The organism is Pseudomonas sp. BTN1 (genome assembly GCF_001907715.1).
Lineage (GTDB): Bacteria > Pseudomonadota > Gammaproteobacteria > Pseudomonadales > Pseudomonadaceae > Aquipseudomonas > Aquipseudomonas paracarnis.
This window is the reverse complement of record NZ_MPBM01000045.1, coordinates 114771-171662: the sequence shown is the minus strand read 5'-3', so window position 1 is coordinate 171662 and position 56892 is coordinate 114771. Positions and strand designations below refer to the sequence as shown.

The following is a 56892-nucleotide window of genomic DNA, read 5'->3' as shown; positions in this document are numbered from 1 at the left end:
CCTCGACTTCGTGATCTTCCCGCCGCGCTGGATGGTGGCCGAGAACACCTTCCGGCCGCCGTGGTTCCATCGCAACCTGATGAACGAATACATGGGCCTGATCCAGGGCGCCTACGACGCCAAGGCCGAAGGCTTCCTGCCGGGCGGCGCATCGCTGCACAGTTGCATGAGCGCCCACGGCCCGGATGGCGAGACCTGCACCAAGGCCATCAACGCGGACCTTGCGCCGCACAAGATCGATAACACCATGGCGTTCATGTTCGAGACCAGCCAAGTGCTGCGCCCGACCCAGTTCGCCCTGGAGTGCCCACAACTGCAACCTGCGTATGACGCGTGCTGGGCCGCGCTGCCCGCCACCTTCAACCCGAACCGGAGATAACCCATGACTCAACCAACGCAGACCCGCAGCTGGGTATCCTCGGCCAACGGCCACGCCGATTTCCCCCTGCAGAACTTGCCCCTGGGCGTGTTCAGTATCAATGGCTCGGCACCGCGCAGTGGCGTGGCGATTGGCGATGCGATTCTCGACCTGCATGCCGCACTGGACGCGTTTGAGGGCGAAGCCCGACGCGCCGTCGAAGCCACTGCGGGCGGGCAGTTGAACGCGTTTTTCGAACTGGGCCGTGGCCCTCGCGTTGCCCTGCGCGAGCGCCTGCTGGAACTACTGGCCGAAGGCAGCGAGCTGCAAAACCGCGAAGCGCACGTGCTGCACCGTGCCGCCGATTGCCAGATGCACCTGCCGGCCAAGATCAATGACTACACCGACTTCTACGTCGGCATCGAGCACGCGCAAAACGTCGGCAAGTTGTTCCGCCCCGATAACCCGCTGTTGCCGAACTACAAATACGTGCCGATTGGTTACCATGGCCGTGCCTCGACCATTCGTCCCTCGGGTACAGAGGTGCGACGCCCTAAAGGCCAGACCCTGCCGGCCGGCCAGTCCGAACCGACCTTTGGCCCCTGCGCGCGCCTGGACTATGAGTTGGAGCTGGGCATCTGGATCGGCCAGGGCAATGCCATGGGCGATGCGATTGCCATTGGCGATGCCGCCGAGCATATCGCCGGTTTCTGCCTGCTCAACGACTGGTCGGCGCGGGATATCCAGGCCTGGGAGTACCAGCCGCTGGGGCCGTTCTTGTCGAAAAGCTTTATCACCAGCATCTCGCCGTGGGTGGTGACTGCCGAAGCCCTGGAGCCCTTCCGCAAAGCCCAGCCGCCGCGCCCTGAAGGTGATCCGCAACCGCTGCCTTACCTGTTGGATAAGCGTGATCAGAACGCGGGCGCCTTTGATATCGAACTGGAAGTGCTGCTCACCACGGCCTCGATGCGTGAGCAAAACCTGCCCGCCCATCGCCTGACCCTGAGCAACACCGAGCATATGTACTGGACCGTGGCGCAAATGGTGGCGCACCACAGCGTCAATGGCTGCCAGTTGCAGGCCGGCGACCTGTTTGGTTCGGGCACGTTGTCTGGCCCGCAGCCGGGGCAGTTTGGCAGCCTGTTGGAGATTACCGAAGGCGGTAAAAAGCCGATTGAACTGGCTTCCGGCGAGGTGCGCAAATTCCTCGAGGATGGCGACGAAATCATTCTGCGTGCCCGTTGCAGCCGCGAGGGTTTTGCCTCTATCGGCTTCGGCGAATGCCGCGGTACCGTGGTCGCGGCGCGCTGAGAGGGCAGGGCCATGGAACTCTATACTTACTACCGTTCTACCGCGTCGTATCGAGTACGTATTGCCCTGGCCCTCAAAGGCCTGGATTTCACCGCGCTGCCGGTCAACCTGCTGGTGCCGGCAGGCGGCGCCAACCGCCAGCCTGAATACCTGGCGATCAACCCCCAAGGGCGGGTGCCGGCACTGCGTACTGATGAAGGGGCGTTGCTGATCCAGTCACAGGCGATCATTGAGTACCTGGAGGAGCGTTATCCCCAGGTGCCGTTGCTCTCCAAAGACCTGGTAGCGCGCGCTCATGAGCGGGCGGTGGCGTCGATCATCGCCTGTGATATCCACCCGTTGCATAACTCCAGTACCCAGAACTTGCTGCGCAAATGGGAGCACGATGAGGCGCAATTGCTGGAGTGGATCGGGCACTGGATCAGCCAGGGCCTGGGCGCGGTGGAGCAGTTGATTGGCGACACCGGGTTTTGCTTTGGCGAGCAGCCGGGCTTGGCCGATGCGTTTCTAATTCCACAGCTGTACGCGGCCGAGCGTTTCAAGGTGCCCTTGGCGGCGTACCCACGCATTGGGCGGGTGGCGGGGTTGGCGGCCCAACATCCAGCCTTCGTGCAGGCCCACCCCGCCAGTCAGCCTGACACACCCTAGGCCCCCTGTGGGAGGGGGGAAAGCCCCAATGCCGTTCAGTTAAGCGAGCGCAATGCTCACAGCCATGAAGATCAAATGTGGGAGCTGGCTTGCCTGCGAAAGCGTTAGTGCAGTAGCAGATGCGGTGACTGTCACACCGCCTTCGCGGGCAAGCCCGCTCCCACAGGGGATTCGCGCTTAACTGACTGGCATTGGGGTAAACCCCTCCCACATTTGATCGCGCCAACCTAACAAAAAATAAAGGTACCTTGCGATGCACAATCAGATTGCCAGCTTTCGTGCGGCACTCGACGCCCGTCCGGTGTCGCGCTACCAATGGTTGATTCTCCTGCTGCTGGCACTGCTACTGGTCACTGATGGCTACGACGCCCAGGTATTGGGCTATGTAGTGCCGGCGCTGGCTCAGGACTGGGGCCTGGAAAAATCCGCGTTTGGCCCCGTGTTCAGCGCCAACCTGCTGGGCCTCACCCTCGGCTCGCTGTTGGTGACGCCGCTGGCGGATCGGTTTGGCGTGCGACGTATCCTGCTGGCATGCGTGCTGATCTACGCCAGCCTCACGGTATTGATGGTGTTCGCCAATTCCCTGACCACGTTGATGGCGGCGCGTTTTATCTGCGGCATCGGCATGGGCGGTGCGATGCCCAGTGCCATGGCGTTGATGTCAGAGTATTCGCCGCCACGCCTGCGCACCTTGATGGTGACCCTGGCCGCCTGTGGCTTTTCGTTCGGCGGCGCGGCGGGTGGCTTCGTGGCGGCGGGGTTTATCGACAGCTTTGGCTGGCAGGCGGTGTTCCTGGCCGGCGGTGTGACGCCGTTGCTGCTGTTCCCGTTCCTGGTGTGGCTGTTGCCCGAATCCTTGCCGCGCCTGTTGCGCGATGCGCCGCCCTATCTGCGTTTGCGCAGAGTCACGGCGCGGATGCTGCCCGACTGGCAGCCACCGCCCGCGACCGAAGCGGAAAACTTGAAGGAGCAAGGCAGCAAACTGACGGTAGTGGAGCTGTTTCGCAACGGCTACGCGCGCCCGACGCTGCTGATCTGGGCGACTTTTTTCGTCAGCCTGATCCTGCTGTATTTCATGATCAGTTGGTTGCCGTCGCTATTGCTCGAAAGCGGCCTGGCGTTGAACGAAGCCAACCTGGTCACCTCCATGTTCCTGTTCGCCGGCACCTTGGGCGCCATTCTCATGGCCTGGTTTGCCGACCGCCTGAAAAGCAAAGTAAGGTTGCTGTCCGGCGTGCTGGCGGCGGCAGCGTTGTGCACCGTCCTGCTGGGCTTGAACCATGACAACCCACGCTACCTGGTGGCCTGCGTGTTCGCTGCCGGGTTCTGCATCATCGGCGGGCAACTGACCCTCAATGCCTTCGCGAGCAACTTCTACCCGGCGCACGTGCGCGCCACCGGCACAGGCTGGGCGTTGGGTGTGGGGCGATTCGGGTCGATTCTAGGGCCACTGTTTGGCAGCCTGTTGTTGGCGATGCATATACCGGTCGAGCAGATTTTCTTTTTTTGCGCGATTCCGGCGGTGATTGCAGCGTTGCTGATTATTCAAGTGCGGGCTCCTACAGTGGGGTCAGTGCACCACTGAGTTGGGCGGCAGATGCCCCAGCCGCTCGGTCAGGCGCAAGCGCTGGATCGGGTCGTCGCTGAGCAGCAGCGCGTGTTCCAGGTCGAAGCGTTCGGCGCTGGGGCAGTCCAGGCGTTGATACAGGCTGGCCCGCGCCAGGTAGTCGGAGGCGCTGGCGTTGCCCAGTTCCAGTACGCGCTCGGCGTCCACCAGGGCGGCCAGTGGCTCGTCGTTGGCAAGGTAGAGTTGGCGCAGGTTGCGCGACAGCCGTTGCAGGATGGCCCGTGGCTCGGCGGTCAGCAGGTGGTCGGCCTGCAATTTCAGCTTCGACCCATATTGGCGCGCCAGCAACTCCCGGCAGTCGTTGGGGTACAGGCGCCGGCCGCCGCAAGGGTCCAACAGGTGATCGGCTCCCGGTACCCGCAGCAGGAAGTGCCCAGGGAAGTTCACGCCGACCATGGGGATATCCAGGCGCCGTGCCATCTCCAGTGCGATCAGGCCCATGGCCAAGGGTTGCCCGCGTTTGCGTTGCAGCACTTTGTCCAGCAGCGCGGCGGCGGGGCGCAACGGCGTATGGTCATCCTGGGCAAACCCCAGGTCATTCATGCGCCGCAGTAGCGGCTGGCCGAGTTCATCCGCCGGTAGCAAGGGCATGCCCAGGCTCACCTGTTGTTGTAGCGCACCAAGGTCGTGCAGGATCAACGCGGGCTGCACGCTGGCGTCATGCTCGGCAGCAATCCACAACGCGGCTTCAAACAGCGCGGGGGGTGAACGGTCCAGGCAGGCGAAAAAGGCTGTGCGGGGATTCATTGAGTTCTCCGGCGTATGCCCCCGTTTTAGCCTTGCTGCGAATTTTCGTCCAGCATCTTGAGAGATATCCCAAACTCTTATGTCGTAGATCCCACGAAAACGCGCGGCTTATTCCAGCGCAATCCAGCAGTTTTCTGCCGCAAGCCTATACTTGGCCCACTACCAGAAGTGATTCGGGAGCTCATTGATGTTTGCGCTCATGCACAGCACCCGCCTTGAATCGCTGCACCTGAGCGTTGATCCGGTGACCGGCTTGAAGGCGATCATCGCCATCCACAACAGTCGCCTGGGCCCAGCGTTGGGTGGCTGTCGTTACCTGGCTTACCCTAATGATGAAACCGCCGTGGCCGATGCCGCGCGCCTGGCGCAAGGCATGAGCTACAAAGCGGCACTGGCCGGGCTGCCGGTGGGCGGCGGCACGGCGGTGATCATCCGCCCCGTGCACGTGGAAAGCCGTGCGGCGCTGTTCGAGGCGTTTGGCCGTTGTGTGGAAAAACTCGACGGCCGCTTCATCACCTCGATCGACAGCGGTACCTCAGTTGCCGACATGGACTGCATCGCCCAGAACACTCGCTTTGTCACCAGCACCACCGCCGCCGGAGACCCCGCCCCTCATGCTGCCATGGGGGTGTTTGCCGGTATCCGCACTACCGCCATGGCGCGCCTGGGCAGCGACAACCTCGAGGGCCTGCGCGTCGCGGTGCAAGGCCTGGGGAATGTCGGTTATGCCCTGGCCGAACAATTGCACGCCGCCGGTGCCGAACTGCTGGTCAGCGATATCGACCACGGCAAGGTGCAACTGGCCATGGAGCAACTGGGCGCCCACCCGATTGCCAACGACGCCTTGCTCAGCACCCCCTGCGATATCCTTGCACCGTGCGGCGTCGGCGCCGTGTTCAACCGTAACAGCGTCGGCCAGTTGCGTTGCGCCGCCGTGGCGGGTGCCGCCAGCGCACAACTGACCAACCTGGACATCGCCGACCAATTGGAAGGCCGCGGCATCCTCTACGCGCCAGACTACGTGATCAACTCTGGCGGGCTGATCTACGTCGCCCTCAAACACGCCGGCACCGACCTGCCTGGCATCACCGCACACCTGTCGAACATCGGCAGCCGCCTGACCGAAATCTTTGCCCACGCCCAAGCCGAAAAACGCTCCCCCGCGCGGGTGGCCGATGAACTGGCCGAACGCTTGCTGTACAAATAGGCCAGGCATTAAAAAGGCCCTGAATCCATGATTCAGGGCCTGTTCAATTCGGGCTTTACTCTGCTGCCGGGTTCAGCAACTCGGACAGCGCGTCCGGTTGGCTCTTGAACGCCTTGGCAAATACATCACGGTTCTTCGCCATGTAAATCCCGGCTTCCTCCACCTGCTGCTCGCTCAACGACGGCACGGCTTTTTGCAACACCTCTGCCAGCAACTCAGCGAGTTCAAGCATCTTGTCATGACGGTCAGCTTCGGCTTTATCCATGAACAAACGCTCCAGATCTCGGCTGCTGCGGTATACCACTTCGACGGCCATTCACCACCTCACATGCCTTCACGATAGTTGTCTTTTGCGACTACTGTATTTATATACAGCGAAAAGGATAAGCCAAACGCTGGGGTTTGGGTAGTAGGTTTTTAATGTAGTTGGGAAATGGGGGGCTGAACCGGAAATTTCGCACAGCACGCTTAGGTCGATCATTCCCACGCTCTGCGTGGGAATGCATCCCGTGACGCTCCGCGTCACCCACGAGCTGGTCTGCGGGACGCGCACTGTGGCGAGGGCTCGGATTTCTGTGCCTCATGCCACCGAGCCATCATCTCATGGCAGTGCTGGCCTTTTTTCTGCATGCAGAACAACCGTCACGTCCACCCCGCATTATCCGGTCGAGCCGACCTAAGGAAGCATCATCGTGAAAATCAATTGGGCCGAAAGGCTGCGTCAGCAAGTACATGGGCTGGCCGAGTCGCTGGGTAATTTGTTTGTCGAGTCGTTCCATTATCTGGCGCTGTTCGCCATTGGTGCGGTGACCGCCTGGGCAGCGGTGATGGAGTTCTTGGGGATGCTGGAGAATGGGCACATCAAGATCGATGACATCTTGCTGCTGTTCATCTACCTGGAATTGGGTGCCATGGTCGGGATTTACTTCAAGACCAACCACATGCCGGTGCGCTTCCTGATCTACGTGGCGATCACTGCGCTCACGCGTTTGCTGATCTCCAACGTGTCGCACCACAACCCGCCGGACGTGGGCATCATCTACCTGTGCGGCGGCATTTTGCTGTTGGCGTTTGCGATCCTGGTGGTGCGCTATGCGTCGTCGGCCTTCCCTTCGGTGAAGGTCGAAAGCCCGCGTCGCAAGGGCGAAGCGAGCCTTGAGACCGAGAAAGGCGAGCTTTAAAGCCCCACGCTGAAGGGCAGGGTGCGGGCGGGCGGTCGCTGCAGGAGTTTGTGGCTGTCGCCGTCCGTCATCAGCTCCAGGATTTCTACAGCGCTATGGCCTTGTTCGATGGCGATGCCGAACTGGATGCTTTGCACCAGGCGCTTGAGGCGTTGCGGGTCGTTGCGTTGTTCGGCGCTGATCATGCGCTTGGCCACTACGCCAGTCTCGTCAGACAGGGTGAGCATGATGCTGCCGTCCAGCCGTTGAATGCTCAGGTTGACGCGGTATTGGGGGCTGAACGTGTCGGTGATGATCTGAAAAGGATTGTCCATGGTGCGTTACCGCCTGATAAGAACATGCAGTCATTGACGGCCGGTGTCGGGATTAGTTCGCATTGCCTGACCACTGGCCAAATTCCGTTTTCCTCAAAAGCTCTACAGCAAAGGGCGTGCCGTACAGCGATTTACCCGGCACAGAAATCCAAATGTGGGAGCGGGCTTGCCCGCGATTGCGGTGTATCAGCCAATCAATAGTTGGCTGAATGATCGCTATCGCGGGCAAGCCCGCTCCCACATTGGATGTATGTCGTGAGCTAATTCAGGGCATTACGGAAAAAACGATCGCAGACAGCGCAATCAGGCCGATGACCACCACAAATACATTCGATACCTGACCTGAATACTGGCGCAAAGATGGCACGCGGCGAATCGCGTACATCGGCATCAGGAACAGCAGGCACGCGATGATCGGTCCGCCCATGGTTTCGATCATGCCCAGGATGCTTGGGTTGAAGGTGGCCACGGCCCAGCAGGTCAGCACCATGAACAACGCGGTGCAGCGTTCCAGCCATTTCGCCGACATCGAACGGTTGCGCCCGCGCAGGGATTTGACGATTAGCCCCTGGAAGCCTTCGCTGGCACCGATGTAGTGGCCCAGGAAGGATTTGGTGATCGCCACCAGTGCGATCAACGGTGCGGCGTAGGCGATTACCGGCGTCTGGAAGTGGTTGGCCAGGTACGACAGGATCGAAATGTTCTGCGCCTTGGCAGCGGCCAGGTCAGCCGGTGACAGCGCCAGCACGCAGCTGAAGCAGAAGAACATCACGGTCAGCACCATCATGCCGTGGGCGGTGGCCAGGATGCCGCAGCTTTTGCGCTCGGCCTGGGCGCCGTAGACGCGCTTCTGGTCCACGGCAAAGGCGGAGATGATCGGCGAATGGTTGAACGAGAACACCATTACCGGGATCGCCAGCCACAACGTCTTGAAGAACAGCGGCAACGGCATGCCTTCGCTGGCCGAGGCGAAGAACGCGCCGTTCCAGTTGGGAATCAGGCTGAACGCCAGCAGCAGCAAGGCGGCCACGAAGGGGTACACCAGCACGCTCATGGCCTTGACGATCACGCCCTGGCCGCAACGCACGATGGCCATCAGGCCGAGGATCAGCACCAGCGACAGAATCGCCCGGGGCGGGGGCGCCATGTGCAATTGGTGCTCCATGAAACTGCCGAGGGTGTTGGTCAGCGCCACGCTGTACACCAGCAGGATCGGGAAGATCGCAAAGAAATACAGCAGGGTGATCAGCTTGCCGGCGCCGACACCAAAGTGTTCCTCGACCACTTCGGTGATGTCGCCGGATTTGCCTGACAGCACAAAGCGCGTCAGCCCACGGTGGGCGAAGAAGGTCATCGGAAATGCCAGCAATGCCAGCACGATCAGCGGCCAGAAGCCGCCGACGCCGGCATTGATCGGCAGGAACAGGGTGCCCGCGCCGATGGCGGTGCCATAGAGGCCGAGCATCCAGGTGGTGTCGTGTTTGGTCCAGCCGGTGGTTACTGTGCTTTCTCTGACATCGGGATTTTCGGCAGCAGGTGTACGTACATCAGTCATCGGTATTGCCTCGTTATTATTTTTGCGCGGGCTCACGTTGGGGCGGGTAGCAGTGCTCCGATCAGCACTCCACCCAGCTGACCGCCAGGCCGCCCCGTGAAGTTTCTTTGTATTTGTCATGCATATCGGCGCCGGTATCGCGCATGGTGCGGATGACCCGGTCGAGGGAGATGAAGTGTTTGCCGTCGCCGCGCAGGGCCATCTGCGTGGCGTTGATCGCCTTGACCGCCGCAATGGCATTGCGCTCGATGCAGGGCACCTGTACCAGGCCACCGACCGGGTCGCAGGTCAGGCCGAGGTTGTGTTCCAGGCCGATTTCGGCGGCGTTTTCCAGTTGCTCCGGGGTGGCACCGAGGATATCGGCCAGGCCGGCAGCGGCCATGGCGCAGGCCGAGCCCACCTCGCCCTGGCAGCCGACTTCGGCGCCGGAGATGGAGGCGTTTTTCTTGCAGAGGATGCCGACGGCAGCGGCGGCCAGGAAGAAATTGACCACGTCGTCGTCAGACGCGTCGGCGTTGAATTTCATGTAGTAATGCAGCACTGCCGGGATAATTCCGGCCGCGCCGTTGGTCGGGGCGGTGACCATGCGTCCGCCGGCGGCGTTTTCTTCGTTGACGGCGAGGGCAAACAGGTTGACCCATTCCATCGCCGACAAGGTCGAGGTGATCACGTTGGGCTTGCCGATTTCCAACAGGCTGCGGTGCAGCTTCGCGGCGCGACGGGGCACATCCAGGCCACCGGGCAGGATGCCTTCATCGCGCAGGCCCTGTTCCACGCACTCGCGCATCACCGACCAGATATGCAGCAGGCCGCTGCGGATCTCTTCGTCGCTGCGCCACGCCCGTTCGTTGGCCATCATCAGTTCGGATACCCGCAGGCCGTGCTTGTTGCACAAGGCCAGCAGTTCCACCGCGCTGGAAAAATCATAGGGCAATTGCACATCGCTGGTGGGCGCAATGCCTGATGCAGCTTCGGCGGCTTCGATGATGAAACCACCGCCCACCGAGTAATAGGTTTGTTCGCTCAGCAGGCCGCTGTCGCCATAGGCGTGCAAGGACATGGCGTTGGGGTGGTACGGCAGGCTTTCGTCCAGCAGCAGCAAGTCGGTGTGCCAGTTGAAAGCAATTGCCTGAGAGCCCGCCAGCAGCAATTGGCCGGACTCGCGCAGTTGCTGGATACGCGCATTGATCGAGGTGGGGTCGACGCGGTCTGGCCATTCACCCATCAAGCCCATGACACAGGCGCGGTCGGTGGCATGGCCGACGCCGGTGGCGGACAGCGAGCCATACAGGCGCACTTCGACGCGACGGGTTTGGCTGAGCACATGCTGGTCGGTCAGGGCTTGGGCGAACGTCGCGGCAGCGCGCATCGGGCCGACGGTGTGGGAACTGGAAGGGCCGATGCCCACCTTGAATAGATCGAAAACACTGATAGCCATGCTAAAGCCTTACAAGCAATGGAGTAGAAATCGCTGCCATGTTTTGTAGAGCAGGCGGAATTGGCGCGATACTGAGCCTCTGGCTCGGCACTGACCAACGAATTATCCTAAGACACCCTTTAGCAGGACTAAACGCTATGACTCGCCCCCTCCACGGCCAGACCTATGTCTGGTTGCATGTGTTTTCCTGCGCCGCACGGCATCTGTCGTTCACCCGCTGCGCCGAAGAACTGCACATCACGCCCGGAGCGGTGAGCCAGCAAATTCGCCAACTGGAGGAGCGCCTGGGCTTTCGACTGTTTCATCGGCGTGCGCGAGGCGTTGAACTCAGCGCCGAGGGGCAGCGCCTGGCGGCCGTGGTGGGGGAGGCTTATGGCAGCATTGATGCCGAACTGCAGCGCCTGGACGCCGGGATGATCAGCGGCACCTTGCGCCTGCGTTCGATCCCCTCGTTTCTGGGCAAGTGGCTGACCCCGCGTCTGCCACGTTTTCAGCAGCGTTTTCCGGACATTCAACTGCGCATGGTCGCCGAAGACAGCAGCATCGCCCTGCATGAAGGCGACTTCGACCTGGCCATCGACCTGAACGACGGCAGCTACCCTGGGTTGTTATCCACAGCCCTGTTGGATGAACAGATATTCCCGGTGTGCGCCCCCAGCCTGTTGCGTGGCCGGCCGCCCTTGCATGGCCCGGCGGATCTGGCGCATTTCCCGCTGCTGCACGACATCACGGCCTGGCGTGGGAGTTATGAATATGCCGAGTGGGAGTTTTACCTCAATGCCATCGGCTACCACGGTGCCGACGTACGGCGCGGGCACACCTTCAACCGCAACCACTTGACCATCGAAGCCGCCATTGCCGGCATGGGCGTAGCGATTGCGCGGCGCACCTTGCTGAACGATGAGCTGGAGCGCGGCACCCTGATCGTGCCGTTCGGCCTTGCGGTGCCCAACCATAAACGCTATGTACTGCTGTATGCGCCGGGCGCGTTGAACCATCCGGGCGTGCGTGCGGTGCATGATTGGCTGGTGGAGGAAGCGGGGATTTTTCGCAGCTTGCACCCGTTGGGAGAGGAGCAATTGTGAGGAAAACAGGACGTAAGAAGTTGTAACTAACTCCCCACCCTACCAGCGTTTTTGCTCGTCGTCAGGGTTAATTTGTAATGTAGGATTTATCTTTGCAAAGGGGTTGAAATGTTTCAGCAGGTGCTCAATTGTGTAATCAAGAGGTCATGGTTTCACCACCCCGGTGTTGCAGTTTGTGACCTCTGGCGAGCTAGCTGAAATAAGGGAAGAACTATGCAAATCCAAGTCAATAGCGATAACCATATTGAAAGCAGCATCCGACTGGAGGAGTGGGTACGTACTACCATTGAGAGCACGCTCGAACGCTACGAAGAAGACCTGACCCGTGTAGAGGTCTACCTGCGAGACGAGAACGGCGACAAGCCCGGCCCTCACGATTTGAGTTGCCGTCTGGAAGCACGGCCAAAGGGCCATCAACCAGTTTCCGTGTGCCATAAAGCCGATACGCTGGAGCAAGCGATCGATGGCGCCGCAGTCAAGCTCGACCACGCACTGGAACATCTGTTTGGCAAACTGCAAGGCAAGCCGCGCGCTGCCGGTAAAAACCAGCCAATCAACAAAGTGAACGAAGACGCTTTGGAAGAGGAATTCCTGGAAAACGAAAACGCTGCTATTAACGGCTGATTGTTTTTTTATTCCCCCACTGAAAACGGGCCTGCACATGCAGGCCCGTTTTTCGTTCAGCGCTCACGCCGGAAGAAATGCCGGCTCAGCATCGCCAGCCCGCAGGCGCCCAACCCCGCAAACAACATGGCCCAGCCGGCGCCGCTGCGCAGCGCTGTTTGCGCATCCTGAACGGTCAGCCCCGGCGCATCCAGCTTGCCGGCGGCAATATGCTGGCTGAGTCTTGTCCACTCCAGTGTTGTGCTGTCAGGCAGCACGTGGGCCAGGTTGTGGCTGATCCCCAACAACAGCACCAGGCCCATCAGCGCGATATTGAGCGCGAGGGTGATCAGCCGTGCGCTGAAGTCGATGCCCGAGGCCATGCCTGCGCGGTCATTCGAGACGGAGCCGGTGGTGGTGTTGGTGGTCGGCGAATTGGTCAACGCCAGCCCGATACCGGCGATCACGCAACTGAGCAGCACCAGCGCGGTGCTGGGTTGTCCGGCGTAATTAACGGCGGCCATCCCCATGAACCCTGCGCCCATTGTCCCCAGGCCCAGGGGAATGATGCGTTCGGCGCCAAAGCGCAGGGCCAGGCGTTCGGCCAGCGGCGGCACCAGCAAAGTGGGCAAGGTATAGGCGAGCAGGGCGGCGCCGGTGGTCAGCGTGTCGTAACCCAGGCCTGCCTGGAAGTACAACGGCAGGTAAATCATGAACGGCCAGAAGCTGAAGTTCATGCCGATCGAGCCCATCAACGCGCCATTGAAGCGTTGGATGCGGAACACCGAGAAGTCGAACATCGGATGGGCGCTGCGCCGCTCAATCAAGATAAACAGCAGCAGCCCGAAGACCGCCAGGCCGGCCCAGCCGAGCATCGCCGGGGCGCCAAAGCCGATTTCGCTGCCCTGGGTGATGAAATAAACCAGCGCAAACACCGTGAGTGTCATGGTCAGCATGCCGGCGATGTCGAGGCGATGGTTGGCCGGGTCGCGGGATTCCTGCACGCTGATGTGCAACAACGCCAAGGTGAACAGGGTCAGCGGTACATGCACCAGGAACACCCAGCGCCAGTCCGCCACGGCCAGGATCAACGCTCCCACCATCGGTCCGAACCCCAGGCCCACGCCAGCGATCACGCCCCATATCGCAAAGGCCCGCGCACGCGTTGCCGGTTCGCGGAACTGATGGGACAAGATCGCGAACTGGCAAATCATCATGGCCCCGGCCCCAATGCCCTGGACGAACCGCGCCGCGATCAGTGTCGGCGCATCGTTGGCCAAGCCACAGGCCAGTGAGGCCAGGGCGAATACCCACAGACACACCACCAGCACACGCCGACGACCGAAGCGATCCGCCAGGGTCCCCGCCGCCATCAGCACGCTGGTGCAGGCCAGGGTGTAGGCATTCATGATCCATTGGGCGTCTTGAAAGCCCGTGCCCAGTTCCTGTTCCAGCGTCGGCAGGATGACCGGCACGCTGGAGATTTCCAGGCCGAACATCAGGGCCACCAGGCAGACGGCGGTGAGGGCCAGGCCGTTCCTGGCGGTGCGCGGGGGAGTGAGGGCCGAGAGTGCGGCGGCGCGGGACATACGACATTCCTTTCGAAAGCGGGAGGGGCTATTCTCTCGGGAATCAGGTTCTTTATTGGCGATAACTTTTCCGTAGACAAGGGAATACAAGGCGACAATTAAGCATGGCTACCCCACGTTTTGATGGTGTCGAACTCTTTCTGCAGATTGTTGAAAGCGGCAACCTCACCGAAGCCGCCGAGCGCCTGAACCTCACGCGTTCAGCGGTGGGCAAGGGCCTGGCGCGTCTGGAAGCGCGTTTGGGCACTTGCCTGTTACAGCGTTCCACCCGGCGCCAGCGGTTGACTGAGGATGGCCAGGCGTACTACGAGCATTGCTTGCGCGCATTGGCGGAGCTGGAAGCGGCAGAGTCCGTGCTGGAAAGCGGCCGTCAGCAACCCCGCGGGCGTTTGAGAGTGAGCGTGCCCCTGGCGTTTGGGCATCACTATGCCGCGCCAGCGTTGTGGGCCTTGCTGGATCGTTATCCGGAACTGGAAATCGACCTTTGTTTTTCCGACCGCATGATCGACTTGGTGCAGGAGGGCTTCGATATGGCCGTGCGCATCGGCCCGTTGCCCGACACCGACCGCCTGAGTGCACGGCGCCTGGGTCAGCAGGTCATGGGGCTGGCAGCGTCGCCTGCGTATTTGCAGCGCAAGGGTGCTATTGGCAGTATCGAAGACTTGGCCGCTCATCGTGGCATTGCCTACCGCAGCAACACCGCGCAGCGCTCGCGCCTGGCTTCGCCCTTGATCGTGGACGACCTCCAGGCGGTAGCCGATGCCGCTATCGCGGGCGTGGGCCTGGCCTGGTTGCCGAGTTGGTTGATTGCCCACTATGCGCTGCGCGGGCAGTTGCAGGCCGTGCTGCCCAGCTACCGTGAGCAACCTGCGCCGATCCATGTGATCTGGCCGACGGCGGCGCATATGCCGGCCAAGACGCGGTGTGCCATTGACGCTTTGGTGGCAGCCACCCCGAGTTGCCTGGCGGGCAGTTAGATCCTGAACATACTGAAAACCATCTGTAGGAGCGAGCTTGCTCGCGAAAAACGTCAACGATAACGCGTGTTTGCTGAATGAACGCGGCGCCTGTGAGTTTTTCGCGAGCAAGCTCGCTCCTACAAAATACAGTCAGAACGCGATAGAGGTTTGCACATACACCGTGCGCGGCTCACCCACGTACTTGCCCTTGTTGTTGTCGTCGAACGAGCGGGTGTAGTACTGCTTGTTGAAGATGTTCTTCACCCCCACCGCCACATTCAGATCCGACAACTGCGGGCCGAAGTCATAGGCTGCGCGGCTGCTGAACAGCATGTAGCCGGGGATGCGGCCATTGGCACCGTCGGCGCTTTCGGCCTGGGTGTTGGCGTTGTCGGCGAACTGGCTGCTCTGGTAGCTGCTGTCCACATTCAGCTTCCATGGGCCTTCGGTGTAACCCACGCCCAGGGTGCCTTTGTGCTTGGAGGAGAAGGGCACACGGTTGCCTTTGTTGGGGCCGTCTTCGCGGATGGTCGCATCCACATAGGCGTAGGTGGCGTACACATCGAAGCCGGCCAGTGCGGGGCTCAGGCCGTCGAGGGCGTAGTTGATGCTCGACTCGATGCCTTGGTGGCGAGTTTCACCGCGGGCGATCACGGTGTCGTTGGTCTGGTTGCTGTCGTACTGGTTGTCGAAGTTGATCAGGAACGCACCGATTTCCGCGCGCAGGTTGCCATTGTCATAGCGCGTGCCGAGTTCCCAGGTGCGGGCTTTTTCCGGTTTCACTTCGCCACTGTTCACACGGTTTGGCATCTGGCTGTACTGCACGCTGCCGAACGAGCCTTCGGTGTTGGCGTACAGGTTCCAGTCGTCGGTGAGGTGGTAAAGCACATTCAGCGCCGGCAGGGCAGTGTTGTAGTCGCCCTTGTATTTGACGTTGCTCAGGTTGTTGGTCTGCTGGGACTCGATCATCTCGTAGCGAATGCCAGGGGTGAGGGTCCACTTGCCGATGTCGATGCGGTCGTCGATGAAGAACGCATTGGCTTCGGTGCCGCCGCGCGTATCGCGGTCGTTGCGGCTGTTGGTGGTGGGGATTTGCTGGTTGGCGGCAATCGGCGTGCGGTAGCGCAGTTCGTGGCCGGCTTCATTGATGTAGCGGTAGCCCACACCCACTTCATGGCTGGTGGGGCCGAGGTCGAAGCCCTGGGCGAAGCGCGTTTCCAGGCCGCGTACCCAATATTCCCGTGGCGACAGCGACAGGAAGCTGCCTTGGTCCAGGTAGCCGCTGCGCAGGGTCTTGGTGAAGAAACTGTTGACCGTGAATTCGCGGCGGTCCTGCTCGTAGCGGTAGCCGACGTTGAACATCGTGCGGCGGCCCCAGAACTTGTCATACGGGCGGGTGGACTGGTACGGATCAGCCTTGTAGTCCTTGACGTTCAAACCGCCCGGCATATCGGCCTGGCCTTCGTAGTACTGTGCCATGGCGTTGAAGCTGTTGGCGTCGTCCAGTTGGTATTTGCCCTTGAGGATCAGGTCATCGATGCGCGTGTTGCTGTTTTCGCGCCAGTCGCCGCCGCGGGTGCCGGAGTACAGCAGCGCGCCCCCCAAGCCATTGTCGGCAGTGCCGCCGGCCAGCAAGTTGCCGGTGGTCTTGAAGCCGTCGTGGCTGGAGGAGGGGCTGGTCTCGGTCTGCAAACCGCCCTTGACCGTCGGCGCATCCGGGATGGCACGGGTGACGAAGTTGACGATGCCACCGACGTTCTGCGGGCCATAGCGCACCGCACCGCCGCCACGTACTACATCCACCGCGTCCATATTGCCCATGCTGATCGGCGCGAAGGAGAGTTGCGGCTGACCGTAAGGCGCGAAGGGCACCGGGATGCCATCCATCAGCACGGTGGAGCGCGACGCCAGGCGCGGGTTGAGCCCGCGAATGCCGAAGTTCAGCGCCATGTCGTGGCTACCGGTGCCGTTGTTGTCCGGGGCGTTGACGCCAGGGATGCGGTTGAGCACATCGCGAGCCTGAGTGGCGCCCTGGCGTTCGAATTCTTCGCGGCGGATCACATCACGGGCGCCGGGGTGCTCGAACACGTTGGTTTGCGCCGCGTCACCGAGCCAGTCGCCGACCACGTTGGAGGTCTGCAGCTCCAGGGTCGCAGGGGCGCCAGCCGGTTGCAGGCTGTAAGCGTTGTCACCCTCGGCGCGGGCTTGCAGGCCGGTGCCTTCCAGTAGTTTTTGCAAGCCCTCGGCAGCGCTGTAGCTGCCCGACAACCCAGGGCTTTGCATCCCGGCCGTCACGGCGGAACCGAAGGACACCAACACGCCGGCTTCGCGACCGAATTGATTCAGGGCCGCTTCCAGGGTAGTAGGTGCGATGTGGTACGCCTTGGCGTCGGCTGCCATCACCGCCGGCAGTGCGGTCAGGCTGAGGCTGGCACCGAGCAGGAGTTGGCGCAGTGTACGGGCGAGAAGCGTCGGGTGCTGGGGCATGAAGGGCGGTCCTGAGAAGGAAGGATCAAGGTGGCTTTCCTTCTCTGTCACGCCAGGTGCGGAAAACGGCTCACACAAAAGTAAAATAAATTCAGACCCGTGCCTGCACGGTCACCCAATAACGCGTAAAGCGCCGCACTTTCACCGGCAGGCTGATTTCCAGTAGGTCGAGGATGCGTTCGCTGTCGTCCAGCGGGTAGCTGCCGGACAGCAGCAGGTTGGCGACGTGTGGATCGCAATGGAGCTGGCCGCGACGGTAGCGTCCCAGTTCATTGAGGAAGTCTTCGAGGCGCATGTGTGCGGCCACCAGCATGCCGTCGGCCCAGGCGCCGCTGTTGGCGTCGGTGGGGCGTGGGGTGTCCCAGCCTTTGCGGGTGAAATTGACCTGCTGCGCGGCATCGACCCTCAGCGCCAAGCCGTTGTAGCGGTTGGGCATCACCTCGACCTGGCCGGCCAGTACCGCCAGGTGGGTGTGGTCGTTGAACTGGCGCACAGTCAAGCGCGCCGCCTGGCTGCTGAGCAGGCCCTGGCCGGTCAGCACGTGCAACGGCGCCTGGCCTGCACGGGCGGTGAGCAGGATTTCACCTTCAAGCAAGCGCACCAGGCGCTGCTGGCCGTCGAAATGCACATCCACCGCGCTGCCGGTGTTGAGCTGCAACTGGCTGCCGTCGGCCAGTTGTACTGTGCGGCGCTGGCCCACCGGGCTGCGATAGTCAGCCGTCAGCGGCGGCAGGATATGTTGCTGGCGCAGGCTCCAGGCGGCGGCCGAGCCGGCACCCACAATCAACAGTAATTTAAGCGCCTGACGCCGGCTGCGGGAGGTAGGCGCGTTCAACGCCGCGTGGGCCAGGGGGGAGGGCACGCCGCGCAGGCGTTGGTTGACGCTCTGGATCTGCTCCCACGCGCGTTGGTGTTCGCTGTGGGCATTCAACCATTGCTGCCAGGCCGCCTGCTGGCGTGGGTTGAGCGTGCCTTGCTGCATTTCCAGCAACCAGTGCACGGCTTGTTCGGCGACTTGGCTGGAGACGTTCATAGGGCGAAGTAGCAGCGCATGGCCGCTTTGGTCAGGTGGCGTTTGACGGTGGCGATGGAGATGCCCAGTTGCGCGCCGATTTGCGCGTAGGTCAGGCCGTCGAGTTGGGCCAGCAGGAAAGCGCGTTTGACCTGCTTGGGCAAGCCGTCGAGCAGTTGGTCCAGTTCCAGCAGGGTTTGCAGGATGATTGCGCGGTCTTCTTCCGACGGTGCCACGTGTTCGGGCATCTGCGCCAAGGCCTCGAGGTAGGCGCGCTCCAGGTCCTGGCGGCGGTAGAAGTTGAACAGCACGCGCTTGGCCACGGTGGTGAGGAAGGCGCGCGGCTCGATCAGCGTTGGCGCTTCCCGGGCACTGAGCACGCGGATAAAGGTGTCCTGAGCCAGGTCGGCGGCGTTTTCCGGGCAGCCGAGCTTGCGTCGCAACCAGCCGGTGAGCCAGTGGTGATGGTCGTTGTACAACACTTCGACGGGGTTGGACGGCTGCAACGCGATCACTCCGCAAGCATTCGACATGCTTTAGAGAACAAGAATTGTTCGCATTGTAGGGTGCATGACAAGGTTCGGCAATCGGCCAAGGCAGGTGATTCATCCGTTCTCTTTTGCTTGTGAGAATATTTATCATTAATATTGCGCGCTGATGAACCAGGCGCCTGCCGCATGAAAAGCAAAACCTCATTGCCCGTTTCCTACCGCCTCGCCGTCACCTCGCGCGTGCTGGCGGCGGTGATTGGCGGTTATCTGATGGCCTCCCTGGCCGCCATCTGCCTGGCGCTCTGGCTGCCCACCTCCCGTGCCGATGCGGTGGTCACCGGCATGATGAGTTCCTTTGTGTTCTACCTGCTGGCGGTGCTCTGGTGTTTTGCCTGCCGCACGGCATGGCGCGCCTGGGCAGGGGTGATGGTGCCGAGCGCACTCTTGGCCACCCTGGCCGGCATTGGTTTCTGGATGGCTCGCACATGAAAGAGGGCTTTCGCCAGGCCATGGCCTGGCTGCACACCTGGGCAGGCTTGATCTTCGGCTGGCTGCTGTTCGCGATTTTCCTGACCGGCACCCTGGCCTATTTCAAAGATGAAATAACCCACTGGATGCAGCCAGAAGTGCAGGCCCATCCCCTGGACGATGGGCGCAGCCTCGCCGTCGCGCAAAACTACCTGCAACAGCAGGCGCCTTCCGCCGCACGCTGGTTCATTACCTTGCCGAACCGCCGCGACCCCGGTTTGTCGGTGATGTGGCAAGACAAGCTCGAACCCGGCAAGCGCGGTACCTTCATCCAGAAAGTCCTCGACCCCGTCACCGGCCAACCGGTGCAGGCCCGCGACAGCAAGGGCGGCGAGTTCTTCTATCGTTTCCATTTCCAACTGCAAATGCCTTACCCGTGGGGCCGCTGGCTGTCGACCATCGCCGCCATGGTGATGTTCGTCGCGCTGATCACCGGCATCATCACCCACAAGAAAATCTTCAAGGACTTCTTCACCTTCCGCCCGGGCAAAGGCCAGCGCTCCTGGCTGGACGGGCACAACGCGGTGGGCGTGTTGGTGCTGCCGTTTCACCTGATGATCACCTACAGCAGCCTGGTGATTTTCATGAGCATGGTCATGCCTGCGCCCATCGTGGCGTCCTACGGCGACGACAGCCGGGCGTTTTTCAGTGAGCTGTTCCCCGCTACCGACAATGCGCCGGCCCTCGGCCAGCCGGGCAAACTGCTGCCGTTGATGCCGATGTACCAGCAGGCGCGGGAACAGTGGGCGGGCGGGCATGTGGGGCGTGTGGCGGTCAACAACCCCGGCGATGTCAACGCTTCGGTCAACGTGTCGCGCGCTGGCTCCGACAGCGTGGTGCATGCCTCCGGCAGTACGTTGTCGTTCAACGGCACCACCGGCGAGCTGTTGCGAGGCAGTGCCGAGCCGTCATTGGCGACGGCCATCGGTGGCAGTTTCTACGGTTTGCACATGGGCCATTTCGCCGGCCCGGTGCTGCGCTGGCTTTACTTTATCTGCGGCTTGGCGGGTACGGCGATGATCGGCACAGGCTTGGTGATCTGGCTGGGCAAGCGCCAGCTCAAGCATGCCAAGGCCTCGGTGATGCCCTTTGAACTGCGGTTGGTAGAAGTGCTGAATATTGCCGCCATGTCTGGCTTGATGATCGCCATCGCGGCGTTTTTCTGGGCTAACCGCCTGCTGCCGGTGAGCTTCACCGCGCGTTCCGACTGGGAAGTGCAGGCGTTCTTTATCGCCTGGGCCCTGAGCCTGTTGCACGCCTTGCTGCGGCGCGGTCGCCAGGGCTGGGTCGAGCAACTGAGCTTCGGCGCGCTGTTGTTTGCCGCCATTCCATTGCTCAACGCCATCACCACCTCGCATCACTTGGGTGTCTCTGTGCCAAGCGGCGACTGGGCGATGGCCGGCTTCGACCTCACCTGCCTGGCCAGTGGCGCGTTCCTCGCCTGGGCAGCCTGGAAGATGCACCACCGCAGCGCGCCGCTACCCAAGGCTGAGCGTGCCCGCGGGTTAACACTCAAGCAGCAGGCCAACTGATGCTTCTAGCGCTATTGATGTGCTACGCCGGGTTCATGGCACTGTGCTTGTCCACCGACCGTCACCACGGCGAATTGCTGCACAGCAAACCCACAGCCATTCGGCGCCTGGGGTTGCGGGTGGGCGGTTGGTTGTTGCTGGGCGTGTCGATCTGGCCCTCGGTGCTGGGCGCCGGTTGGAGTCAGGGCCTGGTGGAGTGGTGCGCGGTGTTGATGCTCAGCGCCTTGCTGCTGGTGTTGCTGTTGCCGTATCGGCCAAGGCTGGCCTTGATCCTGGCGGGGCTCGCCCTGTTGGCCAGCCCTGTTGCGGCGTTCGCCCTCTCTTGAGCCGGCCATGAGGAGCCATCGACCGCAATCTCCTCAGGACACTCCGCACGCGGATGCAGCGGGGGGACGCGCGCATTTCCTGCAGGTGTTTTTGTCCCAGCGCTCGCAAATGGAGGCGTTGGTCAGCCGCCGTGTGGGTTGCCGCGCCACGGCAGCCGACCTGGTGCAGGATTTGTTCCTGCGCTTCTGGCGTCGCCCGCTGGTGCAGGTCGAAGAATTGAGCACCTACCTGCTGCGCTGCGCCGGCAACATCGCCATCGACCACCTGCGCAGCGAAGGCGCGCGAGCACGCAGCAGCGAAGGCTGGCTGCCGGAACAATCTGACCACCAAGGCTGCGAACCCCAGGCAGCGTTGGAGGCGGGCAATGATCTGCGCCATGTGGAAGCCGCCTTGCGCAGCTTGCCCGAGCGCACCCGCCAGATTTTCCTGCTTAACCGCATCCACGGCCGCAAGTACGCCGAAATCGCCAAGGCCATGGGCCTGTCCCAAAGCGCCGTGGAAAAACATATGATGCGCGCCCTCGAAGCCTGCAAGGCCAGCCTTCGCGAACCACCGCCTCCATGCATGCCAGGGAAAGCCCCGTGAACCTCACGCCCACGCCCGCCCAGGAACAGGCCGCACTCGATTGGTTGTGCCTGCTGCATGACCAGCCCAGCAGCGGCGACCAGGCCACGTTCAGCCGCTGGTTACGTGCAGATCCCGCACACGTCGAGGCCTACTCCCAAGCCCAGGTGCTCTGGGAATTAAGCGAAGTACCGGCGCGCCAACTGGCCGATGAGGACGCGCTCGCCTTGCAGCGCTACCTCAATACGATCAACGCCTCCAAACGCTCCCGGGTAGCGCGTTGGTCTGGTGCCTTGGCCGTCGCCGCCTGCCTGCTGCTGATGGTGTCGATGGGCGCCGGTTGGCAGCCGTCACGCTGGGTCGATGAGTGGGGCGCCGATTATGTGACGGCGCCGGGTGAGGTAAAGACCTTCACCCTGGCCGATCAATCCAAGGTCACCCTCGACGCCGACAGCGCCATCTCTGTAGATTTCAGCCAGGGCGAACGGCACATCCAATTGCGCCGTGGTGCAGGTTTTTTCAGTGTGACCCACACCGGCCAACCCTTCGTGGTGGAGGCGAGCGGCGGTGAAACGCGGGTAATGGGAACGCAGTTTGAAGTGCGCCTGCAACCTGACGGCGCCGAGGTCACTGTGCTGTCCGGCCGTGTGGGCGTGACGCCCTCCAAACAGGGCCAGCAACAGGTGCTGACAGCGGGCCAGCAAGTGGCCTATGCCGACGGTATTGCCGACCCTTTGCATGGGGTCGACAGCGCCTCACGCCTGGCCTGGCGCGAAGGTTGGCTCAACTACTACAGGGCACCCCTGGCCGATGTGGTCCAGGACCTGAGGCGTTATTACCCCGGCCGAATTCTTCTGCTTAACGAAAACATGGCCGCCAAACGCGTCAGCGGCAGCTTTCCGAGCCAGGACCCTGTAGCGGTCTTGAACGCCTTGCAAGCGGTGTTGGGCTTTGAACAGCACAGCCTGTTGGGCCGCATGATTGTGGTGCGCTAGGCCCGCAGCGCCTTCATCGAACCTTCATCGCAATCGCCACAACCTGTCACCAAACGGTTACACGTGCCGTGGATCATCCCTGGGTTCCTGAACAAGTGGTCAGGAAGCTCGCATCTGCCCCATACAACACAACAATGTCAGTAAGGGATCTACACGTGAACCACAACACTCTTTATGCCCTGCTCCTCGCATCGGGCCTGGGCGGCTTTGCGCCGCTGGTTTTGGCCGATGATGCCCAGGATGTAGGCTCGGTGAACATCGCCGGCAAGCAAACCCTTGGCAGCGGCCACATGATTCTCGAAGAAAGTGCCAAGGCACGCTCGACGGTGACCAAGCAAGCCATGGACGAAATGTCGGCCACCGCCAACGCCATCGACAAGCTCAAGTACACGCCGGGCATCAACGTTTCCAGTGATGACGCCAGCGGCACCAGTGGCACCAGTTTTACCATGCGGGGCATGAGTTCCGACCAGGTCGGCGTCTCGGTGGACGGCGTGCCGATCAACGATTCGGGCAACTACAGTGTGTACTCCAACCAGTTGGGCGACCCGGAAAACCTGGCCGAAGTGTTCGCCACCCAAGGTTCCTCCGAGGCCGACGGCCCGCACATCGGCTCCAGCGGCGGCAACATTGGCATGATCACCATTCGCCCGACCAAGGACGCCGGGGTTTTCGCCAAACAGATCGTCGGTGCCAACGCCCTGCGCAAGACCTTCGTGCGAGCGAACACCGGGGATGTGGGGGGCCTGAAAACCTGGGTGTCGGCATCCCACCTGGAAGGTGACAAATGGCGCGGCAAGGGCACTCTGCGCAGCGACAAGATCGAGTGGAGCAGCCTGTTCGAAGGGGATAACGGCAACTCCACATTGGCCACGATCAAGTACAACAAGCAGGAAAACTACAACTACAACAGCCTTAGCAAGGCGCAGTTCGACACCGAAGGACGGCGTAAGGATTACGCGCAAAGCCCGGTGTACAAGGCTGGTTTGCTGTCGGCGTCCTACAAGCTCAACCGCAACCCGTTCGAAAGCGTCAACGCCACGCTGACCCAGCGCTGGCAACTGCAGGACAATTTGTCGCTGACGCTCACGCCGTATTACTACTGGGCCAACGGTGGCAGCTTCAGCGGCCAGACGGCTTCCAACCTGGGGCCAAAGTCCGACAAGGCCGGCAACTACGACCTGAGTAACCTGCAATCGGCCAACTATTACCGCCCTTCGTGGACCGAAACCTGGCGCCCTGGCTTCACGGCGAAAATGAAGTGGGACATCAACGAAGAACACAGCCTGGACTATGGCTACTGGTACGAACGCGCACGCCAGCGCCAGACCCAGCCCTTTATCGGCATTAACAACGAAGGTGCCCCCGACGATGTGTGGGGCGACTACAACAGCGGCGGCCAGGTGGTCGACAAAAACGGCGCTACGGTCCAGGGCCGCCACTACTACACCGTCACTCCCGCGCAGAAGCTCTGGGTACAGGACAACTGGCAAGCCACACCGGACCTGAGTTTTCTTGGCGGCGTGGCCTACCAATATGTCGAGCGTGACGGCAACAACCTCGGCAGCCTGTACGACACACCGGAGAAGCGTAACACCCGCTACCACCAGTTCCTGCCCAACTTCAGCGCCAAGTACCAGGTCGATGAAAGCAACCAGGCGTTCTACAACGTCACCCGCAATATGCGCACGCCGCCCAACTACGTACTGTACAACAAGGGCGACTCCGTCAGCCTCAAGTCCGAATTGAGCTGGAACCAGGAACTGGGCTGGCGCTACACCGAAGACGACATGGCCTTGAGTGCGACCCTGTTCTACATCAGCTTCAAGGATCGCCAGGTCTCGACCACCGACGCCAGCGGTGACTACATGGTGCTCAACGTCGGCACTGTCGATAACAAAGGCCTGGAGCTGGAATGGAGCGGCCTGTTGCCGCACAACTTCAATTACTACGCGTCCTATACCTACACCCAGTCTGAGCAGAAGGACGACTTGCTCAGCAAGAACGTGCTGCTACCAACCTCGGGCAAGCAATTGGCCAACGTGCCGGAAAACATGTTCAACCTGGTGTTCGGGTATGACGATTCGCGGTTCTACGGCAACATTGCAGGCAAATATGTCGGCAGTTTCTATGGCGATTTGACCAACAAGGAGAAGATTGAAGGCCGTACGGTGTTTGACCTGAACGCGGGTATTTATTTGCCGGTGGATAAGAAGGTCATCAAGTCGGCGGCACTGCGGTTTTCGATGCTCAACGTATTCGACAAGGAGTACTTGAGCTCGGCGCGTACGGTGGCGTTCAACTCGGCGCCGGTGAACGGGTTGGGGGCGAGCACGGCGTACTACAACGTGGGCGAAGAGCGCACCGCGATGGTGTCTCTGGAAGCCAACTTCTAAGGTCACCACACAACCCAATGTGCAGAGCTGACGTGTGTGGGAGCTGGCTTGCCTGCGATAGCGGTGTATCAGTCACAGGTATTGACCCTGTTACACCGCCATCGCAGGCAAGCCAGCTCCCACATTTGATTGCGTGTTACTTCAATGCGGCCATGATTGCTTCGGGGTCGTAGTCGCGAATCAAGGTGCCGTTCACGTCCACAAACGGAATCCCGCCACCGCCCAGCGCCTCATACGCCTTGCGCGCCTGGGCGTCCTGCTCGATATCGACGGCCCGGTACGGGATACCCTTCTGGTCGAGAAAACGCCGGATCTGCTTGCAGTACCCACACCACTCGGTGGCATAGAGCACCACCCGCGCCGAGGCGCGTACGTGCTCGGGCGCCACCTGGGACGGGTTGAACAGCCGTTCCACCTTGCCCCAGTTCTGGATCGCAACCACCACCAGCAACACCAGCAGGACTTTCTTGAGTACCCCGCCCAGCATCAGTTACGGCGCTTGAGCTGGTCGGTCAGTTGGGTCGGCAGGCCCTTGATGATCAAGGTGCCGGCGGCTTCGTCGTACTCGATCTTGTCGCCCAGCAGGTGCGCTTCAAAGCTGATGGACAGGCCCTCGGCCCGCCCGGTGAAGCGGCGGAACTGGTTGAGGGTGCGTTTGTCGGCCGGAATTTCCGGCGACAGGCCGTAATCCTTGTTGCGGATGTGGTCGTAGAAGGCTTTTGGCCGGTCTTCATCGATCAGGCCCGAGAGCTCTTCCAGGCCCATGGGTTCGCCGAGCTTCGCCTGGCTGCTGGCGTAGTCCACCAGGGTCTTGGTTTTCTCGCGGGCGGACTCGTCGGGCAAGTCTTCGCTTTCGACGAAGTCACTGAACGCCTTGAGCAGGGTGCGGGTTTCGCCCGGGCCATCCACGCCTTCCTGGCAGCCGATAAAGTCGCGGAAGTACTCCGAGACCTTCTTGCCGTTCTTGCCTTTGATGAAGGAGATGTACTGCTTGGACTGCTTGTTGTTCTGCCACTCGGAGACGTTGATACGCGCCGCCAGGTGCAACTGGCCCAGGTCCAGGTGGCGCGAGGGCGTCACGTCCAGCTCATCGGTCACCGCCACGCCTTCGCTGTGGTGCAGCAGGGCGATGGCCAGGTAGTCGGTCATGCCTTGCTGGTAATGGGCAAACAGCACATGGCCGCCGGTGGAGAGGTTGGATTCCTCCATCAGCTTCTGCAGGTGCTCTACCGCCGTGCGGCTGAAGCTGGTGAAGTCCTGGCCACCGTCAAAGTACTCCTTCAACCAACCGCTGAACGGGTGCGCGCCGGACTCGGCATGGAAGAAACCCCAGGCCTTGCCTTGTTTGGCGTTGTAGCTCTCGTTGAGGTCGGCAAGCATGTTCTCGATGGCGGCGGACTCGGCCAGTTCCGTGTCGCGGGCGTGAAGAACTGCGGGTGTGCCGTCGGGTTTTTTGTCGATCAGGTGGACGATGCAATGACGGATCGGCATAGGCTTCTCGGCTGGTTGAAGGGGGAGCGGTTGGCCTCCCCGAAAAGTCGCCCAGTGTACCGCACCCATTGGTCAAGACGTGCCCCGAACGGCATTTTGCACGCCCTGTGACTGGCCATATGCCTTTTTTTCACGGTTTAGAGCGATAAAGCTGACCAAATGGGTATGTTGAGGCGGATATTTCCCCGTCTCTGTGCTAGTTTTGCCCCGTCTTACGCCAAGTCTCGGCGTTAAGCGTGCATTCAGCATTTGTCAGGTCGAACCAATCCCCGTTTCAAGCATCTATAACCCCGATCTCCGTGGTTATGGCCGGGGATGCCAGGCCATGACGGTCGGGCTCGACGGCTGACACTGCACTCTGCAATCCATATGAATTTGATAGGGAAGGAACACCACAATGGCTATTACTAAAGACCAACTGATCGCTGACCTGGCTGAAGCAGTAGACGCACCGAAAACTACCGTGCGTGCTCTGCTGGACCAACTGAGCCAAGTTGTTGCTGATCAGCTGGAAAATGGCGGCGAAATCACTCTGCCAGGCGTTGGCAAACTGAAAGTGACCGAGCGTCCTGCCCGTACTGGCCGTAACCCTTCGACTGGCGCTGCCATCGAAATCGCTGCCAAGAAAGTTATCAAGCTGGTTGTGGCTAAAGGCCTGACCGACGCTGTTAACAAGTAAGACGCAGCAAAAAAACCGTGCTTCGGAGTGATCCGGGCACGGTTTTTTATTGCCTGCGTTTTTATTGTGTGGCGGGCTTATCGAACCCAGCGCTGGCGCCAGATCTGCTGCTCGTTCTTGGTCTGGAACGTCCAGGCCACAAAGCGGCTCTGCTTCTGCCCCTGGGACATCTCCACTACCTGGCTTTCCAGCACGCCGGCTTTTTTCAGCGCCGTTTCGATCGCCGGCAAGTTGGAGGCTTTGGACACCAGGGTGCTGAACCACAGCACTTTATGCGCAAAGTGCGCGCTTTCGGCGATCAACTGCGTCACAAACCGCGCTTCGCCACCTTCACACCACAGTTCGGCCGATTGACCACCGAAGTTAAGCACCGGCAACTTGCGTTTCGGGTCGGCCTTGCCCAAGGCGCGCCATTTACGCTCGCTGCCTTTGGTGGCTTCGTCCATGGATGCATGGAAGGGCGGATTGCACATCGTAAGGTCAAAGCGCTCACCCGGCTCCAGCAGGCCCAACAGGATCTGCTTGGGGTTGGGTTGCTGGCGCAGCTGGATGACCTTGCTCAGGTCGTTGGACTGCACGATGGCCTTGGCGGCGGCCACGGCGGTCGGGTCGACCTCCGAGCCCAGGAAGTTCCAGCGGTACTCCATATAGCCAATCAGCGGGTACACGCAGTTGGCGCCCATACCGATGTCCAGCACCTTGACGATCGAGCCTCGCGGGATTTTGCCGTCGTTGACGCTGGCCAGCAGGTCGGCGAGGAAATGCACATAGTCAGCACGCCCCGGCACTGGCGGGCACAGGTAGTCCGCCGGGATATCCCAATGCTGGATGCCATAGAACGACTTGAGCAGCGCCCGGTTGAACACCCGCACTGCATCCGGGCTGGCGAAGTCGATGCTCTCTTTGCCGTAGGGGTTGATGATCACGAATTTGGCCAGTTCAGGCGTGGTCTTGATCAGCGCCGGGAAGTCGTAACGGCCCGTGTGGCGGTTGCGCGGGTGCAGGGTGGCCTCTTTGCGTGGCGCGACGGATTTGGCCGTGGCGGCGGTTTTAGGCTTCTTGCGCGGAGGTTTGGGCGTAGTGGGGGCGGTCATGATGATTCTGGGTTTGGCTCAAAGTGGCGGTCATTGTCACACATTCCCGGGGACAACTCGGTCAAATGTGGGAGCTGGCTTGCCTGCGATGCAGGCGACTGGGTGTATCAGGCAGACTGAGGTGATGCTATCGCTGGCAAGCCAGCTCCCACAGGGATAGGGTTTTGATTGGGAAATGGTGTCGTTTTCCTGGACAAAAAAAGAGGCCCGAAGGCCTCTTTCTCTACATGGTTTCCCCTTACAGGCTGGAAATCCGCGCGTGTTGCTCCGCCAGCTTGCCCAAGGCCTGTTCAGCCTCGGCCAACTTGGCGCGTTCTTTCTCGATCACTTCAGCTGGCGCTTTGTCGACGAACGCCGCGTTGGACAGCTTGCCGCCCACTCGCTGCACTTCGCCTTGCAGGCGCGCAATTTCCTTGTCGAGGCGGGCAAGTTCCGCGCCCTTGTCGATCAGGCCGGCCATCGGTACCAGCACTTCCATATCACCCACCAACGCGGTGGCAGACAACGGTGCTTCGGCATCGGCAGCCAATACGGTGATCGACTCCAGCTTGGCCAGTTTCTTGAGCAGCGCATCGTTCTCGCTGAGGCGACGCTGGTCTTCGGCACTGGCGTTCTTGACGAACACGGCCAGCGGCTTGCCCGGCCCGATGTTCATCTCGGCGCGGATGTTGCGTGTGCCGAGCATCAGGGTCTTGAGCCATTCGATATCGCTTTCGGCGGCCTCATCGATGCGCGCTTCGTTGGCCACCGGCCAAGGTTGCAGCATGATGGTCTTGCCTTCGATACCGGCCAGCGGCGCCAGGCGCTGCCAGATTTCTTCGGTGATGAACGGCATGAACGGATGCGCCAGGCGCAGCGCCACTTCGAGCACGCGCACCAGGGTGCGACGGGTGCCGCGCTGGCGTTCGACCGGGGCGTTCTCGTCCCACAGCACCGGCTTGGACAGTTCCAGGTACCAGTCGCAATACTGGTTCCAGATGAACTCGTACAGGGCCTGTGCGGCCAGGTCGAAACGGAACTGGTCGAGCTGGCGGGTCACTTCGGCTTCGGTGCGCTGCAACTGCGAGATGATCCAGCGATCCGCCAGGCTCAGCTCATAGGCTTCGCCGTTCTGGCCGCAGTCTTCGCCTTTGTCCAGCACGTAGCGCGCCGCGTTCCAGATCTTGTTGCAGAAGTTGCGATAGCCTTCGACGCGGCCCATGTCGAACTTGATGTCGCGACCGGTGGAGGCCAGCGAGCAGAAGGTGAAGCGCAGGGCGTCGGTGCCGTAGCTGGCGATGCCGTCGGCGAATTCGTCGCGGGTCTGCTTCTCGATCTTTTTCGCCAGTTTCGGCTGCATCAGGCCCGAGGTGCGTTTCTGCACCAGGGTTTCCAGGTCGATGCCGTCGATGATGTCCAGCGGGTCCAGGACGTTACCCTTGGACTTGGACATCTTCTGGCCCTGGCCGTCGCGTACCAGGCCGTGTACGTACACGGTCTTGAACGGTACCTGCGGGGTGCCGTCTTCGTTCTTCACCAGGTGCATGGTGAGCATGATCATCCGGGCAACCCAGAAGAAAATGATGTCGAAGCCGGTGACCAGCACGTCGGTGGAGTGGAATTTCTTCAGGAACTCGGTCTGCTGCGGCCAGCCAAGGGTAGAGAAGGTCCACAGGCCCGAACTGAACCAGGTGTCCAGTACGTCGTTGTCCTGTTGCAGCGCGATGTCGGCGCCGAGGTTGTGCTTGGCACGCACTTCGGCTTCGTCGCGGCCTACATAAACCTTGCCCGATTCGTCATACCAGGCCGGAATACGGTGGCCCCACCACAGCTGACGGCTGATGCACCAGTCCTGGATGTCGCGCATCCACGAGAAGTACATGTTTTCGTACTGTTTGGGCACGAACTGGATGCGGCCATCTTCCACGGCGGCAATCGCAGGTTCTGCCAGCGGCTTGGTGGACACGTACCACTGATCGGTCAGCCACGGCTCGATCACGGTGCCGGAGCGGTCGCCCTTCGGCACTTTCAGGCCGTGGTCGTCGACGCTGACCAGCAAACCGGCGGCGTCGAAGGCAGCTACGATCTGCTTGCGCGCTTCAAAACGGTCCAGACCTGCGTATTCGGCGGGGATCTTGCCGTCGATGCTGTCGTTCAGCGAGCCGTCCAGGTTGAACACCTGGCAGGCCGGCAATACGGCGGCATTTTTGTCGAAGATGTTCAGCAGCGGCAGGTTGTGGCGCTTGCCGACTTCGTAGTCGTTGAAATCGTGGGCCGGGGTGATTTTCACGCAGCCGGTGCCGAACTCAGGGTCGCAATAGTCATCCGCGATGATCGGGATGCGGCGGCCAACCAGCGGCAGTTCGACAAACTTGCCGATCAGCGCCTGGTAGCGCTCGTCGTTCGGGTTAACAGCGACGGCGGCATCGCCGAGCATGGTTTCCGGACGGGTAGTGGCGACGATCAGGTAATCATTGCCTTCAGCGGTCTTGGCGCCGTCGGCCAGCGGGTACTTGAGGTTCCACAGGAAGCCTTTCTCGTCGTGGTTTTCCACTTCAAGGTCGGAAATCGCCGTGTGCAACTTGGTGTCCCAGTTGACCAGGCGCTTGCCGCGGTAGATCAGGCCGTCTTCGTGCAGGCGCACGAAGGCTTCCTTTACGGCTTCGGACAGGCCGTCGTCCATGGTGAAGCGCTCGCGGCTCCAGTCTACGGACGAACCCAGGCGACGGATCTGACGGCTGATATTGCCGCCGGACTGGTCTTTCCATTCCCAGACTTTCTCCAGGAATTTCTCGCGACCCAGGTCGTGACGGTTCTGGCCGGTGGCTTCCAGTTGGCGTTCCACCAGCATCTGGGTGGCGATGCCGGCGTGGTCGGTGCCCGGTTGCCACAGGGTGTCGCGACCCTGCATGCGGCGGAAGCGGATCAACGCATCCATGATCGCATTGTTGAAGCCATGGCCCATGTGCAGGCTGCCAGTGACGTTCGGTGGCGGAATCATGATGGTGTACGAGTCGCCCGCACCTTGTGGGGCGAAATAGTTCTCGGACTCCCAGGTGTTGTACCAGGAAGTTTCGATAGCGTGGGGCTGGTAGGTCTTATCCATGCGCGGCGGGACCCTAGTTGGCATTTATTCAGGAAAGCCGGCAAGTATAACGGGGGATAGGGGCGAGGGCGAGGCGAAGACGGTTAAGACCGATGCAGAATTAATGTGGGAGCTGGCTTGCCTGCGATGGCGGTGTTTCAGTCAGCATCTTCGGCGACTGAAGCGCCGCCATCGCAGGCAAGCCAGCTCCCACAAGGATGGGGGGGACTTTCAGTTCTGGTATTGGCTGAGCAACCGCTCCATCCGCGCATCCATCCGACGCTTGATCTCGGCTTCGATATGCGGCGCAAAGTCGTCGATCACATCCTGCATGATCAATTGCGCGGCGGCGCGCAGTTCGTTGTCCAGGTGCAGCAGCAGGGCATCGGGGGCTTTTTCGGCGGCTGGGGCGGGTTCAGCAACCACAGGTGCCGGCGCGGCAGGCTTGCCGCCGACCATGTCGAACAGCAGCGGGATCTGTACCTCGCCATCGGCCGTCTCGGTCAGCAGCGGCGGTTGCAGGTTGTCATCACCCAGCAACTGACGGATCGACTCCAGGTCATCCAGCAGGTGGTCGTCTTTTTTCAGCGGGTTTGGAGTGTCCATCATGTACTCAAAGTCGTTGTAGCCGGTGATCTTGCAGAGGATAGCCCTGTTCACGGTAGAAACGGAAACTCTCCCGCGCGGCCTGACGAATAGCCGGGTCTTCCACCACCACTTCCGCCACACGGGCGAACGCTTGGGCAAAGGCCGGTACTTTCAGGTCGAGGTTGACCAGCAAGTCATGGTGATCGCCGCAGTTGTCTCCCAAGCCCAGCACAACCAGGCTTTCAGGTTCGGATTCGGCGTGGCCGTGGGGCACGAAGCTTTCGCCCTTGAAGCGCCACAGACGGGCATCAAGTTCGTCACGTTGGGCGGCATCGCTGCAGTGCAGGTAGATGCGATGGCCCATACGCCAGGCTTTTTCGGTGAGTTTGCAGGCAAAGTCCAGGCGCGCGAGGGGATCGGCGCTGGGCAATATATAGAAGTCGACTTGGGGCATTGAAAATCCTGGGGTTGGCCTGATGGCCCCTCTGTAGGAGCAAGCTCGCTCCTACAGAGGGGCGCAGGGGCCGCTTAAGCCTTGGCGCGATCCAGCAGGTATTGGGTCAACAGGGGCACCGGACGGCCAGTGGCGCCCTTGTCCTTGCCGCCGCTGGTCCAGGCCGTGCCGGCGATGTCCAGGTGAGCCCAGTTGAAGTTCTTGGCAAAGCGCGACAGGAAGCAGGCCGCCGTGATGGTGCCGGCTTTCGGGCCACCGATGTTGGCGATGTCGGCGAACGGGCTGTCGAGTTGTTCCTGGTACTCATCGAACAGCGGCAGTTGCCAGGCGCGGTCGTCGGCGGCCTTGCCGGCGCTGAGCAGTTGCTCGATCAGTTCGTCGTTGTTGCCCAGCAGGCCCGAAGTGTGGGCGCCCAGGGCAACTACGCAGGCACCGGTCAAGGTAGCGATGTCGATCACGGCCTGGGGCTTGAAGCGCTCGGCGTAGGTCAGGGCGTCGCACAGCACCAGACGGCCTTCGGCGTCGGTGTTGAGGATCTCTACGGTCTGGCCGCTCATGGTGGTGACGATATCGCCCGGGCGAGCCGCGCCGCCGCTCGGCATGTTCTCGGCGCAGGCCAGGATGCACACCAGGTTGATCGGCAGCTTGAGTTCCAGCACGGCACGCAGGGTGCCGAACACGCTGGCGGCGCCGCCCATGTCGTACTTCATCTCGTCCATGCCGGCGCCCGGCTTGAGGCTGATGCCGCCGGTATCGAAGGTGATGCCTTTACCTACCAGGGCGTAAGGCTTCTCGGACTTCTTGCCGCCGTTGTATTGCATCACGATCAGGCGTGGCGGCTGGTCGCTGCCCTGGCCCACGGCATAGAACGAGCCCATGCCCAGGTCCTTGATCTTCTTCTCGTCCAGCACTTCAACCTTCAAGCCCTTGAACTCTTTGCCCAGTGCCTTGGCCTGTTCGCCCAGGAACGTCGGGTGGCAGATGTTCGGCGGCAGGTTGCCCAGGTCGCGAGTGAACGACATGCCGTTGGCGATGGCCTGGGCGTGGGTGACGGCGCGCTGGACTTCAGCCTGGGCAGCCTTGATGGTCAGCAGGGTGATTTTCTTCAGGGCGCGGGGTTCGGCTTTCTGGCTCTTGAACTGGTCGAAAATATAGCCGCCGTCCACCAGCGACTCAGCCAGCAGTCGGGTCTTGCCGTAGCTGTCGCGGCCCTTGACCACGATTTCATCGAGTGCCAGCACCGCATCGCTGCCGCCCAGGCCCTTGAGGGTGGTGAGGAGGCCGCTGACGATCTTGCGAAACGGACGGTCGCCCAGTTCGGCATCCTTGCCCACGCCCACCAGCAAAACGCGCTCGGCTTTAAGGTTGGGCAGGCTCTGCAGCAGCAGGCTCTGGCCGACCTTGCCGGCCAGGTCACCGCGCTTGAGCACTGCGCTGATAGCGCCGCCGCTCAGTTCGTCCAGTTGCTTGGCGGCGACGCCGAGTGTGCGGCCTTCGCCGACAGCGACCACGAGGGTGGCGGTTTTCAACGTTTCGGGGCTAACGCTTTTTACAACCAATTCCATTTTCGGGTCCCTTATCAAGGTCTGTGAGCCGGGAGCTTGTACTCCGGCTTTAAAGCTCGGCAGCGTTGTAAACCGCCAGCGACAAAGGCCGCAGTTTGAACCTCGCCAGCGGAGCCTGACAACCCTTGGCGCACGCTTTGTGCGTGCGCATGAGTAAGCTCCGTGACAGGCGCGGTCAATCACAGGATAATGCGCCATCTTTTTAGCCGGCCCGTGGTAAACGGGTCGACTCGGTATGCTTGCTTGTTTGGCCGCCTTAGCCTGACAACCCTGGAGTGTCTGGTTTGATTGTCTTCCGTTATCTGTCCCGCGAAGTCCTGTTGACCCTGAGTGCCGTGAGTGCGGTGTTGCTGGTCATCATCATGAGTGGTCGTTTCGTCAAGTTCCTGGCCCAAGCCGCCGCCGGCGCCCTGGATCCGGGCTCACTGTTCCTGATCATGGGCTACCGGATGCCCGGCATGCTGCAGTTGATCCTGCCGCTTGGCCTGTTTCTCGGCATATTGCTGGCCTATGGCCGGCTGTACCTGGAAAGCGAGATGACCGTGCTGTCGGCCACCGGCATGAGCCAGCAGCGCCTGCTGGCCATGACCATGGTGCCTGCCGCCGGTGTTGCTCTGGTGGTGGCCTGGTTGAGCATGAGCCTGGCGCCCCAGGGGGCCATGCAATTCCAGTTGCTGCTGAACAAGCAGGATGCGATGACGGAGTTCGACACCCTCGAGCCCGGTCGCTTCCAGGCGCTCAGCGACGGCTCGCGGGTGACCTACACCGAAACCATGACCGACGACCGTTCCAACCTCGGCGGCGTGTTCATTTCCCAGAAGAACCTCGGCCAGAACCAGAAAGACCGCGGCATTACCATCTTGGTGGCCGACAGCGGTCGCCAGGAAATCCGCCCCGATGGCAACCGCTACCTGATCCTGGAAAACGGCTACCGCTACGACGGCAGCCCTGGCCTGGCGGATTATCGGGCGATCAAGTACGACACCTACGGCGTCATGCTGCCCAAGGCCGAGATCAGTGACGAGGTCACCGACCGCGACGCACTGCCCACCTCATCGCTGTTCGGCAGCCCGGAGTTGCGCTCCATCGCCGAGTTGCAATGGCGCCTGTCCCTGCCGCTGCTGGTGTTTATCGTGACCTTGATGGCCGTGCCGCTGTCGCGCGTCAACCCGCGCCAAGGGCGTTTCCTCAAGTTGCTGCCGGCGATCCTGCTGTATATGGCCTACCTGACCATCCTGATTTCTGCCCGTGGTTCCCTGGAAAAGGGCAAGTTGCCGCCAGCGCTGGGCCTGTGGTGGGTGCACGGGGTTTTCCTGATGATCGGCCTGGGGCTGCTCTACTGGGAACCTATCCGTTTGAAAATGAAGAGCCGTCGTGGCCTGAAGGAGTTGGCCCGTGGCTAAGCTTGATCGCTACATCGGCATTAGCGTACTGATCGCCATCCTCGCGGTACTGGGCATCATCCTCGGCCTGGCCTTGTTGTTCGCCTTCATTGATGAAGTGGGCAACGTTACTGACACTTACACAGTCACGGACGTGCTGAGCTACGTCGCACTGACCGCGCCGCGTCGTCTCTACGACATGATGCCAATGGCCGCGCTGATTGGTTGCCTGATCGGCCTGGGTACCCTGGCCAGCAACAGCGAGCTGACCATCATGCGCGCCGCCGGGGTGTCTATCGGCCGTATCGTCTGGGCGGTGATGAAGCCGATGCTGCTGCTGATGGCGTGCAGCGTGCTGATCGGTGAGTACGTCGCGCCACCGGCCGAAGCCACCGCCCAGGCCAATCGCGCCCTGGCCCAGGGTTCGGGCGATGCGCAAAGCGCCAAGCATGGCCTGTGGCACCGCCAAGGTGACGAGTTCATCCACATCAATGCCGTGCAGCCGGGTGGCCTGTTGATCGGGGTGACCCGCTACACCTTCGACAAAGAACGGCACATGCTGTCGTCCAGCTTCGCCAAGCGCGCGCAGTACAGTGGCGAGCAATGGCAACTGAGCGACGTCACCACCACGCACTTCCGTAACGTGGGCCAGGGCACCCAGTCCAGCACCGAAGTGGTCAACGTGCCGACCGAACAGTGGGATATCGCCCTCAAGCCGGAATTGCTCAACACCGTGGTCATGGTGCCGGAAGCCCTGCCGATCTCCGGTTTGTGGAGCTATATCCACTACCTCAAGGAACAGGGTTTGAACAATGGCCGCTACTGGCTGGCGTTCTGGGTGAAAGTCTTGCAGCCGGTGGTTACCGCCGCCTTGGTGTTGATGGCGATTTCCTTCATTTTCGGGCCATTACGCTCCGTGACCCTGGGCCAACGGGTATTTACCGGCGTGCTGGTGGGCTTCACCTTCCGCATCGCCCAGGATTTGCTTGGGCCGTCGAGCCTGGTATTCGGCTTCTCGCCGCTGTTTGCGGTGCTGGTGCCTACGGCCATCTGTGCCGTGGCTGGGTTCTGGCTGCTGCGCCGGGCGGGTTGAAGCCGCGCTAACTGTAGGAGCGAGCTTGCTCGCGAAAATCTGCGAAACGCCGCGTTTATCCCGGATAAGCGCGTTATCGTTGACGATCTTCGCGAGCAAGCTCGCTCCTACAATTTTAAGCCCCATTAAGATGGGGCTTTTTTGTATTGGTCAGCAAAGATGACGTCTGGCCTGAGCATCAGGTACAATTCCCGGCTATTTTTCAGCGGGCAATCTGCCTGCAGCCTTTTTGAGTGTTGATCCGTGAGTGATTTGAGTCATATCCGCAATTTCTCCATCATCGCCCACATTGACCATGGCAAGTCGACGCTGGCCGATCGATTTATCCAGATGTGCGGCGGCCTTGCCGAGCGTGAAATGGAAGCCCAGGTACTGGATTCCATGGACCTCGAACGCGAGCGCGGGATCACCATCAAGGCCCACAGCGTCACGCTGTACTACAAGGCCAAAGACGGCATCACTTACCAGCTGAACTTCATTGATACCCCAGGCCACGTTGACTTCACCTATGAAGTCAGCCGTTCGCTGGCGGCCTGTGAAGGTGCGTTGCTGGTGGTCGATGCCGGCCAGGGCGTCGAGGCGCAGTCGGTTGCCAACTGCTACACCGCGATCGAGCAGGGCCTGGAAGTCATGCCCGTGCTCAACAAGATCGACCTGCCCCAGGCCGAGCCTGAGCGCGTCAAGGAAGAGATCGAGAAGATCATCGGCATCGATGCCACCGACGCCGTCACCTGCAGCGCCAAGACCGGCCTGGGTGTCGACGAAGTGCTCGAACGCCTGGTGCACACCATTCCCGCGCCGACCGGCAACTACGAAGATCCGCTGCAAGCGTTGATCATCGACTCCTGGTTCGACAACTACCTGGGCGTTGTGTCCCTGGTGCGCGTGCGCCATGGCCGTGTGAAGAAGGGCGACAAGATCCTGGTCAAGTCCACCGGCAAGATCCACCTGGTGGACAGCGTCGGTGTATTCAACCCCAAGCACACCGCTACCGTTGATCTGAAAGCCGGTGAAGTAGGCTTCATCATCGCAGGCATCAAGGACATTCATGGTGCGCCAGTGGGTGACACCCTGACCTTGAGCTCCACGCCAGACGTCGACGTGCTGCCCGGCTTCAAGCGCATCCAGCCACAGGTCTACGCCGGCCTGTTCCCGGTCAGCTCCGATGACTTCGAAGATTTCCGCGAAGCCCTGCAAAAACTGACCCTCAACGACTCGTCGTTGCAGTACACCCCGGAAAGCTCCGACGCCCTGGGCTTCGGCTTCCGTTGCGGGTTCCTGGGCATGCTGCACATGGAGATCATCCAGGAGCGCCTTGAGCGCGAGTACGACCTGGACCTGATCACCACCGCGCCAACCGTTATTTTTGAGTTGCTGCTCAAAACCGGTGAAACGATTTACGTCGACAACCCCTCCAAGCTTCCGGACCTGTCGGCCATCGAAGACATGCGCGAGCCGATCGTGCGGGCCAATATCCTGGTACCGCAGGAACACTTGGGCAACGTCATTACACTGTGTATCGAAAAGCGTGGCGTGCAGCGCGACATGCTGTTCCTCGGTACTCAGGTACAAGTGACCTACGATATGCCGATGAACGAAGTGGTCCTGGACTTCTTCGACCGTCTCAAGTCCACCAGTCGCGGCTATGCTTCGCTGGACTACCATTTCGATCGTTACCAATCGGCTAATCTGGTGAAACTGGATGTGCTGATCAACGGCGACAAGGTAGATGCCCTGGCACTGATCGTGCACAAGGACAACGCGCATTACAAAGGTCGCCAACTGACCGAGAAGATGAAAGAACTGATTCCGCGCCAGATGTTCGACGTCGCGATCCAGGCCGCCATCGGCGGGCAGATCATTGCACGGACCTCCGTCAAGGCTCTCAGAAAGAACGTACTGGCCAAATGCTACGGCGGTGACGTAAGCCGTAAGCGCAAACTGCTTGAGAAGCAAAAGGCCGGTAAAAAACGCATGAAGCAAGTAGGCAACGTGGAAGTTCCACAAGAAGCCTTCCTTGCGGTGCTCAGGTTGGATAGTTAGGTCCTATGTCACTAAATTTCCCGCTGTTGCTGGTCATTGCCGTTGCCGTCTGTGGTCTCCTGGCGTTGCTCGATCTGGTGTTCTTCGCCCCGCGTCGTCGGGCGGCCATTGCTTCCTATCAGGGCAGCGTCAGCCAGCCCGATGCGGTGGTGGTCGAGAAGCTGAACAAAGAGCCCTTGCTGGTTGAGTACGGCAAGTCGTTCTTCCCGGTGTTGTTCATCGTGCTGGTGTTGCGCTCGTTTCTGGTAGAGCCGTTCCAGATCCCTTCGGGGTCGATGAAACCGACCCTGGATGTGGGCGACTTCATCCTGGTGAACAAGTTTTCCTACGGCATTCGCCTACCGGTGATCGACAAAAAAGTCATCCCCGTGGGTGACCCGCAGCGCGGTGATGTGATGGTGTTCCGCTACCCAAGCGACCCTAACGTCAACTACATCAAACGTGTGGTCGGCCTGCCGGGCGACGTGGTGCGCTACACCAGCGACAAGCGCCTGTTCATCAACGGTGAGTCGGTGGCCGAGAAGCTGCTGGGCGCCGAGCCGAATACCCTGGGCAGCGCCGAGCTGTACCAGGAAAAACTCGGCGCGGTGGAGCACCAAATCCGCAAGGAAATGAGCCGCTACCGCGCGATGCCGGATGGCCAGTGGAAAGTGCCTGCCGGGCATTACTTCATGATGGGCGACAACCGCGACAACTCCAACGACAGCCGCTACTGGGATGACCCCAACATTCCCAAGGACCTGCTGGGCATGGTGCCCGACGAGAACATTGTCGGCAAAGCCTTCGCGGTCTGGATGAGTTGGCCGGAACCCAAGCTCAGCCACCTGCCGAACTTCTCGCGGGTCGGGCTGATCAAGTAATACAAGCGGCGCTGTGAACACAGCGCCGAATGCTTTTCTGGGGCTTGGACATTTTCCGATGCCCGGTACCCATCAGGATTTGAATTTGAACACTGCGTCAATCGTCGATGGCCGCCGGTGCCATCAACTAGATATGGATAAACCGTGACCGTTTCTCTAAGTCGTCTCGAGCGTCAGCTCGGCTACACCTTCAAGGACCAGGAATTGATGGTCCTTGCCCTCACACACCGCAGCTTTGCAGGGCGCAATAACGAGCGCCTGGAATTCCTCGGTGACGCTATCCTCAATTTCGCCGCCGGCGAGGCGCTGTTCGAGCGCTTCCCCCAAGCGCGAGAAGGCCAGCTGTCGCGCCTGCGCGCACGCCTTGTGAAAGGCGAGACCCTGGCTGTGCTGGCTCGAGGCTTTGGCCTGGGCGAGTACCTGCGGCTGGGTTCCGGTGAGTTGAAAAGCGGCGGTTTCCGTCGCGAGTCAATCCTGGCTGATGCCCTGGAAGCCTTGATCGGTGCGATCTACCTCGATGCCGGGATGGAGACGGCCAAGGAACGCGTTGTCGCCTGGCTGGCCTCGGAAATCGAAAGCCTGACGCTGGTAGACACCAACAAGGATCCCAAGACCCGCCTGCAAGAGTACCTGCAGTCCCGCGGTTGCGAACTGCCACGCTACGAAGTGGTGGATATCCAGGGCGAGCCCCATTGCCGGGTGTTCTTCGTGGAATGTGAAATCACTTTATTGAACGAAAAAAGCCGAGGTCAGGGTGTGAGCCGTCGTATTGCCGAACAGGTAGCGGCCGCTGCAGCACTGATTGCCCTGGGCGTGGAGAATGGCCATGACTGATTCAACCGCAACACGCTGTGGCTATGTTGCCATCGTCGGCCGCCCGAACGTGGGCAAGTCCACGCTGCTCAACCACATCCTCGGCCAGAAGCTCGCGATCACCTCGCGCAAGCCCCAGACCACCCGCCACAACATGCTGGGCATCAAGACCGAAGGCAACGTGCAAGCGGTGTATGTCGATACCCCTGGCATGCACAAAGGCGGCGAGAAAGCCCTGAACCGCTACATGAACAAGACCGCCTCGGCCGCGTTGAAAGACGTCGACGTGGTGATCTTCGTGGTTGACCGCACCAAGTGGACCGACGAAGACCAGATGGTCCTCGAGCGTGTGCAATACGTGACCGGCCCGTTGATCGTCGCGCTGAACAAGACCGACCGTATCGAAGACAAAGCCGAGCTGATGCCGCACCTGACCTGGTTGCAGGAGCAACTGCCGAACGCCCAGATCATGCCGATCTCGGCCCAGCACGGCCACAACCTCGAAGCCCTGGAGCGCGTGATCGCCGGTTACCTGCCAGAAAACGAGCACTTCTTCCCGGAAGACCAGATCACCGACCGCAGCAGCCGCTTCCTCGCCGCCGAACTGGTACGCGAGAAAATCATGCGCCAGATGGGCGCCGAGCTGCCGTACCAGATCACCGTCGAAATCGAAGAGTTCAAGCAGCAGGGCAAGACCTTGCACATTCATGCGCTGATCCTCGTCGAACGTGACGGCCAGAAGAAAATCATCATTGGCGACAAGGGCGAGCGTATCAAGCGCATCGGCACCGAAGCGCGCAAGGATATGGAGTTGCTGTTCGACTCCAAGATCATGCTCAACCTGTGGGTGAAGGTGAAGGGTGGCTGGTCCGATGATGAGCGTGCGTTGCGCTCCCTGGGCTACGGCGACCTGTAACGGGCCTCGAACACACTGCAAAACTTTGTGGGAGCGGGCTTGCCCGCGATGAGGATGTAACATTCGGCAGAGATGTTGACTGTGACGCCGCCATCGCGGGCAAGCCCGCTCCCACATTGGATCGGCGCTGTTTCACGTTCTGCGAGAGAGCCTCATGTCCGCCTCCCCCCCCAGCCAACTTGCCTATGTCCTGCACAGCCGCGCCTACCGCGAAACCAGTGCGCTGGTGGACTTCCTCACGCCCCAAGGCCGCCTGCGCGCGGTATTGCGCAGCGCGCGGGGCAAGGCGGGCACTTTGGCGCGGCCGTTCGTGGCGCTGGACGTGGAGTTTCGCGGCAAGGGCGAGCTGAAAAACGTCGGCCGCCTGGAAAGCGTTGGCACCTCGGCCTGGCTTAATGGCGATGCGTTATTCAGCGGCCTTTACCTCAATGAGCTGCTGATCCGCCTGCTGCCCGCCGAAGACCCGCACCCGGCAGTCTTTGATCACTACGCTGCCACCTTGCTGGCCCTCGCTGAAGGCCGTCCGCTGGAACCGCTGCTGCGCGCTTTCGAATGGCGTTTGCTCGACGACCTTGGCTACGGCTTCGAACTGGCCAACGACTTGCACGGAGAGCCCATCGCCGCCGATGGCATGTATCGCCTGCAAGTCGATGCGGGGCTTGAGCGCGTGTACCTGCTGCAGCCCGGCCTGTTTCAGGGCACCGAACTGCTGGCCATGAGTGAAGCCGACTGGCACGCTCCCGGTGCGCTGTCCGCCGCCAAGCGCCTGATGCGCCAGGCCCTGGCCGTGCACCTGGGCGGGCGTCCGCTGGTCAGTCGCGAGTTGTTTCGAAAGCCCTGACATCCCCGTGTATGCTGTGCACCGATTCTTTCCCTTTTCAGGAGCGCTTCCGTGACCACCAGCAATCGCATTCTTCTTGGCGTCAACATCGACCATGTCGCCACCCTGCGCCAGGCCCGGGGCACCCGTTACCCTGACCCGGTCAAGGCCGCGCTGGACGCCGAAGAAGCGGGCGCCGACGGCATCACCGTGCACCTGCGCGAAGACCGCCGTCACATCCAGGAGCGCGATGTGCTGCTGCTCAAGGACGTGCTGCAAACCCGCATGAACTTCGAAATGGGCGTCACCGAAGAAATGATGGCGTTCGCCGAGCGCATTCGCCCGGCGCATATCTGCCTGGTACCGGAAACTCGCCAGGAGCTGACCACCGAAGGCGGCCTCGACGTCGCCGGCCAGGAAGCGCGGATCAAGGCCGCGGTGGAGCGCCTGTCGCGGATCGGCAGCGAAGTCTCGCTGTTTATCGACGCCGACGAACGCCAGATCGAAGCCTCCCGCCGCGTCGGCGCCCCGGCGATCGAGCTGCACACTGGCCGTTATGCCGATGCCACCACGCCGACCGAAGTGGCCGACGAACTGCAACGCATCATCGACGGCGTGAACTGCGGGCTCAACGAAGGCTTGATCGTCAATGCCGGCCATGGCTTGCATTACCACAACGTCGAAGCCGTGGCTGCGATCAAGGGCATCAACGAACTGAACATCGGCCATGCGCTGGTCGCGCACGCGCTTTTCGTCGGTTTCAAAGGCGCCGTGGCCGAGATGAAAGCCCTGATTCTGGCCGCTGCCAAGGCCTGAGTGAACGCAGTCTAAAGAACACTGGGGACCAAAATGTGGGAGCTGGCTTGCTCGCGAATGCGGTGGGTCAGTTAAAGATGCATTTACTGAGACCCCGCATTCGCGAGCAAGCCCGCTCCCACATTTGATCTTCATCGGGTTTTACAATTGCGCCATGCGGCAATGCGAAGCCTTACTGTTTAGCCGACGCAGGTGTATCGTATCAGCCCTTTGCGGGCCCTTGGCCTGCGGCAGATACGCGAGGTTGTTGTGTCCCGATCCTTTTCCCGTCGACAAATCCTGGGTGGTCTTGCTGGCCTGGCCGTAGTAGGCGTCGGTGCCGGTGGTGGCTACCGCTACTGGCTGGGGAAAGTCGCTGAGTCCGAGGCGGGGCACGATTACGAGCTGATCGCCGCGCCCCTGGACGTAGAGTTGGTGCCGGGGCACAAAACCCCAGCCTGGGCGTTCGGCCCTTCGGCGCCAGGCACCGAGTTGCGGGTGCGCCAAGGCGAGTGGCTGCGGGTGCGCTTTATCAACCATCTTCCAGTCGCCACTACCATCCACTGGCACGGCATCCGCCTGCCGCTGGAAATGGACGGCGTGCCCTACGTCTCGCAATTGCCGGTGCTGCCTGGCGAATACTTCGACTATAAATTCCGCGTACCCGATGCCGGCAGCTACTGGTATCACCCTCACGTGAGCAGCAGCGAAGAACTCGGCCGTGGCCTGGTCGGCCCGTTGATCGTGGAAGAGCGCGAACCCACCGGTTTCAAGTACGAACGCACCTTGAGCCTGAAGAACTGGCACATCGACGAAGAGGGCGCGTTTGTCGAGTTCAGCATCCCCCGTGAAGCGGCGCGTGGCGGCACGGCCGGGCGCCTGTCGACCATCAATGGGGTGCCCCAGGCGGTCATCGACCTGCCGGCTGGGCAAATCACCCGCGTGCGCCTGCTCAACCTCGATAACACTGTGACCTATCGCCTCAATATTCCCGGGGTCGAAGCGCAGATCTACGCGTTGGACGGCAACCCCATCGAGCCGCGCCCGTTGGGCAAGGAATATTGGCTGGGCCCGGGCATGCGTATTTGCCTGGCGATCAAGGCGCCACCGGCGGGCGAAGAACTGTCGCTGCGCAACGGCCCGGTGCGCCTTGGCACCTTCCGCTCTGTCGCCAATACCGACGCGCCTACCGCATGGCCACCGGCATTGCCGGCCAACCCGGTTGCCGAGCCAGACCTGGCCAATGCCGAGAAACTCAACTTCAATTTCGAATGGGTCGGCTCAGTGTCGGTCAACGTCGAAAACGGCAAGCCGCCGAGCCTGTGGCAGATCAACGGCCAGGCCTGGGACATCACCGACAAGACCTGTGCCGACCGCCCGATTGCCAAGCTGGAGAAGGGCAAGAGCTACATTTTCGAATTGAAGAACATGACCCAATACCAGCACCCGATCCACCTGCACGGCATGAGCTTCAAGGTGCTTGCGTCCAACCGCCACAAGGTGATCCCGTATTTCACCGACACCTATCTGCTGGGCAAGAACGAACGCGCCCGCGTGGCCTTGGTGGCGGATAACCCAGGGGTGTGGATGTTCCATTGCCATGTGATCGACCACATGGAAACCGGCCTGATGGCCGCCATCGAGGTGGCGTGATGCGCCAGATTCGTCCCGCCGCGATTATCGACCGCAGCCGCGACCAGGACTTTATGCGCGAAGCCCTGGCGCTCGCCGCCCAAGGTGCTGCATTGGGCGAAGTGCCGGTGGGTGCGGTGCTGGTGCAGGGCGGTGAAATCATCGGCCGCGGCTTCAACTGCCCCATCAGTGGCAACGACCCCAGCGCCCATGCCGAAATGGTCGCGATCCGCGCTGCTGCACAAGCGATCAGTAACTATCGGCTGGTGGGCAGCACGCTGTACGTGACGCTGGAACCGTGCAGCATGTGTGCCGGGCTGATCGTGCATTCGCGGGTGGCGCGGGTGGTGTATGGCGCGTTGGAGCCGAAGGCGGGCATCGTGCAAAGCCAGGGGCAGTTTTTTACCCAGGGTTTTCTTAACCATCGGGTGTTGTTTGAGGGCGGGGTATTGGCCGAGGAGTGTGGGGCTGTCCTGAGCGAGTTCTTCAAGGCTCGCCGGGCCAAGCCACCTTCTAACTGACACTGAAAAAACCCATGTGGGAGCGGGCTTGCTCGCGAATGCGGTGTGTCAGTCACATTATCTTTGACTGACACACCGCATTCGCGAGCAAGCCCGCTCCCACAGTTTGATCTCCATTTATTCAAGAAGATCGGCGGGTTATTTGCGCGCGATGATCACCGCCCGCATCGGTGCCGGCAGCCCTTCAATGGTCTTGCTGTGATCCTCAGGGTCCAGGAAATCACTCAGCGACTGATACTTCATCCACTGCGTTCCACGCTGCTCCTCAACCGTGGTCACGCTCACATCCACGCACCGCACATCACTGAACCCGGCCCGGCGCAGCCACAGCATCAACGCCGGCACCGACGGCAAGAACCACACGTTGCGCATCTGGGCGTAACGGTCTTCTGGCACCAGCACTTGTTGTTGGTCGCCTTCCACCACCAATGTTTCCAACACCAACTCGCCGCCCTTGACCAGGGTGTCCTTCAACGCCAGTAGATGCTCGATGGGCGAGCGGCGGTGGTAGAACACGCCCATGGAAAATACCGTGTCAAAGCCTTCCAGGTTCGCCGGCAAGTCTTCGAACGGGAACGGCAGGTGCCAGGCCTTGGGCTCGGACAAGTAGCGCTGCACTGCCTGGAACTGGCAGAAGAACAGCCAGTTGGGGTCCACGCCAATCACGCTGTCGGCCCCGGCGCCGAGCATGCGCCACATGTAGTAGCCGTTGCCGCAGCCCACGTCGAGGATGCGCTTGCCTTTGAGGTTCAGGTGCGGCGCCACCCGCGACCACTTCCAGTCCGAACGCCACTCGGTGTCCACATGCACGCCGAACAGATGGAACGGGCCTTTGCGCCAGGGGCTCAGGCCCATCAGCGCCGTGTGCATCTGTTCGCGGGTGGCGTCGTCGCAATCGGTGTCCAGCACCAGGCCGTTGAGCAAATCTACGCTGTTGGGCTGGATCTTCGGCAGTGCATCCAAGGCGCTCTGCCAGCGCTCCAGGTCGCCATGGCCTTTTTCCATCTTGCTATCGAGCTGCGCTTGCAGGCCCTGGGCCCACACGGCCAGGGGAGTGCCGACCAGATGGCGGGCGAGGGGGGACAAATCAATCATGGCAAGGCAATCAACGAGGCAAAGTTAAGACACTGGAACCACGGCACGACTTTCGAGAACCCGGCCGCCAGCAGGCGTTCGCGGTGTTCTTCGAGGCTGTCGGGCTTCATGACGTTTTCGATGGCGCTGCGCTTCTGGGCGATTTCCAGTTCGCTGTAGCCGTTGGCGCGTTTGAAGGCGATATGCAGGTCGGTCAGCAGCGCGTGCTCTTCAACATCGTTAAAGCGCAGCTTTTCCGAGAGGATCAACGCCCCGCCCGGCAGCAGCGCCTGGCGAATGCGCCCCAGCAACGCCAGACGCTCCTGGGGGGCGATAAATTGCAGGGTGAAGTTCAGGGCCACCACCGAGGCGGGCTTGAATTGCAGGGCGAGGATGTCGCCCTCGATCACCTCCACCGGCAGCAACTCCTGGAACATCGAGTCCTGGCCATTGAGGTATTCGCGGCAGCGCTCGACCATCGCGGCGGAGTTATCCACGGCGATCACCCGGCAACCCTCGGTGCGTACATGGCGACGCAGGGCTTGGGTCACGGCGCCCAGGGAAGAGCCCAGGTCATACAGCACGCTACCCGGTTGGGCAAATTGCGCGGCCAGCACGCCGAGGTTTTCGACGATGGTGGGGTAGCCCGGCACCGAGCGCTTGATCATGTCCGGGAACACCCGCACCACATCCTCGTTAAAGGCGAAGTCCGGCACCTGGGGCAGGGGCTGGGCGAATAGGCGATCGGGTTCTTTGCTCACGGCTGTTCCGGCGACGATGGGGGAAAGGCCGGCATTTTAGCCAAGTTGCTCCTCGGATGCGCGGGTTGTCTGATGGAAAGCCGAGGCGGTGATGCCCCACTGCCCGAGCCAGTAGGTGGTGATCAGCAAATACGGCGCTGCCTCGAACGCCAGCACAAACCGGTTGATGCCGATCAGCGCGTCGGAAACCACAAACGACACCGCACCCACCGCCGCCAGCCACGCTGAACGTTTGGGCACCTCGCTGCCCAGTCGCGCCAAAGCACGCCAGAGCATGGCGCTGATCACCAGCGCGTAAACCACCACCGGTATCAGCAGTTCACCGAGGCCGTGGGAGATCAGGATGCTCAGCAAGATTGCGCCTACGCCGAGGGCCAGCACCAGCGGCAGCAGCGCCAAGCGCCGACAGTCACTGAAATAAGCTTTGAGATAAGCCAAATGCGCGAACAGAAACGCGCCCAGGCCAAAGATAAACAGGTCGCCTGGCCAGGCAAGTAACACGTCGCCCACCACGGAAAAAATCAACCCCAGGCTGATCCAGCGTCGATACTCGGTGGGCGGCGCGTCATGCAGCCAACCCAGCAGCGCCAGCACCGGCAGCGGCTTGACCAGCAGGCACAGCAGCGTTGCATGGGTCGCCAGGCCGTAGACAAAGGTGCCGGCGCCCATCAAGGCAAGGATCAGCCAGGGCATATCAGTTCACCGTAATGGCGCAGTCAAAGGTTTCGACAGGTTCGGCCTCCGGCTCCCAAGGTTGCTGGGATGTCAGGCGCAAACGCCCTTGCCCTGGGGCAAACGCCTGGAAGCGCCAGGTGGACTGGCCGCCCCCGCCGATCACGCCGGACTCGGTGCTGCTGTAGACCTCAGGGCTCAAGGCGCGCAACACGCCGCCCGCGGAGTCCTGGATGGCCCAGCGGTAACCGGTGGTGGGGTTGCTGGGCAGGGTGAGGATCAGGTTTTGCCCGTTTTTAAGCTGGAGCGGGCAGGCGCTCTGGTTGTCCACGCTGACGTTTTGCTTGGGGGCACTGGCGCATGCGGCCAGCAGGGCAAGGCTCAAGGGGAGAAACAGGCGGGCAGCGGTCATGAAGGCTCCGTTAATACACGACGAAGGGGGAGCATAACCGAAGATGAGACAAGGTGTGACAAGGTGGGTTTTTGCGTTGATCTGGCTGGCCTCTTCGCGAGCAAGCCCGCTCCCACATTTGGAATGCGATCAAATGTGGGAGCGGGCTTGCTCGCGAAAGGGCCAGCTCAGGCACTACATAACCGTCAGAAGAGCACCTTCGCCACATCCGCAAACCGCTTGGCAAAGTGCACCGTCATCCCTTCCTTCAAATAGTCCGGCAGCTCTTCAAAGCTGCCACGGTTGGGCTCCGGCAAGATCAACTCGTGAATCTTCTGGCGCCGCGCCGCGATCACCTTCTCGCGCACCCCGCCAATCGGCAGTACATGCCCGGTCAAGGTCAGTTCGCCGGTCATCGCCACGCCTTTTTTCGGCGGTTGGTTGCGGGCCAGGGACAGCAACGCACTGGCCATGGTCACGCCGGCACTCGGGCCGTCTTTCGGCGTGGCGCCTTCCGGCACGTGCAAGTGCACGAAGGCCTCGTCGAAGAATTTCGCATCGCCGCCAAACGACTTCAGGTTGGAACTGATGTAGCTGTAGGCGATTTCGGCGGACTCTTTCATCACTTCACCCAACTGCCCGGTGAGCTTGAAGCCGCGATTGAGCGTGTGGATGCGCGTCGCTTCGATCGGCAAGGTGGCGCCGCCCATGCTGGTCCAGGCCAGGCCGGTAATCACGCCGGTGCCGGACAGCACTTGCTCATTACGGAATACCGGCATGCCCAGGGAGCTTTCCAGGTCCTTGTTGCCGATCTTGATCACCGACTCCGGTTCATCCAGCAGCTTGACCACCGCCTTGCGCACCAGCTTGCCCAGTTGCTTCTCCAGTTGGCGCACGCCGGCTTCCCGAGCATAACCATCGATCAATGCGCGCAGGGCGCCGTCGGTGATGGTCAGGCTGTTTTTGGCCACGCCGGCTTTTTCCAACTGCTTGGGCCACAGGTGGCGCTTGGCGATGGCGACTTTTTCTTCGGTGATATAGCCCGACAGGCGAATTACTTCCATGCGGTCCAGCAACGGGCCCGGGATCGAGTCCAGGGTGTTGGCGGTGCACACAAACAGCACTTTGGACAGGTCCAGGCGCAGGTCCAGGTAATGGTCGAGGAATTCGACGTTCTGTTCCGGGTCCAGGGTTTCCAGCAACGCCGACGCCGGGTCGCCCTGGAAGCTCTGGCCCATCTTGTCGATTTCGTCGAGCATGATCACCGGGTTCATCACTTCCACGTCTTTCAACGCCTGCACCAGCTTGCCGGGCAGGGCGCCGATGTAGGTGCGCCGGTGGCCCTTGATCTCGGCCTCGTCGCGCATGCCGCCAACACTGAAGCGATAGAACGGCCGCCCCAGGGATTCGGCGATGGACTTGCCCACACTCGTCTTGCCCACGCCGGGCGGGCCCACCAGCAACACGATGGAACCGGCGACTTCGCCTTTGTAGGCGCCCACGGCGAGGAATTCGAGGATGCGGCTCTTGATGTCATCCAGGCCCGCATGGTGCTTGTCGAGCACTTTGCGCGCGTGCTTGAGGTCGAGTTTGTCTTCACCGTACACGCCCCACGGCACCGAGGTGGCCCAGTCCAGGTAGTTGCGCGTGACGGCGTATTCCGGCGAACCGGTTTCCAGGATCGACAGTTTGTTCAGTTCTTCATCAATGCGTTTTTTCGCTTGCGCCGGCAGCACTTTGCCTTGCAGGCGCTGTTCGAACTGTTCGACGTCGGCGCTGCGATCGTCCTTGGTCAGGCCCAGCTCCTGCTGGATGACCTTGAGTTGTTCCTTGAGGAAGAACTCACGCTGGTGCTCGCCGATCTTGCGGTTTACCTCGGCGGAGAGCTCTTTTTGCAGACGCGCGACTTCTACCTCTTTGCGCAGCATCGGCAGCACTTTTTCCATGCGTTTGAGCATGGGCACGCAGTCCAGCACTTCCTGCAGTTCATTACCTGTCGCCGAGGTGAGGGCGGCGGCAAAGTCGGTGAGCGGCGACGGGTCGTTGGGGCTGAAGCGGTTGAGGTAGTTCTTCAACTCTTCGCTGTACAGCGGGTTGAGGGGCAGCAGTTCCTTGATCGCATTGATCAGCGCCATGCCGTAGGCCTTGACCTCATCGGTCGGCTCGCTGGGCTGGTGCGGGTATTCGACTTCCACCAGGTACGGTGGGCGGTGGTGCTTGAGCCAGGTCTTGATGCGCACGCGGGTCAGGCCCTGGGCGACGAACTGCAGCTTGCCGTTCTCGCGGCTGGCGTGGTGCACCTTCACCAGGGTGCCGTACAGCGGCAGGGCGGAGGTGTCGAAGTGGCGTGGGTCTTCGGGCGGCGTGTCCATGAAAAACAGCGCAAGGGAGTGGTGGTCGGATTTGCTCACCAACTCCAGGGTTTCGGCCCAGGGCTCTTCATTGACGATCACCGGCAACACTTGGGCCGGGAAAAACGGCCGGTTGTGGATCGGGATGATGTAAACCTTGTCCGGCAGGTTTTGCCCAGGCAGCGCCAGGCCGGTGTTGGACGAGGAGGTTTCGGCGTTTTCGGGGTCGGCGTAATCGTTGAGGTCGTAATCTGGAAATTCTTGCTGGTCGCTCATGGGGCACCTGCATCAGTAAGTATGCAGGTTAGATGGGGCGGGGTTGCGGTGGTTTCAATGGGGCGGCGTCGTTAGCAACAATTTGCATGAAATAACGGGAGAGGTGGGGTCAACGTACTTTACCCCTCCGCTTCTCGAATTGATCGTCAATAATATGACAGTCAGGCCCAGCTTTTATTGGGTTTACTTATCCTCAGTCCCAGCTAACCTGCCTAAATAAAATAATCCATTAAAAAGGATGTTTTTTTGACGCCGGTTAGCAGTCGGCAGGGACGCGTATGACACAAGGAAAGCAGGGCCAAGAGCGACGAGCACGGCCCGAGGGCGCGGCCATGCATTGGCGCCACACGTTTCAGACCCGCATAGCCGGGGTGCTGGCGCTGTTGTTACTGGTGGTCGTGGCCGCCACCTATTTTGCCGTGAACGCTGCCACCACTCGGGCGGTGGAGAACCAGGCCGACGTACAGCTGAACACGGGGCGGCAGGTGTTCGAGCGCCTGCTGGACCTGCGCGGGCGGCGCTTGCAGTACGGGTTGGACTGGCTCACCGCCGATGGGCCGTTCAAGCAGGCGGTGGCCGGCGGCCGGACGCTGCCGATCCTGGAGGCCCTGGGCACCCATGGCACCGGGGTCAGTTCCAGCGAAGTGATGGTGCTGGGCCTGGATGACAGGGTCATGGTCAGCACCCTGCTGATGCAGACGCGCGGCCAGCTGTTCCCGTATGCCGATGCCTTGCGCAAGGCGCGGCGCAGCGGCCAGCAAATGTTGATCGTCGCCATGGCCGGGCGCCCCTATTTGCTGGTGCAAAAAGATGTGCTCGGGCCTGTGCCGATCGCACGCGTGGTCATGGGCTTTCCCATGGACACGCAATTCGCCCATGAACTGCGCTCCATGAGCAACCTGGAGGTGTCGTTCCTCAGTGTGCAGGACGGCCATCTCGGTCAGCTGTTCACCACCCACCCTGGCAATTGGCGCCCAAGCATCATCAGCCTCTTGCATGGCACGCAGGTCGATCCTGAGGCGAAGATCCAGCTGTTCCACGGCCAGCGTGTGCTCAGCCAAGTGTTGCCCTTGGCCAACAGCGGCGAAGGCGATGAAGTGCGCGTGTTGCTGCAAAGCCCGCTGGACCATGCGCTGGAATCCTTCGCGCCGCTGGACCGGCAGTTCATGGGGATTGCCCTGGCGGTGCTGCTGGTCTCGCTGGCGGTGGCATTATTCCTGGCGCGGCGAGTGTCACGCCCGCTCAATGCGCTGGTGCAAGCCGCTGAACGGATCGGGGCTGGTGACTACCGTACCCCGGTGCGGGTGCGTAGCCACGACGAGTTCGGCCTGCTGGCGCGTGCGTTCAATGCCATGCAAAGCGGCATCGCCCTGCGCGAGCGGCAACTGGCCCACAATGCCTTGCATGACCCGCTCACCGGCCTGCCCAACCGCGCCCTGGCCATGGAGCGCCTGGGCAGCGCGATCAGCGCACGGCGGCCGGTGGTGTTGCTGTACGTGGGGATTGAAAACTACCGGGTCATCAACGAAGGGTTTGGCCCCGAAGGTGTCGAGCACATGTTGTGCGAGGCCAGCCGCTGCTTGTCCAGCAGCCTGTTGGCCAGCGACACCGCCGCACGCATCGCCGGCAGTGAGTTTTTGTTGCTGCTGGAAAACACCGAGATCGACTCTGCCGTGGCCCGCGCCGACCAGTTGCATGGGGCGTTGACCGAACCCCTGCGCATCGGCAATGACGAAGTGCGCCATGAAGTGAGCATCGGCATCGCCGCATACCCTGCTGATGGGCAACAGGTGGAAGAATTGATCAACCGCGCGGCTATCGCCCGGCACGACGCGGCCAACCTGCCGGGGCATTTGCAGATCTACCAACCGGACCGCGACCTCGCCCACCAACGCCAGATCACCCTGATTCGCGACTTGCGCCGCGCCGTGATCGAAGGCGAGTTGTACCTGTGCTACCAGCCCAAGCTCGATCTGCGGCACGGCCATGTGAGCCAGGCTGAAGCCTTGCTGCGTTGGCAACACCCGACGCTGGGGCAAGTGTCCCCCGGGGAGTTCATTCCCCTGGCCGAACGCACCGGTAGCATGAGCGCGCTAACGCTGTGGGTGATCGAGGAAGCCATCCGCCAGATTGCCGAATGGGCGCAGCGTGGGCTGGTTATCCAACTGTCGGTGAATATCTCCGTGAACGACTTGGCGGATGATGACTTGGCGATTCGCGTCACTGCGCTATTGGCCCAATACCACGTGGACGCCGAGCATTTGATTTTTGAAATCACCGAGAGCGCCATCATGCACAACCCGCAGCAGGCCCTCAGCGTGCTGGAGCAGCTGCGCAATTGCGGAATCAGCCTGTCGGTGGATGATTTCGGCACCGGCTACTCGTCCCTCGCCCAATTGCAGCGCCTACCGGTGCAAGAGCTGAAGATCGACCAGTCCTTTGTGCGCAACCTCGACAGCACCAGCGGCGACGGCGTGATCGTGCGTTCCACCATCGAGATGAGTCATAGCCTGGGGCTCAAGGTGGTGGCCGAGGGCGTGGAGTTCGAGCACAGCCTCACCTTGCTCAAACGCTGGAACTGCGACACGGCCCAGGGCTACCTGATCAGCCGGCCGCTCAACGCCATGGCGTTCGAGCGGTGGTTGCGGCGTGAGCGGGTGCCTACTTAGACCAGTGTTTGCAACCGCGCCCACAACCTTTGAACATGCTGGCGTTCGGTGCCCAGCGCGCCGATGGACACCCTCACCATCCAGCGCTCATCGAGGAGGGCGGGGGTGACGTAGGCATCGCCTGACTGGTTGAGTTTTTCTGCCCAGGCTCGGGTGTGATGGTCCAGTGCCTGGCCTTGCAAACCCGGCGGCTCATGGCGAATGCACAAGGTTTGCAAGGCGGGCGTGGCCACCAGCGTCCAGTGTTCGCTGGCTTCGATCTGCTCTGCCAGCCAGCGCGCATTGGCCAGGTCTCGCCGCAACCGCGCTTGCAGGCCGCTGACGCCTTGCTCGCGTATCAGGAACCACAACTTCAAAGCGCGGAAACGGCTGCCCAGAGAGATCCGCCAGTCACGGTAGTTTCGCACTTGGCCGTCTGCGCTGGACTGCAGGTAACTCGGGTTGGTGGTCATGATGCGAATCAAATGCTCGGGGTCGCGCACGAAATACACCGAGCAATCGAAGGCCGCGCCCAGCCATTTGTGCGGGTTGAGCACTAGGGAGTCAGCCTTTTCGATGCCATGCCACAAGGCCCGGCATTCTGGCAGGATCATCGCGGCGCCAGCCATGGCCGAGTCTACATGCAGCCACAGGCCGTGGCGTAGGGTCAGGTCGCCAATGGCCGCCAGAGGGTCGATCGCCATGGCGGCCGTGGTGCCGGTGGTGGCAATCACCACGCAGGGCGTGTTGCCGGCGGTCAGGTCCTGTTCGATGGCGTGCGCCAGTGCCAGGGGCGACATTGCATTGTGTGCATCGGTGGCGATGGTGCGGATATGGTTCTGGCCGAATCCGGCCAGGATCGCCGCCTTGTTGACCGAGCTGTGGGCATGGGCTGAGGTGTAGACGATCAGGGGCGCGCCGCTGTTTTGCAGGCCGTTGTGCATCAGCGCGTAATCGGAGCTGCGTTCCCGGGCGCTGATAAGCGCCACCAGCGTGGACGTGGACGCAGAGTCCTGGATCACACCGCTCCACGTGCTGCCCAGGCCGAGCATGTCGCGCAGCCAATCGGTGGTGACTTCTTCGATTTCGGTGAGGGCCGGGCTGGATTGCCAGGACAACCCAATCACACCCAGGCCGGTGCTCAGGCAATCGCCCAGCACTGAGGACAGTTCCACATTGGAAGGGAAGAACCCGAAGAAACTGGGATGCTGCCAATGCAGCAAGCCGGGCATGATCAGTTTTTCGACATCGCCCATGATCTGTTCGAACGGTTCGGCGGTTTCAGGCGGGCTGACCGGCAGGGCGGCTTTGATCTCGCCAGGTTGGGTGGTGGGCTGCACGCCGCGTTGTTCGATGTTCTGTCGGTAGTCTGCAATCAGGTCGATCATGGCATAGCCATGTTGGCGGAATTCTTCGGGGGTCATAGATAAACGTCCATGTGCACGAGCAATAAAAGTATTAGCACCAGAAGTAAAACGGTTCGCCGGCGTTATAGCCAATAAACGACTGCATGCTGACGCGTTTTCCCGAATCGAACCCACAGATGGCGTGGGGGCGGCGGGTATTGATGAGCACCAGTTCGTTCTGGCGTGGGCGGATGCGCAGCGGTTTTTGTAAACACTGTTCGGGCAGTTGGGCCCCCTCGAAGCGCTTGACCTCCTCATAGCCAAAGGCTTGGGTATCCCAGATGACCAACTCGCCCCCCGAAGGCGGTGTTTGCAGGTAGATATTGGCGCTGAATTGATGCTGCAGTTCAGCGACTGTGCGGGGCAGGCAATCCACATGGGGCACCGTTTCCGAGAGGTGCGCCGTCTCCGGGAACATGACGCGGATGATCCCGCAAAACATTGGGCGGCCCTGGAACGCAGCGGCTGTTGCACCTTGCGGCCAGAGCGCCTGGAACTGTTCCATCAGCTGTTGAATGGGCGGCGTTTGCGGCGCACAGAGGCTGTCGATAAGGCCGCGCATACGGGCCGCGTCTGCATAATATTTTTCTTGGGCGTCACCGCCGGCGGCCTTGCCGTACGTGGAGTTGAACGGCGTGCCCCAGCGATGCACACCGTAGAAGTGCTGAACGACGCGCCCCTCTTCGTAGGTTTCATGGCCGTAGTGTTCCAGGGTGGCGGTATCGTCGATGGCCTGAATCAACCGTGCGCTGGTGGTTGCGTTGGCAAATTCAGGTACCCGAATGGCAAGCACTTCGCCACTGATGAGTTTTTTCAAACTGGCAGTATTGAGGTGTTCAAGCTCCAGGATTTTTGTGGGGGTGGAAAGCATCGGTTTTGTAGCGACATGGTCCGTCATGCAGTGAAGCTCCCTTTAAAGTTTTATCCGTACGCCTTTTGTATTACGCAGGGCGTGCGCACTAAATTAGTTTTAAAGGGCTGAGGGGAAACGCTGGGGCATTTTCGGCAGGCAAAAAAAAGCGGCTGCCCATTCGGGCCGCCGCTTTTTTGTACCGCCAGCGTTGCTTAATCCGGCAGTTTGAACGCCATTACATAGTCACCCTGCTTGGTCCCCAGGGAGCCGTGACCGCCCGCCATGACCAGCACGTATTGCTTGCCGTCCTTGCCGGTGTAGGTCATCGGGGTGGTTTGCGCGCCTGCAGGCAGGCGGCCTTCCCACAGTTGCTTGCCGTTTTTCACGTCATAGGCACGCAGGTACTGGTCCAGGGTGCCGCTGAGGAACGCGACGCCACCGGCGGTGGTGAACGTACCGCCCAGGCTAGGCACGCCCATGGTCAGTGGGATTGGAACCGGCGAGCTATCACGCACGGTGCCGTTCTTGTGCATCCAGATGGTCTGGTGGGTGGTCAGGTCGACCGCCGCCACGTAGCCCCAGGCCGGTGCCTGACACGGCAGGCCCATCGGCGACAGCAGCGCTTCAAGGATCACACCATACGGAGCGCCTTTGTTCGGCTGCACGCCTTCGGTTTCGCTGACGCGTGGGCCTTGCTTGGCAATGTCGGCAGCCGGGATCAGCTTCGATTTGAACGCCATGTAGCTTGGGTTCACGAAGGCGATCTGGCGCACCGGGTCAACTGAGATGCCGCCCCAGTCGAACACGCCGAAGTTGCCTGGGTACACGATCGAACCTTGCAGGGACGGCGGTGTGAACGGGCCGTCGTAGCGCATGGATTTGAAGTCGATCCGGCACAGCATCTGGTCGAACGGGGTCACGCCCCACATGTCGCGTTCTTTCAACGGCGGCGGCATGAAGTTCAGGTCGGACTTGGGTTGGGTAGGGGAGGTGCGGTCGCCCGCCACTGCGCCTTGTGGCACCGGGATTTCATTGACGGGCACCACTGGCTGGCCAGTGGCGCGGTCCAGCACGTAGATGCTGCCTTGCTTGGTCGACGCCATCACTGCCTGCTTCACGCCCGCAGCGGTCTTGATGTCGATCAGCGAAGGCTGGCCGCCCACGTCCATGTCCCACAGGTCGTGGTGGGTGAACTGGAAGGTCCACTTCACGTGGCCGGTGTCGATGTCCAGGGCGGTCAGGCCAGCGGCGTACTTCTCGGACTCATCGGTACGGTCGCCGCCGTACTGGTCGGGCATCTGGTTGCCCATCGGCAGGTAGAGCATGCCGAGTTTTTCATCCACGGCGAACATGGACCACATGTTCGGCGAGTTGCGGGTGTAGGTCTTGCCCTCGGCCAACGGGGTGGTGTCGTCCGGGTTGCCGCTGTCCCAGTTCCACACCAGCTTGCCGGTGTGCACGTCGAACGCGCGGATCACGCCGCTTGGCTCGTCGATGGAAACGTTGTCGGTCACGTGACCGCCGATCACGACCAGGTTCTTGGTCACGGCCGGTGGCGACGTGGAGTAGTAACCGCCTGGGGCGAAGCTACCGATGTTGGCACGCAGGTCGACCTGACCTTTGTCACCGAAGTCTTCGCACATCTTGCCGGTGTCGGCGTTCAGGGCGATCAGACGGGTATCGGCGGTCGGCACGA

51 protein-coding genes (2 of these 51 running past the window's edge) are annotated in these 56892 nt (G+C 61.3%); 27 read left to right on the top strand and 24 right to left on the bottom strand.

Annotated features, from left to right (window positions below):
- The 4 genes from hmgA to BMH52_RS22785 all read left to right on the top strand — a co-directional run.
- Positions 1 to 379, top strand: partial view of a homogentisate 1,2-dioxygenase gene (hmgA, locus tag BMH52_RS22800; protein WP_020301221.1) — the end only. Its footprint begins 905 nt before the window's first position; the window shows 379 of its 1284 coding nt (coding positions 906–1284); its start codon lies beyond the left edge, outside the window; it ends in the stop codon at positions 377 to 379.
- A gap of 3 nt (positions 380 to 382) precedes the next feature.
- Entirely contained in the window at positions 383 to 1669 is a 1287-nt protein-coding gene (fahA, locus tag BMH52_RS22795; protein ID WP_019817645.1) for a fumarylacetoacetase, read from the top strand.
- Between the two features lie 12 nt (positions 1670 to 1681).
- Positions 1682 to 2317: a maleylacetoacetate isomerase gene (maiA, locus tag BMH52_RS22790; RefSeq protein ID WP_073845131.1), complete on the top strand. Its 636-nt coding sequence runs from the start codon at positions 1682 to 1684 to the stop codon at positions 2315 to 2317.
- Positions 2318 to 2570: 253 nt separating this feature from the next.
- The gene (locus BMH52_RS22785; protein ID WP_014717046.1) at positions 2571 to 3902 is read left to right on the top strand and encodes an aromatic acid/H+ symport family MFS transporter; all 1332 of its coding nucleotides are present in this window, start codon (positions 2571 to 2573) and stop codon (positions 3900 to 3902) included.
- Here BMH52_RS22785 and BMH52_RS22780 read toward each other — a convergent pair.
- Positions 3888 to 4691, bottom strand: a complete 804-nt coding sequence (locus BMH52_RS22780; RefSeq protein WP_020301219.1) for a SirB1 family protein — start codon at positions 4689 to 4691, stop codon at positions 3888 to 3890. The two genes, BMH52_RS22785 and BMH52_RS22780, sit on opposite strands and share 15 nt — an antisense overlap.
- A gap of 187 nt (positions 4692 to 4878) precedes the next feature.
- Between BMH52_RS22780 and BMH52_RS22775 the strand changes: the two genes are divergently transcribed.
- The gene (locus BMH52_RS22775; protein WP_014717048.1) at positions 4879 to 5898 is read left to right on the top strand and encodes a Glu/Leu/Phe/Val dehydrogenase dimerization domain-containing protein; all 1020 of its coding nucleotides are present in this window, start codon (positions 4879 to 4881) and stop codon (positions 5896 to 5898) included.
- A 55-nt stretch (positions 5899 to 5953) separates the two neighbouring features.
- Here BMH52_RS22775 and BMH52_RS22770 read toward each other — a convergent pair whose 3' ends face one another.
- Positions 5954 to 6214: a YebG family protein gene (locus tag BMH52_RS22770; protein ID WP_003188807.1), complete on the bottom strand. Its 261-nt coding sequence runs from the start codon at positions 6212 to 6214 to the stop codon at positions 5954 to 5956.
- Positions 6215 to 6590: 376 nt separating this feature from the next.
- Between BMH52_RS22770 and BMH52_RS22765 the strand changes: the two genes are divergently transcribed.
- Positions 6591 to 7079, top strand: coding sequence for a phosphate-starvation-inducible protein PsiE (locus BMH52_RS22765; protein ID WP_003188808.1), 489 nt, complete (start codon positions 6591 to 6593; stop codon positions 7077 to 7079).
- Here the strand turns inward: BMH52_RS22765 and BMH52_RS22760 are convergent.
- The 3 genes from BMH52_RS22760 to BMH52_RS22750 form a co-directional block, all read right to left on the bottom strand.
- Positions 7076 to 7393, bottom strand: coding sequence for a DUF3509 domain-containing protein (locus BMH52_RS22760; protein ID WP_058409887.1), 318 nt, complete (start codon positions 7391 to 7393; stop codon positions 7076 to 7078). The genes BMH52_RS22765 and BMH52_RS22760 overlap by 4 nt on opposite strands.
- A 265-nt stretch (positions 7394 to 7658) precedes the next feature.
- Positions 7659 to 8948: a serine/threonine transporter gene (locus tag BMH52_RS22755; RefSeq protein WP_073845129.1), complete on the bottom strand. Its 1290-nt coding sequence runs from the start codon at positions 8946 to 8948 to the stop codon at positions 7659 to 7661.
- A gap of 61 nt (positions 8949 to 9009) precedes the next feature.
- Positions 9010 to 10386 carry an L-serine ammonia-lyase gene (locus BMH52_RS22750; protein ID WP_019817648.1) on the bottom strand — a complete coding sequence of 459 codons (1377 nt, stop codon included), beginning with the start codon at positions 10384 to 10386 and terminating at the stop codon, positions 9010 to 9012.
- Positions 10387 to 10523: 137 nt separating this feature from the next.
- Here BMH52_RS22750 and BMH52_RS22745 point away from each other — a divergent pair, with 137 nt between their 5' ends.
- Together BMH52_RS22745 and BMH52_RS22740 are read left to right on the top strand one after the other, a co-directional pair.
- Positions 10524 to 11471 carry a LysR substrate-binding domain-containing protein gene (locus BMH52_RS22745; protein WP_014717056.1) on the top strand — a complete coding sequence of 316 codons (948 nt, stop codon included), beginning with the start codon at positions 10524 to 10526 and terminating at the stop codon, positions 11469 to 11471.
- Between the two features lie 213 nt (positions 11472 to 11684).
- Positions 11685 to 12095 (top strand): HPF/RaiA family ribosome-associated protein, encoded by a 411-nt coding sequence (locus tag BMH52_RS22740; RefSeq protein WP_003188815.1) that lies wholly within the window; start codon positions 11685 to 11687, stop codon positions 12093 to 12095.
- 56 nt (positions 12096 to 12151) lie between these two features.
- Here the strand turns inward: BMH52_RS22740 and BMH52_RS22735 are convergent, their stop codons facing one another.
- Positions 12152 to 13663, bottom strand: a complete 1512-nt coding sequence (locus tag BMH52_RS22735) for an MFS transporter (protein WP_014717057.1) — start codon at positions 13661 to 13663, stop codon at positions 12152 to 12154.
- A gap of 104 nt (positions 13664 to 13767) precedes the next feature.
- On the opposite strand from BMH52_RS22735, the gene BMH52_RS22730 reads away from it, so the two are divergent.
- Entirely contained in the window at positions 13768 to 14640 is an 873-nt protein-coding gene (locus tag BMH52_RS22730; RefSeq protein ID WP_054897742.1) for a LysR family transcriptional regulator, read from the top strand.
- A 132-nt stretch (positions 14641 to 14772) separates the two neighbouring features.
- Here the strand turns inward: BMH52_RS22730 and fecA are convergent, their stop codons facing one another.
- From fecA to BMH52_RS22710, 3 genes are all read right to left on the bottom strand, one after another.
- On the bottom strand, positions 14773 to 17109 hold the full coding sequence (fecA, locus tag BMH52_RS22720; RefSeq protein ID WP_073845125.1) for a TonB-dependent Fe(3+) dicitrate receptor FecA: 2337 nt from the start codon (positions 17107 to 17109) through the stop codon (positions 14773 to 14775).
- 91 nt (positions 17110 to 17200) lie between these two features.
- On the bottom strand, positions 17201 to 18142 hold the full coding sequence (locus BMH52_RS22715) for a FecR domain-containing protein (protein ID WP_073845123.1): 942 nt from the start codon (positions 18140 to 18142) through the stop codon (positions 17201 to 17203).
- Positions 18139 to 18627, bottom strand: a complete 489-nt coding sequence (locus BMH52_RS22710; protein ID WP_014717061.1) for a sigma-70 family RNA polymerase sigma factor — start codon at positions 18625 to 18627, stop codon at positions 18139 to 18141. The genes BMH52_RS22715 and BMH52_RS22710 overlap by 4 nt, the downstream gene beginning before the upstream one ends.
- Positions 18628 to 18798: 171 nt before the next feature.
- Between BMH52_RS22710 and BMH52_RS22705 the strand changes: the two genes are divergently transcribed.
- From BMH52_RS22705 to BMH52_RS22680, 6 genes are all read left to right on the top strand, one after another.
- Positions 18799 to 19101: a DUF3649 domain-containing protein gene (locus BMH52_RS22705; protein WP_014717062.1), complete on the top strand. Its 303-nt coding sequence runs from the start codon at positions 18799 to 18801 to the stop codon at positions 19099 to 19101.
- Positions 19098 to 20672 carry a PepSY domain-containing protein gene (locus tag BMH52_RS22700; RefSeq protein WP_073845121.1) on the top strand — a complete coding sequence of 525 codons (1575 nt, stop codon included), beginning with the start codon at positions 19098 to 19100 and terminating at the stop codon, positions 20670 to 20672. Before BMH52_RS22705 ends, BMH52_RS22700 begins: the two co-directional genes overlap by 4 nt.
- A complete protein-coding gene (locus BMH52_RS22695; protein WP_019817655.1) occupies positions 20672 to 20998 on the top strand; it encodes a DUF3325 domain-containing protein in 327 nt (108 codons plus the stop codon). The genes BMH52_RS22700 and BMH52_RS22695 overlap by 1 nt, the downstream gene beginning before the upstream one ends.
- A gap of 7 nt (positions 20999 to 21005) precedes the next feature.
- Positions 21006 to 21584, top strand: coding sequence for an RNA polymerase sigma factor (locus BMH52_RS22690; protein ID WP_073845119.1), 579 nt, complete (start codon positions 21006 to 21008; stop codon positions 21582 to 21584).
- Positions 21581 to 22558, top strand: a complete 978-nt coding sequence (locus BMH52_RS22685; RefSeq protein WP_073845117.1) for a FecR family protein — start codon at positions 21581 to 21583, stop codon at positions 22556 to 22558. The genes BMH52_RS22690 and BMH52_RS22685 overlap by 4 nt, the downstream gene beginning before the upstream one ends.
- Positions 22559 to 22713: 155 nt before the next feature.
- Complete coding sequence (locus tag BMH52_RS22680; RefSeq protein WP_143192546.1) at positions 22714 to 24954, top strand: TonB-dependent receptor; 2241 nt, start codon at positions 22714 to 22716, stop codon at positions 24952 to 24954.
- A gap of 136 nt (positions 24955 to 25090) precedes the next feature.
- Here BMH52_RS22680 and BMH52_RS22675 read toward each other — a convergent pair whose 3' ends face one another.
- Together BMH52_RS22675 and yejK are read right to left on the bottom strand one after the other, a co-directional pair.
- Positions 25091 to 25441 (bottom strand): glutaredoxin family protein, encoded by a 351-nt coding sequence (locus BMH52_RS22675; protein ID WP_072434230.1) that lies wholly within the window; start codon positions 25439 to 25441, stop codon positions 25091 to 25093.
- Positions 25441 to 26445: a nucleoid-associated protein YejK gene (yejK, locus tag BMH52_RS22670; protein ID WP_014717069.1), complete on the bottom strand. Its 1005-nt coding sequence runs from the start codon at positions 26443 to 26445 to the stop codon at positions 25441 to 25443. Before yejK ends, BMH52_RS22675 begins: the two co-directional genes overlap by 1 nt.
- A 397-nt stretch (positions 26446 to 26842) precedes the next feature.
- Between yejK and BMH52_RS22665 the strand changes: the two genes are divergently transcribed.
- Positions 26843 to 27124, top strand: a complete 282-nt coding sequence (locus BMH52_RS22665) for an HU family DNA-binding protein (RefSeq protein WP_003188840.1) — start codon at positions 26843 to 26845, stop codon at positions 27122 to 27124.
- A 77-nt stretch (positions 27125 to 27201) separates the two neighbouring features.
- On the opposite strand, the gene rlmF is transcribed toward BMH52_RS22665, so the two are convergent.
- The 5 genes from rlmF to BMH52_RS22640 all read right to left on the bottom strand — a co-directional run bounded on the left by rlmF (position 27202) and on the right by BMH52_RS22640 (position 33889).
- Positions 27202 to 28218, bottom strand: a complete 1017-nt coding sequence (gene rlmF / locus BMH52_RS22660; protein ID WP_072434231.1) for a 23S rRNA (adenine(1618)-N(6))-methyltransferase RlmF — start codon at positions 28216 to 28218, stop codon at positions 27202 to 27204.
- Positions 28219 to 28456: 238 nt separating this feature from the next.
- Positions 28457 to 31303, bottom strand: coding sequence for a valine--tRNA ligase (locus tag BMH52_RS22655; protein WP_005785134.1), 2847 nt, complete (start codon positions 31301 to 31303; stop codon positions 28457 to 28459).
- A gap of 210 nt (positions 31304 to 31513) precedes the next feature.
- Positions 31514 to 31888, bottom strand: a complete 375-nt coding sequence (locus BMH52_RS22650) for a hypothetical protein (RefSeq protein WP_003188844.1) — start codon at positions 31886 to 31888, stop codon at positions 31514 to 31516.
- 7 nt (positions 31889 to 31895) lie between these two features.
- Positions 31896 to 32324 carry a DNA polymerase III subunit chi gene (locus BMH52_RS22645; protein ID WP_014717072.1) on the bottom strand — a complete coding sequence of 143 codons (429 nt, stop codon included), beginning with the start codon at positions 32322 to 32324 and terminating at the stop codon, positions 31896 to 31898.
- A 74-nt stretch (positions 32325 to 32398) separates the two neighbouring features.
- Entirely contained in the window at positions 32399 to 33889 is a 1491-nt protein-coding gene (locus BMH52_RS22640) for a leucyl aminopeptidase (protein WP_014717073.1), read from the bottom strand.
- 284 nt (positions 33890 to 34173) lie between these two features.
- Between BMH52_RS22640 and lptF the strand changes: the two genes are divergently transcribed.
- The 10 genes from lptF (at position 34174) to tadA (ending at position 44764) form a co-directional block, all read left to right on the top strand.
- Positions 34174 to 35292 (top strand): LPS export ABC transporter permease LptF, encoded by a 1119-nt coding sequence (gene lptF / locus BMH52_RS22635; RefSeq protein ID WP_003188848.1) that lies wholly within the window; start codon positions 34174 to 34176, stop codon positions 35290 to 35292.
- Positions 35285 to 36364, top strand: a complete 1080-nt coding sequence (gene lptG, locus BMH52_RS22630; RefSeq protein ID WP_003188851.1) for an LPS export ABC transporter permease LptG — start codon at positions 35285 to 35287, stop codon at positions 36362 to 36364. The genes lptF and lptG overlap by 8 nt, the downstream gene beginning before the upstream one ends.
- Positions 36365 to 36607: 243 nt before the next feature.
- Entirely contained in the window at positions 36608 to 38407 is a 1800-nt protein-coding gene (gene lepA / locus BMH52_RS22620; RefSeq protein WP_003188853.1) for a translation elongation factor 4, read from the top strand.
- Between the two features lie 5 nt (positions 38408 to 38412).
- Complete coding sequence (lepB, locus tag BMH52_RS22615; RefSeq protein ID WP_003188855.1) at positions 38413 to 39267, top strand: signal peptidase I; 855 nt, start codon at positions 38413 to 38415, stop codon at positions 39265 to 39267.
- Between the two features lie 144 nt (positions 39268 to 39411).
- The gene (gene rnc, locus BMH52_RS22610) at positions 39412 to 40101 is read left to right on the top strand and encodes a ribonuclease III (RefSeq protein ID WP_003188856.1); all 690 of its coding nucleotides are present in this window, start codon (positions 39412 to 39414) and stop codon (positions 40099 to 40101) included.
- On the top strand, positions 40094 to 40996 hold the full coding sequence (gene era / locus BMH52_RS22605) for a GTPase Era (protein WP_005785147.1): 903 nt from the start codon (positions 40094 to 40096) through the stop codon (positions 40994 to 40996). The genes rnc and era overlap by 8 nt, the downstream gene beginning before the upstream one ends.
- Positions 40997 to 41150: 154 nt before the next feature.
- On the top strand, positions 41151 to 41837 hold the full coding sequence (gene recO / locus BMH52_RS22600; protein WP_019817662.1) for a DNA repair protein RecO: 687 nt from the start codon (positions 41151 to 41153) through the stop codon (positions 41835 to 41837).
- A gap of 51 nt (positions 41838 to 41888) precedes the next feature.
- A complete protein-coding gene (gene pdxJ, locus BMH52_RS22595) occupies positions 41889 to 42632 on the top strand; it encodes a pyridoxine 5'-phosphate synthase (protein ID WP_069558075.1) in 744 nt (247 codons plus the stop codon).
- Positions 42633 to 42881: 249 nt separating this feature from the next.
- Complete coding sequence (locus BMH52_RS22590) at positions 42882 to 44264, top strand: multicopper oxidase family protein (RefSeq protein WP_038452078.1); 1383 nt, start codon at positions 42882 to 42884, stop codon at positions 44262 to 44264.
- Positions 44264 to 44764, top strand: a complete 501-nt coding sequence (gene tadA, locus BMH52_RS22585; protein ID WP_072434236.1) for a tRNA adenosine(34) deaminase TadA — start codon at positions 44264 to 44266, stop codon at positions 44762 to 44764. The genes BMH52_RS22590 and tadA overlap by 1 nt, the downstream gene beginning before the upstream one ends.
- A 138-nt stretch (positions 44765 to 44902) precedes the next feature.
- Here the strand turns inward: tadA and cmoB are convergent, their stop codons facing one another.
- The 5 genes from cmoB to lon form a co-directional block, all read right to left on the bottom strand.
- Positions 44903 to 45859 (bottom strand): tRNA 5-methoxyuridine(34)/uridine 5-oxyacetic acid(34) synthase CmoB, encoded by a 957-nt coding sequence (gene cmoB, locus BMH52_RS22580; protein WP_020301206.1) that lies wholly within the window; start codon positions 45857 to 45859, stop codon positions 44903 to 44905.
- Complete coding sequence (cmoA, locus tag BMH52_RS22575; protein WP_014717080.1) at positions 45856 to 46599, bottom strand: carboxy-S-adenosyl-L-methionine synthase CmoA; 744 nt, start codon at positions 46597 to 46599, stop codon at positions 45856 to 45858. Before cmoA ends, cmoB begins: the two co-directional genes overlap by 4 nt.
- Before the next feature lie 36 nt (positions 46600 to 46635).
- A complete protein-coding gene (locus tag BMH52_RS22570; RefSeq protein ID WP_014717081.1) occupies positions 46636 to 47292 on the bottom strand; it encodes a lysoplasmalogenase in 657 nt (218 codons plus the stop codon).
- A gap of 1 nt (position 47293) precedes the next feature.
- A complete protein-coding gene (locus BMH52_RS22565) occupies positions 47294 to 47683 on the bottom strand; it encodes a protease inhibitor I42 family protein (RefSeq protein WP_020301204.1) in 390 nt (129 codons plus the stop codon).
- A gap of 185 nt (positions 47684 to 47868) precedes the next feature.
- Positions 47869 to 50289, bottom strand: coding sequence for an endopeptidase La (gene lon / locus BMH52_RS22560; RefSeq protein WP_019817668.1), 2421 nt, complete (start codon positions 50287 to 50289; stop codon positions 47869 to 47871).
- A 332-nt stretch (positions 50290 to 50621) separates the two neighbouring features.
- On the opposite strand from lon, the gene BMH52_RS22555 reads away from it, so the two are divergent.
- Positions 50622 to 52958, top strand: coding sequence for a bifunctional diguanylate cyclase/phosphodiesterase (locus BMH52_RS22555; protein WP_072434237.1), 2337 nt, complete (start codon positions 50622 to 50624; stop codon positions 52956 to 52958).
- Here the strand turns inward: BMH52_RS22555 and BMH52_RS22550 are convergent.
- From BMH52_RS22550 to BMH52_RS22540, 3 genes are all read right to left on the bottom strand, one after another.
- Entirely contained in the window at positions 52955 to 54361 is a 1407-nt protein-coding gene (locus tag BMH52_RS22550) for a pyridoxal-dependent decarboxylase (protein ID WP_073845113.1), read from the bottom strand. The genes BMH52_RS22555 and BMH52_RS22550 overlap by 4 nt on opposite strands.
- Before the next feature lie 34 nt (positions 54362 to 54395).
- A complete protein-coding gene (locus tag BMH52_RS22545) occupies positions 54396 to 55241 on the bottom strand; it encodes a 2OG-Fe(II) oxygenase (protein ID WP_038449041.1) in 846 nt (281 codons plus the stop codon).
- A gap of 167 nt (positions 55242 to 55408) precedes the next feature.
- Positions 55409 to 56892, bottom strand: the 3' portion of a protein-coding gene (locus BMH52_RS22540; RefSeq protein WP_014717088.1) for a glucose/quinate/shikimate family membrane-bound PQQ-dependent dehydrogenase. It continues 934 nt past the right edge of the window; the window shows 1484 of its 2418 coding nt (coding positions 935–2418); its start codon lies off the right edge, out of view; it ends in the stop codon at positions 55409 to 55411.

What these genes read in the sequence shown, in the direction of transcription:
- BMH52_RS22555 (WP_072434237.1), top strand. Translation starts at nt 50,622, where the DNA reads ATGCATTGGCGCCACACGTTTCAGACCCGCATAGCCGGGGTGCTGGCG.
- BMH52_RS22780 (WP_020301219.1), bottom strand. Translation starts at nt 4,691, where the DNA reads ATGAATCCCCGCACAGCCTTTTTCGCCTGCCTGGACCGTTCACCCCCC.
- yejK (WP_014717069.1), bottom strand. Translation starts at nt 26,445, where the DNA reads ATGCCGATCCGTCATTGCATCGTCCACCTGATCGACAAAAAACCCGAC.
- BMH52_RS22665 (WP_003188840.1), top strand. Translation starts at nt 26,843, where the DNA reads ATGGCTATTACTAAAGACCAACTGATCGCTGACCTGGCTGAAGCAGTA.
- BMH52_RS22705 (WP_014717062.1), top strand. Translation starts at nt 18,799, where the DNA reads ATGAAAAGCAAAACCTCATTGCCCGTTTCCTACCGCCTCGCCGTCACC.
- BMH52_RS22565 (WP_020301204.1), bottom strand. Translation starts at nt 47,683, where the DNA reads ATGACCGCTGCCCGCCTGTTTCTCCCCTTGAGCCTTGCCCTGCTGGCC.
- rlmF (WP_072434231.1), bottom strand. Translation starts at nt 28,218, where the DNA reads ATGACCGCCCCCACTACGCCCAAACCTCCGCGCAAGAAGCCTAAAACC.
- BMH52_RS22690 (WP_073845119.1), top strand. Translation starts at nt 21,006, where the DNA reads ATGAGGAGCCATCGACCGCAATCTCCTCAGGACACTCCGCACGCGGAT.
- BMH52_RS22675 (WP_072434230.1), bottom strand. Translation starts at nt 25,441, where the DNA reads ATGCTGGGCGGGGTACTCAAGAAAGTCCTGCTGGTGTTGCTGGTGGTG.
- lepB (WP_003188855.1), top strand. Translation starts at nt 38,413, where the DNA reads ATGTCACTAAATTTCCCGCTGTTGCTGGTCATTGCCGTTGCCGTCTGT.
- BMH52_RS22745 (WP_014717056.1), top strand. Translation starts at nt 10,524, where the DNA reads ATGACTCGCCCCCTCCACGGCCAGACCTATGTCTGGTTGCATGTGTTT.
- BMH52_RS22645 (WP_014717072.1), bottom strand. Translation starts at nt 32,324, where the DNA reads ATGCCCCAAGTCGACTTCTATATATTGCCCAGCGCCGATCCCCTCGCG.
- BMH52_RS22650 (WP_003188844.1), bottom strand. Translation starts at nt 31,888, where the DNA reads ATGGACACTCCAAACCCGCTGAAAAAAGACGACCACCTGCTGGATGAC.
- BMH52_RS22735 (WP_014717057.1), bottom strand. Translation starts at nt 13,663, where the DNA reads ATGTCCCGCGCCGCCGCACTCTCGGCCCTCACTCCCCCGCGCACCGCC.
- BMH52_RS22785 (WP_014717046.1), top strand. Translation starts at nt 2,571, where the DNA reads ATGCACAATCAGATTGCCAGCTTTCGTGCGGCACTCGACGCCCGTCCG.
- BMH52_RS22550 (WP_073845113.1), bottom strand. Translation starts at nt 54,361, where the DNA reads ATGACCCCCGAAGAATTCCGCCAACATGGCTATGCCATGATCGACCTG.
- BMH52_RS22770 (WP_003188807.1), bottom strand. Translation starts at nt 6,214, where the DNA reads ATGGCCGTCGAAGTGGTATACCGCAGCAGCCGAGATCTGGAGCGTTTG.
- era (WP_005785147.1), top strand. Translation starts at nt 40,094, where the DNA reads ATGACTGATTCAACCGCAACACGCTGTGGCTATGTTGCCATCGTCGGC.
- BMH52_RS22715 (WP_073845123.1), bottom strand. Translation starts at nt 18,142, where the DNA reads ATGAACGTCTCCAGCCAAGTCGCCGAACAAGCCGTGCACTGGTTGCTG.
- BMH52_RS22755 (WP_073845129.1), bottom strand. Translation starts at nt 8,948, where the DNA reads ATGACTGATGTACGTACACCTGCTGCCGAAAATCCCGATGTCAGAGAA.
- BMH52_RS22775 (WP_014717048.1), top strand. Translation starts at nt 4,879, where the DNA reads ATGTTTGCGCTCATGCACAGCACCCGCCTTGAATCGCTGCACCTGAGC.
- cmoB (WP_020301206.1), bottom strand. Translation starts at nt 45,859, where the DNA reads ATGATTGATTTGTCCCCCCTCGCCCGCCATCTGGTCGGCACTCCCCTG.
- tadA (WP_072434236.1), top strand. Translation starts at nt 44,264, where the DNA reads ATGCGCCAGATTCGTCCCGCCGCGATTATCGACCGCAGCCGCGACCAG.
- BMH52_RS22750 (WP_019817648.1), bottom strand. Translation starts at nt 10,386, where the DNA reads ATGGCTATCAGTGTTTTCGATCTATTCAAGGTGGGCATCGGCCCTTCC.
- BMH52_RS22570 (WP_014717081.1), bottom strand. Translation starts at nt 47,292, where the DNA reads ATGCCCTGGCTGATCCTTGCCTTGATGGGCGCCGGCACCTTTGTCTAC.
- BMH52_RS22740 (WP_003188815.1), top strand. Translation starts at nt 11,685, where the DNA reads ATGCAAATCCAAGTCAATAGCGATAACCATATTGAAAGCAGCATCCGA.
- fahA (WP_019817645.1), top strand. Translation starts at nt 383, where the DNA reads ATGACTCAACCAACGCAGACCCGCAGCTGGGTATCCTCGGCCAACGGC.
- BMH52_RS22700 (WP_073845121.1), top strand. Translation starts at nt 19,098, where the DNA reads ATGAAAGAGGGCTTTCGCCAGGCCATGGCCTGGCTGCACACCTGGGCA.
- BMH52_RS22760 (WP_058409887.1), bottom strand. Translation starts at nt 7,393, where the DNA reads ATGGACAATCCTTTTCAGATCATCACCGACACGTTCAGCCCCCAATAC.
- BMH52_RS22545 (WP_038449041.1), bottom strand. Translation starts at nt 55,241, where the DNA reads ATGACGGACCATGTCGCTACAAAACCGATGCTTTCCACCCCCACAAAA.
- fecA (WP_073845125.1), bottom strand. Translation starts at nt 17,109, where the DNA reads ATGCCCCAGCACCCGACGCTTCTCGCCCGTACACTGCGCCAACTCCTG.
- lon (WP_019817668.1), bottom strand. Translation starts at nt 50,289, where the DNA reads ATGAGCGACCAGCAAGAATTTCCAGATTACGACCTCAACGATTACGCC.
- recO (WP_019817662.1), top strand. Translation starts at nt 41,151, where the DNA reads ATGTCCGCCTCCCCCCCCAGCCAACTTGCCTATGTCCTGCACAGCCGC.
- BMH52_RS22640 (WP_014717073.1), bottom strand. Translation starts at nt 33,889, where the DNA reads ATGGAATTGGTTGTAAAAAGCGTTAGCCCCGAAACGTTGAAAACCGCC.
- maiA (WP_073845131.1), top strand. Translation starts at nt 1,682, where the DNA reads ATGGAACTCTATACTTACTACCGTTCTACCGCGTCGTATCGAGTACGT.
- BMH52_RS22655 (WP_005785134.1), bottom strand. Translation starts at nt 31,303, where the DNA reads ATGGATAAGACCTACCAGCCCCACGCTATCGAAACTTCCTGGTACAAC.
- BMH52_RS22695 (WP_019817655.1), top strand. Translation starts at nt 20,672, where the DNA reads ATGCTTCTAGCGCTATTGATGTGCTACGCCGGGTTCATGGCACTGTGC.
- BMH52_RS22730 (WP_054897742.1), top strand. Translation starts at nt 13,768, where the DNA reads ATGGCTACCCCACGTTTTGATGGTGTCGAACTCTTTCTGCAGATTGTT.